Raw genomic sequence first — 54,154 nt, forward strand, 5'->3', positions numbered from 1 at the left:
ATTTTAGAATATATCTAAAGTTGTTTTATGATGTTTGTAATCAATAGTGGTTACCTAATTTATATAAGAAGAGGGTATCTTTTTTATACGATAGGTGCACTATGGATTTTTTATAAAGATGATTAATTATATATCCGTTTAATGATTATGTTTTATTCGAAAGGAGGATATAGGTTTTAAGTTTAGGGTATAAATATTTTATTTTTGAAAGGGCGTACGTTATGTTAAAAAGATTATTTATGCTTGTAACCACGATTATGGCATTTTTAACGATCGCTGGTTGCGGTGGCAATAGTTATCAGGCGAGAGCTGATCGTGCAGCCAAGGGAGAAATTGTTATTTCCATGGGGAAATATATGATTAATGGTGGTTATGACCCTACTAGTGGATGGGGTATGTGGGCTGCGGATCCATTCCACTCTGCGTTATATACAAGAAATGATAAAAAAGAACTGGAAATGGATTTAGCGAAAGATGTAACCATATCTCCAGATGGCTTGCATTATACATTTAAAATTCGTGATGATGTTAAGTTCTCTGATGGTCAACCACTAACAGCTAAAGATATTGTATTTACTTATGAAACAGCACAAAAGGCAGGTGGCTATGTAGATCTTACTTTCATGGAATCAGTCGTGGCAAAAGATGACTATACGGTAGAATTTACATTGAAAAAACCTTGGTCTCCATTTCTTGAAATAACTTCTACATTGGGGATTGTACCAGCCCATGCGTATAATAAAGAAACTTACGGTTCACAACCAATTGGTTCTGGTCCATGGAAAGTAGTGGCATTCCAAAAAGAGCAACAGTTAATTATGGAACCGAATGAATATTATTATGGTGAAAAACCAAAATTAAAAAAAGTGACAGTTTTAAATATTGCTGAAGATGCTGCAGTAGCAGCGGCTAAATCTGGTCAAGTGGATGTTTTATTCTTGAACTCTGACTATGCGAATGCAAAAGTAGATAATATGAAAGTATTTACGATGCAAACTATAGCTTCTTTTACATTGAATCTTCCAACACAACCAGAACGTGAAGAAAATGGTATGAAAGTAGGTAATAATATTACGTCTGATCCAGCCATTCGTAAAGCTTTAAATATTGGTATTAATCGTGCAGAAATTATCAAAAATGCATTGAATGGATTTGGTGAACCAACATACATGTATTCCAAAGAGCTAGCATGGGTTAATCCAGAATTAAATATCACAGATAATCGTGTAGAAGAAGCGAAAAAAATTCTTGAAGATGCTGGATGGAAAGACACAGATGGTGATGGAATTCGTGAAAAAAATGGCGTAAAAGCTGAATTTAAAATTTCCGGTCGTTCCAACGATTTACAACGTTATAATACAGCAGTAGCGCTAGCAGCGGATGCAAAAAAATTGGGCATCAATATGATTGCGGAATCTATGGCATGGTCTGATGCTCGTAAAATTGCTCGTAATGTACCTACAATTTGGAATTCTAGTGACTTTAATCCATTGTCTCTTTACATGTATTTCCATAGTTCCCAAATTGGTAAAAACGTAATTAATAACCCAGCTATGTATAGCAATCCAACAGTAGATGCTCATATTGATGCGGCATTGGCAGCTAACAGCTGGGATGAAGCGATTAAAGAATTTAAGTTGGCTCAATGGGATGGAAAAACAGGTATAAAAGAAGATGTACCATATTTATGGATTGCCAATGTATCCGTTCCATATTTAGTTCGTGATGGTCTAGACCTAGGTAATGTAGGCGTTAATCAACGTGGACAAGGCATGGGTATTATAGCAAATCTTTCTCAATGGCAATGGAAATAGTATAGTAAGGATTACATATGAATCAGCAAATTTGGTCTTTTATTAGACAACAACTTATTCGTGTGGTACTTTTGATATTTGCTGTCAGCGTAGTTAGCTTTTTGCTCTTAGTTATTTCTCCGATTGATCCAATTGATGCGTATTTTTCGGGATTATCTGTGACGGAGGAGCAAAAAGCGGCTATGGCTGCTTTCTGGCAATTTGATAAGCCACCAGTAGAACGATACTGTATTTGGGCAGCAGACTTGTTACAAGGTAATTGGGGAGTTTCCTTCCTTTACAATGAACCTGTTATTAATGTCATTGCTGAGAAGTTCCAAGAAACTCTTTTGTTAATGATGCTTTCATGGGTACTAGCTGGATTGGTAGGGTTTTTCTTTGGTATCGTCAGTGGCGTATACGAGGGAACATGGATTGATAAAATCATCAATGGGTTTTCCTTGTTGTGCGTATCTATACCAACCTTTTGGTTAGGCATTGTGGTGCTATTTATTTTTGCAGTGGAATTACAATGGTTTCCCTTTGCCTTATCCACTCCCATTGGTAAAATCGGGGCAGATGTCACATGGGCAGAGCGATTATACCATGTGGTCTTACCCGCATTAACTTTAGCGGTTACGGGTGTCTCTGCTATCACTCTACATACGAGACAAAAGATGATCGATTGCTTAGGCAGTAATTATATGTTATTTGCAGAAGCTAGAGGGGAAACGCTGTGGCAACGTGTGTTACGACATGGGTTGAGGAATGTGATGATTCCAGCGATTATATTACATTTTGCATCTTTTGCTGAACTATTCGGAGGTGCCATTTTAACAGAAGTCGTATTCTCCTATCCTGGTTTAGGTAGTGCGGTGACATTGGCAGGTTTGCGAGGAGATGTTCCATTATTATTAGGTATTTCATTTTTTAGTGCCATCTTTGTATTTGTTGGCAATTTAATTGCTAATATATTGTATGCAGTGGTGAATCCAGAAATTAGGAAAGGGGGACATGAGATATGAATGACGATGTAATAGAAGTATCGACTGTTCATTCTTGGACAAGACGTAAAAAAATGTTGCTGTTAGCATCTTTTGTATCTGTTGTCCTTGTATTGATTACCATTGCAGGGGCACTTATGCCAGAAGAAAGTTATGCAATCAATTATGGTAATAAATACGCAGAGCCGTCCTTGCAATATATATTTGGTACTGACCATATGGGAAGAGATATGCTATATCGTTGTATCAAAGGTCTATCGATTAGTATTCAAGTAGGATTATTGGCTGCTTTTGTCAGTTCTTGTATAGCATTGGTGCTAGGAACTTTATCTGCTACCTTTGGTGGAAAAGTAGATGCCTTTATCTTGTGGCTTGTTGATTTATGTATGGGGGTTCCGCATATTTTGCTAATCCTCATGATTTCTGTGTCCTTAGGGGGAGGAATGAAAGGTATTGTCATCGGTGTGGTGGCGACACATTGGACTCGCTTAACACGATTGATACGGGCAGAGGTCATGCAACTTCGTAAAGAACCATATGTGTTGGCAGCGCGTAATTATGGTCATTCCTATTTCCGTATTGCCAAAGAGCATTTTGTGCCACATGTTTTACCACAATATATCATTGGTCTTGTGTTATTGTTTCCTCATGCTATCTTGCATGAAGCTGGCATTACCTTTTTAGGCTATGGGTTACCATTAGACTTACCAGCTATTGGTATCATATTGTCTGAATCGATTCGTCATATCTCTTTAGGATTATGGTGGTTGGCCTTTTTCCCTGGCATGACATTAATGGTTGTGGTATTTTTCTTTGATCGATTGGGAGAAGCTTTAAAAGAGTTATTCGACCCTGCACATTCGCAGCGATAGGAGGTTCTCATGAAAGAAGAATTATTGCGGGTAGAGAACCTTGCAGTCACGTTTGAAATGTACCAAGGGAAACTTTCAAAACGCCATGTACAGGGGATTAAGGATATTTCACTGAGTGTCTACACAGGAGAAATATTAGCCGTAGTCGGTGCCAGCGGGTCAGGAAAATCCTTGTTAGCGCACGCTATTATGGGATTATTGCCTTATAACTCTACTGTGGATGGGAAGATTTTCTATAAAGGAGAAGAGTTAACTCCGAAACAACAAGAACTCTATCGTGGTTCAGAGATGGCTCTAGTACCACAGTCGATCACCTATTTGGATCCGACTATGAAAGTGGGAAAACAAGTTGTTGGACTAACAGGGAATATGGCGGAACAAGAAGCCGTATTTGCGAAATTAGCATTGCGTGAAGGTGTGAGTCGTATGTATCCCTTTGAACTATCTGGTGGTATGGCACGGCGCGTGCTAGTATCGACAGCATTGATTAGTCATGCTCAGTTTATTGTAGCGGACGAACCAACTCCTGGTATGGAAATGAAAGATGCTGTGCAAGCCTTACAGATGTTCCGTGATATGGCGAATGAAGGAAAAAGCTGTATGCTCATTACCCATGACTTAGATTTGGCTATTCATGTGGCAGATCGTGTAGCTGTATTTTATGATGGTCGCTTAATTGATGTGACAGAGGCAAGAAACTTTCAAAGTCCAGAGCTGTTAACACATCCGTATACACGTGCTTTATTTAATGCATTGCCACAGAATGAGTTTAGGGACTATTCTAAAGCAGAAGTTGAACAATTTTTGATGACAAAGGAGGGATATGATGTTAGACATTAAAAATCTCACCTTTGGGTATCATGGGGGTGAATTTGTACTGAATGATGTGTCTTTACAAATTGAACAAGGTAAGCGTATTGCATTACTGGGTCCTAGTGGATATGGTAAAAGCACATTAGCTAAAATTTTAGCAGGGTATATGTTGCAAAGAAGTGGCATCGTCACCTTAGATGGGCAAGATATTCGGGAGATACAAGGATACAATCCGATTCAATTGATTTATCAACATCCTGAAAAAGCCTTAAACCCTAGATGGAAACTCAAAAAGAGTTTAGATGAAGCTTGGGATATTCCAGAGTCCTTATTGGATCGTATGGGCATCGAAAGAGAATGGTTGTCTCGTTGGCCTAATGAATTATCTGGTGGTCAATTACAACGGATCTCTATTTTACGTGCTCTTTCACCACAGACGAAAGTATTGATAGCAGACGAGATTACCGCTAGTTTAGATGCGATTACACAAGCGCAATTATGGTCTGTCATTTTAGAAGAAGTAGATAAGCACAATATGACATTGGTGCTGATTACGCATAATCGTCATTTAGCAAACCGAGTTTGTGAAGAATTAGTGGAAATGAATGTAATTAATAACTAACTTTCATGTAAAATATATCCTATAGAAGCGGTTTATCACTGTTTTTATTACGTCACTTGCCGTATAATGTATACGACAAGTGATTTTTTTATTAGAAAGGATTTAGTAATTTCATGATTATTTTATTCGGATTTATTCTATTGTTAGCTTGCTTAATTGTTGGTGTAAGACATGGTGGCTTAGGCTTAGCCGCTGTATCTGGTATCGGTCTTGCTATTTACGTATTTGTAATTGGTCTTGTACCCGGTAAACCGCCAATTGACGTAATGCTAACGATTATGGCAGTTGTAACTTGTTCTGGTTTCTTACAAGCTTCCAAAGGTTTGGATGTCATGCTTGTATACGCAGAAAAATTTCTTCGTAGTAATCCCAAACAAATTACTATTTTAGCGCCGATCACAACATGGTTCTTAACTGTGTTATGCGGAACAGGACACGTAGTGTATACGATGTTCCCAATCATCTATGACATTTCTATCAAAGAGGGGATTCGTCCAGAACGACCAATGGCTGTGGCATCCATAGCTTCTCAAATGGGGATTTGTGCATCTCCAGCATCCGTTGCGGTTGTATCTGTAGTAGCTATGTTAGGGGCAGTCAACTTCCCAGCTAGCGTGGTAACGATTTTATCCATTACAATTCCAGCTACATTTATTGGCGTTATTGTAGCTGGTGTATGGAGTATGCGTCGTGGTAAGGAATTGGCCAATGACCCTGACTTCCAAGCTCGTATTCAAGATCCTGAACAACGTGCCTATATCTATGAAGAGAATAAAGAAGCTAGTGTTGTAAAAGAACTTCCTCGCACAGCATATTGGGCAACCATCATTTTCTTACTAGGTATTTTGGTCATTGCTTTATTCGGTAGTTTCCCTAACCAATTATTGCCATTAGTTCCTAATGCAAAAGGTCTATGGAAACCATTATCCATGACTCCAACAATTCAAATTGCGATGCTTGTGATGGCAGCTTTAATTCTGTTGGTTTGTAAAGTAAAAGTTAGCGATGTAACAAGTGGTTCTGTATTCAAATCTGGTATGATTGCTGTTGTGTCGGTATACGGTGTAGCTTGGATGGCAGAAACCTATTTTGGTGCCTATATTCCACAATTCAAAACAACTCTATCGAGTGTGGTAGTAGAGCATCCATGGACCTATGCACTTGTATTGTTTATCATTTCTAAATTGGTTAACTCTCAAGCAGCAGCACTCGCTATCGTGGTGCCAATGGGTTTAAGTGTAGGCGTAGATCCATTGATTGTGTTATCCTTCATACCTGCATGTTATGCATACTTTGTATTGCCAACGTATCCATCTGACTTAGCATGTATTGGTTTTGACCGTTCTGGTACAACACGAATTGGTAAATTTGTTATTAATCATAGCTTTATTATTCCAGGTATTATCGGAGTATTTACAAGCTGTGTTGTTGGGTATTTTATTGCTCACGCATTATTCTAATATGATGTGATGATATGTATATACTGTCTGTATATACATTCTAGTAGTACAACTATGAGCTTTGAAAGGCAACAGTACAAGGAGAAAGTAGTATGTTAAACAACAAGTTAGGCCTCATGAGTATCATACTCTTAGGGGTGAATGCAATTATTGGTACAGGAATTTTCCTGCTTCCAGGTAAAGCGGCTGCGTTGGTAGGCGTCAACAGTTTATGGGTTATCGTATTCGATGCTCTACTAGTGATGTCCATTGCCTTATGTTTTGCCGAAATGGGCGGTATGTTCAATAAGAACGGCGGTCCATATGTCTATGCAAAGGAAGCATTTGGTAACTTCGTAGGTTTTGAAGTTGGTTTTATGAAATGGGCAATTGCAACAATTGCTTGGTCTGCCATGGCAGTAGGTTTTGCTACTGCTCTTGGTGCGGTATGGGAACCAGCAAGTACAGAAATGGGTAAAAATGTGATTGCCACATTGATTATCGTGGTACTTGGTATCATGAATATCATGGGTGTTAAGATTTCAAAAATTATCAATAATATCGTAACTATAGGTAAATTGTTGCCATTAATTTTCTTCATCCTAGTAGGTATTTTCTATGTGAAAGGTGTTAACTTCCAACCAATGCAATCTGTGCCAGATATGACGCAAGCAAGCTTTGGAGCGGCAGCTTTAATTATTTTCTACGCTTTCACAGGTTTTGAATCTATTGCGGTAGCAGCGGAAGATATGGAAAACCCTGAACGCAATGTGCCAAAAGCAATTATTCTTGTATTAACACTGGTATCTATTGTATATATCTTAATTCAAGCGATTTGTATTGGTATCATGGGTGATTCCCTTGTTACATCTAAAACTCCTGTAGCCGATGCAGCCTTTGTGTTCATGGGACCTTTGGCGAAAGCAATTGTTACAGCAGGTACACTGATTTCTATCGGTGGTATTAACGTAGCATCTTCCTTCTTGGCACCACGTTCTGGGGTAGCTATGGCGGATGATGGACTGATTCCTAAAGTAGTATCCAAACGTAATAAAAAAGATGCTCCTTATGTAGCTATTATTGTCACTGTAGTATTTGCAGTTGTATTATCTTGGACTGGTAGTTTTGAAAAATTAGCAGCTATTTCCGTAGTATCTCGTTTTGCTCAATACTTACCTACATGCTTAGCAGTACTTGTATTCAGAAGCAAACGCCCAGATATGGATAGAACGTTCCGTGTTCCAATGGGACCAGTGATTCCAGTATTAGCTATTGTAGTTAGTGTTTGGTTGATAACACAATCTTCTTTGGAAAAAGTATTCTGGGGACTTGGTGGCTTAGTAGTAGGTGCTGTATTGTACTACATTATGAATCGTAATGGAAAACAAACAGCTTAGTCGCCTAAAATAATAAGTTCATAAGATATTTGTGGGTTCTTATCATTAGAGGATTATAAGTAGGTTATGAATGATTGAGCGGAAAGCTCTACATAACATGTATATATAAAAGTAAGAAACATAGGTAGGCATGTAATATAGTCAGTTTTGATGGATACATAAAGCCTACTTATGTTTCTTTTTTATTTTCTTTTTATATACTGTATGAAATGCTCAATGTAGTGAATCTTTTCTAGAAATACACAAGCAGATGCTAGTTCTGGATTTTAGATAAAATTGTAAAAAGAATAACTTTCATTACTTTTTCATGTATATAGCTCACAAGTATGGTATAATAAGGATACTGTCTAAAGAAAACTATCCAGTGCAATACAGATTGGAGTGAGATATTTGCGTAAGTTATTTGCCCTATTGGGTATGTTAGTATTGGTGTTACCAGTTCTGTTTGGTGTCACGAAGGCTGCGAATGTGACAGATCTTCATTGGGTGACAAGAAATGATGCACCAATTCCTTTTGTGAGAATGGTCTTTAGTTTATCAAGTCCTGTTCATGCTACGGCTTCTATTAGTGCTAGTGGTACATCGACTACATTAGTGCTAAAAAATGCTACTCTAGCAGGAGCACCTACATCAATTATGATGGATGATGGTATTGCTAAAAGTGCTACACTTTCACAACAAGGACAAGATACGCTAGTAAAAATTGAAACACCAAAAGCTATTGATGTAGAAGATTTAAAAGTATTTACATTAAAAAAAGACACTGTAAATAATAAGCCATACCGTATGGTGGTGGATATTCAGAAAAAAGGGGTGGCTCCACGAGAAAACTACTATGGGAAAAAGCCTGTAGTGGAGGCTAAATCTGCTGTAGCTGCTAAACCAGTGGTAGCTACTACATCTGCAGAGGTAAAACCTGTTGTACCTAAGGAAATACCAAAACCAGTGGCTAAGGTGGAGAAACCTAAGGTAAACTCACCGGCAAAAACAGAATCCAAGGAAGGACCTAAAAAACCAATTGTCTTACCAACAATCCCAGAAAAACCAGTGCCACAATCAGTAAGTTATCGCACATCTGGTGGCATCAAGGGTAAGATTATTGTGTTGGACCCTGGACATGGTGGTAGTGATCCAGGTGCTATTGGACCAACCGGATTACAAGAGAAGCAAGTGACCTTGCCTATATCAGAATATTTAAAATCTATACTGGAAGCGAAAGGTGCTAAAGTTATCTTGACTCGTACTACAGATGTAGATGTGTATGGTCCACATGCGAGTGGTGTTGATGAATTACAAGCTCGTGTGAATGTGGCAAATGCTAATCAAGCTGATGCATTTATCAGTATTCATATTAATTCTTTTTCCAATCCTAATGTAGGTGGGATTGCTACCTACTATTTTGACGGATCTGAGCAGTCGAAAAAACTAGCTTCTTCCGTACAAGGTCAGATTGCTGATCATAGTGGATTTAATGGTGATCGTGGTATTCAACCAGGAAATCTGTATGTATTACGACATTCCTTTATGCCATCTATATTGGTAGAGTTAGGATTTATTTCAAATCCTAAGGAGGAAGGTCATTTAAAAGAATCATCTACACGACAACAATTTGCTAATGAATTAGCAAAAGGGTTGGAAATCTATTTTGGAGGTTAATTCATGAAACAATCATTACGCTATGGCTTAGTGGCTATGATGAGCGTTTGTGTCATTGCTTTGGCGGGGTGTAATTCTCAAGATTTGAAACTAGATCTAGGAAAACAAACAACCGTTCAATCGACTACATCAGAAGATAAAAAAGCGATGGATAAGATGACAAAAATTGTGGTCTATGTACCGCGACAAGATGGGAAAGGCGTAATGCCACAACCGCTTACGATTGATAAAGAGCGTAAAACGGTAAAAGATGCCATAAATTTGATGATTGAGCAAGATGGTCGTGCAGAATATCCAGTCTTTGCAAAAGGCACAAAAGTAGTCGAAACATCAAAACATGATGATACTGTGACCGTGGTTTTGAATGATGACTTTTTACAGGATGCTACAGGTTTAACAGCCACACTTCGCATTGCATCTATCGTCAATACAGCAGTGGAATTTGATGGTGTACATAAGGTGTATGTAAAGGTAAAAGGAGTGACCTTGCCGACTTATGGTAATATTGATTTAACGCGTCCATTGAAACAAATGAAAGATAAAATCGTAAAAGATTAAGTACTATGTTAGGGGACTCTTCATAAAGAGTCTCCAACATTTTTATACCTTAAATTCATGGTAATTTAGTATGAAAAAAGATCTACAAACATATTGTAAAAAGGGAGGATTTGATGATACAAAATTTATTAGAAGAGTTAGGTAAGAACTGGCCATTTTATATGCATTTATTGCTAGAGCATATAGGAATTACTTTTACAGCAGTCATCATTGCCACGATTTTGGGTTTGGCTATAGGAGTGTTCATCACACGGAAGCAAAAATTGGCTAATTCTGTTATATCTGTAGTGAATATTGCTTACACCATACCCTCAATTGCTTTGTTGGGCTTTTTGATTTCTTTTACTGGTGTGGGAAATACGACGGCTATTATTGCTCTTACCATCTATGCGTTGTTACCTATCGTGCGTAGTACCTATGTAGGGATTACCACTATTGATCCAAAGATTATTGAGGCTAGCCGTGCTATGGGTAGTACAGATAGGCAAATTTTATGGAAAATACAGTTACCGCTAGCATTTCCTGTTATCTTCGGAGCTATTATGAATATGGTGACCATGACCATCGCCTTAGCAGGGATTGCTTCCTTTGTAGGGGCAGGGGGTCTAGGAGTTGCTATTTACCGTGGTATAACTACTAACAATGAAATATTGATTTGGATTGGCGGTATTTTAATTGCTCTCTTAGCTTTGGTCATAGACGGCATACTAGGCTTCATTGGTAAACTAGTAGAACAGCACAAAATGCATACGGTAGTGAATAAAAAAATAGGCTATGCATTGGGAGCTATCTTAGTGATTATTTTTGGTGTCCTGGGAATGCAACAGTATAGTAAAAACGATACCATTCACATTGCATCAAAACCTGTATCGGAAGGATACATTTTGGCGGAAATCGTGGGTACTCTCATTGAGGCAGATACTGACTTGAAGGTTAAGTACACCCATGGTGTAGGTGGCGGCACATCTAATATTCATCCTGGCATGGTGCGAGGCGATTTTGATATGTATCCGGAGTATACAGGGACATCTTGGCAAATCGTGTTGAAACATAAGGAAGACTACAAGAATGACAAGTTTCCTATGTTGAGTGTAGAGTACAAGGACAAGTATCATTTTTTGTGGAAGGGCATGTTTGGTTTTAACGATACCTATAGTATTGGCATTCGAGCAGATCTAGCGAAGGAATATGGTATTAAAACGTTTACTGATTTGGCGAAGTATGCAGGACAGCTAACATTTGGTGCAGAATATGATTTTTTTGAACGTGAAGATGGTTATAAAGCGTTAGCTAAAGCCTATAACTATCACTTCAAAAAAGAAGTAGATATGGACAATGGATTAAAATATCAAGCCTTGTTTGATAAGAAAATTGATGCGATGACTGTGTTTACTACAGATGGTCAACTGTCTGATCCACGGGTTGTAGTATTAGAGGACGATCGAAACTTTTACCCAAGCTATATGGCGGGCATGGTTGTTCGTGAGGAAACGTTACAAAAACATCCTGAGCTAGAAAAGGTATTACATCGTTTGGACGGTATCTTAGATGAAAGTACTATGGCACAGCTGAATAAAAGGGTAGAAATTGATAAGGAAGATCCGAAACAAGTGGCAAAGGAATTTTTGCAATCTAAAGGATTGGTGGTGAATTAGATGAATCAGATTATAGAATATAAAGATATTGGAAAATCCTATCAAGGCAAATGGGTGGTGAGAGATTGCAATCTAACAATCAATGAAGGTGACTTTCTTTGTATTGTAGGCACATCTGGGTCAGGGAAAACGACACTCTTAAAAATGATTAATGGATTGATAGTACCCGACGAAGGAGATATTACTATTTTTGGAACTCGTGTTATCGATCAGGATATTATTTCTTTGCGGAGAAAGATTGGCTATGCTATTCAAGGGGATGGACTGTTCCCCCATATGACAGTAGCAGAGAATATTGGGTATGTGCCTAGACTAGAGGGTGCACCGAAAGAAGAGGTAGATGCTATTGTAGAACGCATGCTTTCATTAGTGGGCTTACCACTAGATAGTAAGGAAAAGTATCCTAAGGAATTATCTGGAGGTCAACAACAACGGGTTGGCATCGCCAGAGCCTATGCGAACTCGCCGAAGATATTGCTCATGGATGAACCATTTGGAGCAGTGGACTCTATTACAAGGTATCAACTACAAGAAGACTTGAAACATATTCATAAGCAAACGGACTGTACTATTGTGTTTATCACCCATGACATGCACGAAGCTTTCAAGCTAGGCACACATATCCTTGTCATGCACGAAGGTAAGATACAACAATATGGAACAACGGAGGAAGTAAAGAATCATCCGAGTAATGACTATGTGAAACAGCTAGTGGAGATGACGCGGTAGGGATATACAAATCTACGGAAACATAGTAAAAGGGAATCCTTATAGGGGTTCCTTTTATTTTTATTATCCTTTGGTCCCTAGTATGGTACAATAAGAACAACGTGTATAGAAAAGTGATATACAGATCTTATAGTTCAATTGCAATAGTATATCGTTATTATCCGTAACGGCATAGATACGTTAGTTTGTTATTACACAATGAAACGAGGTGGTACCATGCATAAGGATCCTTTTGAGGAATATATCCGTCAAGGTGAAGCTAGTCAATATGAAAAAGCTCAAGCCTGGAAGACAGCTATTGGTTTACAAGCTGTCGATGGGTTGACGCCGTCTGCCTATTTAGTAGACTTAGCAAAGAAGAATATTGAAGGGCAGATGTCCCTACAGGTTCTTCATACATTGTTGGAAAATTATTATGAATCCTATCCGAATCAAGAAGATAGAACAGCAGAAGCGGATATAGTATCACTTCGTATGTCGGAGTTGCTCTTAGAGAAAGCTTTCAGTTTTACGCCGAATGAGTACCTATCGATTCATAGACAATTGTTTACAGATATCTATGCTCATGCGGGCAGTATACGAGATTACAATATCACAAAAAAGGAATGGATTCTCGATGGTGATACGGTGACCTATGGTAGCGTGTCTGAACTAGGGGCAACCTTACGCTATGACATAGAGCAAGAAAAAAATTTTTCCTATGCCAATTTGGATATGTCAGAGACGATTCGTCATTTGGCTACTTTTGTTGCCAGATTGTGGCAGATTCATGTATTTGGTGAAGGAAATACGAGAACGACCGCTGTATTTTTTATTAAATATCTCCGCACCCTAGGCTTTACAGTGACGAATGATATGTTCGCTGACCATGCGTGGTACTTTAGAAATTCCTTAGTACGAGCCAATTATCAAAATTTGAAACTAGGAGTGTATAGAACAACGGAATATTTAGAACATTTCTTGCAGAATTTGTTGTTAGACGAAAGTCATTTGTTATCGAATCGTTGTATGCATATTTATAGTACTAACGGGAACATACAGGAAGAAAGCATACAATATAATGACGATGGTTATACTATAAAAATGGACACTATATCAGAGGATGCTATAGTAGGTTATGATACTACTTCGGGTAATAGAACTTCTTTAGGAAATGAAACTGTAAAGGAAATGCGCTGTCATATGGAAAATAGTACTACTGTACCTGAGGGTAGGGTATCGTCGCTTGACGAATTTGCTCTCATCGACAAATTAACCCAACACAGTATCTATAATCCTACATACGTAAAGGTCGGTGTTGGTGATGACTGCGCTGTCTATGATACGCCTTGCGATGTGGATCAACTGGTCAGCACGGACATGATGGTAGAAGGCATCCACTTTAGTGAAAGTACCACCGCCCCTTTTGATGTAGGGTATCGATTGGGGGCAGCAAACATTAGCGACATAGCAGCGATGGGTGGTACCCCACGGCATATGGTGGTGTCTATTGCAGTGCCTAAGGGGCGACATACGTCCTATGTAGAAGAAGTGTATCAAGGTTTGCATGACATATGTGCGGAGTATAGAGTCAATATCATCGGTGGAGACACAGTATCAACGGAAGGACCTTTTGTGATTTCTGCCACAGTGTTTGGAGATGTTCCAACAAATCGATCTGTCCTTCGCAGTGGTGCTCAAGATGGTGATGCAGTGTTCATCACGAATTGTCTAGGTTTATCTTATGTGGGTCTCCACAGTTTGTTAGAGGGCAGCGAGGACTATCCGGTGAGTAGGTCTGTCCATCAACGGCCCATTCCTCATATAGAATGTGGTATAATAGCAAGAGACTTAGGTGCCACGTCTATGAACGACATCAGCGACGGCTTGTCCAGCGAGCTCAACGAGATTGCCAAAGCATCGCAGGTGATTATTTATATTGATGAAAGTGCGTTGCCAATCCATCCAGAGGTGCAGGCCTATTGTGAAAGTCATCATATGAGCCTGTACTTTCCGATGTGGACAGGGGGCGAAGATTTTCAGCTAGTGGGAACCATACCAGCTGAGAAAGCAGATAGCTTACCTAAGGAGACTTTCACTATTATTGGACATGTTAAAACAGGCAATGCACAGGTATTAGTAGACCGTGATGGACAATGGATGAGAGTGGAACCTAAAGGATATAATCATTTGGATAAAGGAATACTATGAATACCATACAATATACAACACACTCCGTAGAGGAAACGTTGGCTCTAGGTTATAGGCTAGGGAATTTTATGAAAGACTATGAAAGTCCTATATGTATTGCCCTGGATGGCACGCTAGGAGCAGGGAAAACGCATTTTTCCCAAGGGATTGCAAAGGGCTTTGGAGTTACAGAAGAAGTGACAAGTCCTACATTCGCCTTGATGAACACCTATGAAGTAGATGGTTCTAACTTATACCATTTCGATTTGTATCGAATGGACTTGGTAGAAGAACTGGAAACCATCGGATTTTACGAATATACAGAGGAAACGAAGTCCGTTGTGGAATGGGCTAGTAAGTTTGTCGATGAATTACCAGATACGACAGTGTGGATTGAGATTTCTGTCGGTAATGATGGATCTCGTCAGTTTACAGTTCGTACGGACTTACTTTCAGCGGAAACATTACAATGCATAGGAGAGAACCTATGATTTTAGGAATTGAAACGAGTAGCGCCGTTGCTAGCGTAGCGGTAGGAAATGACAAAGAAATACGAAGCGAACTCATTGTACAGGCAGGGCTTACTCATTCTGAGCAATTGGTGCCACATATTGAAACGGTGCTGACAACGGGGAAAGTAAAGAAATCTGACATTACCGGCATTGCCGTAACCATTGGGCCTGGTTCCTTTACAGGCTTGCGCATTGGCTTAGGCACGGCAAAGGCTTTGGCTTATGCTTGGAATGTACCCGTAGTAGGCGTGCTCACCACCGATGTGTTAGCCCAAAGTTTTATGTATTCTAACTATCGGGTATGCACTGTCATTGATGCACAAAAGAAACAGGTCTATGGCCGTCAGTATGAGTGGAATGGCGCGGATATGATTGCTTTAGATACAATAGAAGTACATCAAGTAACTGAATTGCTAGAGAAATTAGTACAACTATCTGGAGATACTCCAGTGGTCATCGTAGGGGATGGTCTGAAGCGATTGGAAAAAGAATATGCTCTAGGTGTAGAAGAAGGCCGTATTGACCCTATTAGACTTGTTATCGGTCATGAATCGAAACAACGCCCACGGGCATCTCATGTCATTCAAGTGGCATTACCACAATTCGTGAGTGGTACGATTCCTGATGCGCAGTCCATTGAGCCATTCTATATTCGTAAATCGGAAGCGGAAGTGGTGTGGGATGAGAAAAATAAAGACATCTTAGCTACTGGTAACTATGTGGAACCTACGGTAGTAGTCCGTGAAGCAGCAGGTGAACGATAATGGTCACATTACGAGAAGCCTTACGAAGTGATATTGAAGGTATCTACCAAATAGAGAGGGCCTGTTTTTCAACACCTTGGTCAAAGGAAGCTCTATTAGATGATTTAGAAGTAGAAGATAAGCTATACCTTGTGGCAGAAGCAGAAGATGGCAAGATTATTGGTTATGCAGGATCTTGGTTAGTTTTGGATGAAGGGCAGATTACGAATATTGCCATACATCCTGAACATCGTCGTGCAGGTTATGGATCTAAAATGACTCGTAAGTTAACGCAAATGCTCCGTAAACAAGGAATGAAGCATATTTTTTTAGAAGTGCGTGTCTCCAATATTGCAGCTCAAGCCATGTATCGTAGACTTGGCTTTACAGCGGTAGGAGTACGCAAACAATTTTATTCAGATCCAGTAGAAGATGGGCTGATTATGAGGAAAGAAATGGAGGAACTGGCATGAGTATCTACACACTAGCTATTGAAACTAGTTGTGATGAAACATCGGCAGCAGTGTTGCAAAATGGCAGAACGGTCGTTTCTAATGTAATTTCCAGTCAAGTACCCATACATAGAAAGTTTGGTGGTGTTGTTCCGGAAGTGGCGTCTCGACATCATATAGAACAGATTATGCCAGTTATTGACCAAGCTTTGGTAGATGCGAATATGACATTAGATGATATGGATCATATCGGTGTCACTTATGGGCCTGGTTTAGTAGGAGCTTTGTTGGTAGGGGTGTCAGCGGCGAAGGCTCTGTCCTTTGCAAAAGATATTCCTTTGATAGGCGTTCATCATATGGAAGGTCACATCTTTGCAAATTTCTTGTTACACCCTGATTTAGAACCGCCTTTCTTGTGCTTAGTGGTATCTGGTGGGCACACCATGATTGTTCATGTGACAGATTATGAAAGCTTTCAGGTATTAGGACAAACACGTGATGATGCGGCAGGTGAAGCCTTCGATAAAATCGCTCGCGTATTAGGCTATCCTTACCCAGGAGGGCCACATATTGATGCGTTGGCGAAAGTGGGAAATCCGGATGCCATAGAGTTTCCAAGACCCTTATTAGAAAAAGGAAATTTCGATTTTAGTTTCAGTGGCTTGAAGTCGGCTGTTCTTAATTATATCAATGGAAAACAACAAAAAGGTGAATCCATCTGTCATGAAGATGTAGCAGCCTCCTTTCAAAAGGCCATTACGGACGTATTGGTAGAAAAAATGAAAGAAGCGGCTCATACATTAGGAGAAACGAAAATCGCTCTAGCTGGTGGCGTGTCGGCTAACAGTGGATTGCAACGAGATTTACAAGCCATGTGTGAAGCAGAAGATTTGACTTACCTCACAGCGGGATCTATGTTGGCTACAGATAATGCAGCTATGATTGGTTGCCGAGCCTATTATATGGCACAAGCTGGTAAATTCAGTAACTACACTTTGAATGCAAAGCCGTCCATTCCCTTGGGCAGTGATTTGTGGAAAGGAAACCAACATGATTAGTTGGAAAGACAGCCTAGACAAAGAAACAGATTTATATCCTACACAACAGGCTTTACTATTGCAGTTCTCTGAACGATTAAGCTTTGGTAAAGCTATCAGTGAGCAAGGGGTGTCCCTCTTAGTGCAAGCTAAGGACGGACACCTTTTACTTAGTGGAGCGTTGGATAGTCGTCATACGGGGACAGTACAGAAATTAGACATACCCCTAGAGCATCCGATTCAACAGATATTAGATACAGGAAAACCTTTTGCAGGCCTATTGGAGTGGGAAGAAGAAACAGATAGTGGGGTTACAGTAGAAACCTATCACGCTTATATCTATCCTATTGTAGATAATGGAGGCAAATGTATTGGTGCTTGTGCCTTTACTAATCCTGTGTCTGAAGTGTATTCTAATCGTTATGATGAATTTATGTCCATGGTATCACAGACTACGTTTCAAGGAATGTTAGTACCACAATTACAACAACCTGAGTTATATGATGGGATTTCCGTATTAGATGGAATTATTTTCTTTGAACAGGATGGAACTATTTTATATGCGAACCGTGCTGCGAAAAAATTAGGGGATATATTTGGTATCGACAGACGCATACAGGGTACATCAATCTATAGCAGCACATTGAAAGTAGGTCGTATTAAAAAGGCTTTAGAAGATAGACTAGGTACGATTGACGAAGAATTATATGGTGATATTGCCTTGCGACAAGTGATGATTCCCGTTGTTCTTGGAGTTAGATGGAAACGTGGTATTTTGGTGTTACAAGATAAGACGGAGCTTCGAAAACGGGATCAACAGTTACTAGTAAAAAATTCTGTCATTAAAGAAGTCCATCATCGAGTGAAAAATAATTTGCAATCTGTAGCGGGTTTATTGCGCATGCAAAGTAGAAGAAGTACTTCCGAAGATGTAAAACAAGCCTTACAAAACAGTATTCATCGGATTGAAAGTATGGCTCTTGTCCATGAAATCGTGTCTAATTTTGATGAAGACTATGTGGCGTTGCGCAGTATTATAGAAGAACTGTGGCGCTTGTTGCGACAAGGGTTAGGGTCTTCTGAGCAACGCATAGACATGGAATATATTGGAGAAGACATTATTATGTCATCTCACAAAGCCAGCTATGTGTCCTTGGTAATGAATGAACTCTTTTCCAATCTTTTTAAACATGCTTTCAAAGATAGAATAGAAGGTCAAGTACAGGTAGAGGTACGAGACGTAAGGGACGTTGGACATCATGACATGCTACACATTAGTATCCGTGACTCAGGCTGTGGTTTGCCAGACGATTTTGAAAGTACTAGAAAGAGCCATTTAGGATTACAGATTATAGAGAATTTAGTGCGGAATGAATTGGATGGAAAAATTTCTTGGACATCCCAAGGGACAGGGACTATGGTAGATATTTGGATTTATAAAGGAGAAGAGTATGCGCGTCTTAGTAGTAGACGATGAGTCGCTCATTCGAATGGACTTGCGAGATATATTAGAAAGCCAAGGTCATACCGTTGTAGGGGAAGGTTGTAATGGTGTAGAGGCTATTCAACTATGTCAAGCAGTACAACCAGATATAGTATTGATGGATGTGAAGATGCCTGAATTAGATGGCATAGAAGCGGCTCGACAAATTCGCCATCAACGATTGGCTCCGGTGGTACTATTAACAGCGTACAGCCAAGATGATTTAATCCAAAAGGCATCTCAATCTGGAGTGTATGGTTATTTAATAAAACCTCTACGAGAATCGGACTTAGGTCCAGCTCTGCAGATGGCTATGGGTCGTTTTCAAGAAGAAGAAAACTTGCTAGAACAGGTCAAAGGATTGGAAAGTTCCCTAGAAGAACGAAAATATGTGGCGAAAGCGACGGGCATATTGATGGAACTACACGGATTCTCTGAGGAAAAAGCCTATGAAAAAATACGTGCTTTCAGTATGGATAAACGGATTAGTGTCGTAGATACTTGTAAGAAAATTATTGCAGCCCATGAGGCTAAATCATAAAAAAATTATGGCTGCTATGAAGCAAAGTTTTAACTATGAAAAAGTATTTAGTCAAAAAGTCAAAAAAGACTTGCAAAAATTTAAAAATGATTTATAATAATACTTGTGATTAGCACTCACCACTCTTGAGTGCTAACATCGATATTATAGTGTATAAGAGAAGAGGTATAACAATGAAACCATTAGGCGATCGTGTCATTATTCGTGTATTAGAAGTAGAAACAAAAACGGAAAGTGGTATCTTTTTAGCATCTTCCACAAAAGAACGTCCATCTGAAGGTACGGTTATTGCTGTGGGTCCTGGTAAATTATGTGACAATGGCGAACGTGTAGCACCAGAAGTTAAAGTGGGCGATACAGTTATGTTCTCCAAATATGCTGGTACTGAGTTCAAAATTGATGGCATTGACCATTTAATCATCAGCGAAAAAGATATTTTAGCAGTATTATAATCTGACCAAAGAAGGGGACAACCCCATATAGGAGGCTATACAATGGCAAAAGAAATTTTATTTAACGAAGAAGCACGCCGTGCATTAGGCCGTGGCGTTGACCAATTAGCAAATGCAGTAAAAGTAACATTAGGACCTAAAGGTCGCAATGTAGTATTAGAGAAAAAATTTGGTGCCCCAACAATTACTAACGATGGTGTTACCATCGCTCGCGATATTGAACTTCCAGATCCATTTGAAAACATGGGTGCTCAATTAGTGAAAGAAGTTGCTACTAAAACTAACGATGTAGCTGGTGATGGTACAACTACTGCTACAGTCTTGGCGCAAGCTATGATTCAAGAAGGTATGCGCAATGTAGCAGCTGGTGCTAACCCAATGATCCTTAAAAAAGGCATCGAATTAGCCGTTAAAAAATTAGTGGCTGAAATTCAATCCAAAGCGATTGATGTAAATGGTAAACAAGACATTGCTCAAGTAGCTTCAGTGTCCGCAGCTGATGAAGAAATCGGCGCATTGATTGCAGAAGCAATGGACCGTGTAGGTAATGACGGTGTTATCACTGTAGAAGAATCTAAAACATTACAAACTGAATTGAACGTAGTAGAAGGCATGCAATTCGACCGCGGTTACCTATCTCCTTACATGGTAACTGACCCAGATAAAATGGAAGCAGTTGTGAACGAACCATTGATCTTGATCACTGACCGCAAAATCTCCGTTATCGCTGATTTATTACCAGCTCTTGAAAAAGTTGTAAAACTTGGTAAAGAACTTGTGATCATTGCTGAAGACGTAGACGGCGAAGCATTGGCTACATTAGTAGTGAACCGCCTTCGTGGTACATTAAAAGCAGTAGCTGTGAAAGCTCCTGGATTCGGCGATCGTCGTAAAGCTATGTTAGAAGATATTGCTATCTTAACTGGTGGTATCGTCATCAGCGAAGAAGTGGGCTTGAAACTAGAGAATGTAGATTTAGAACACTTGGGTACAGCTCGTCAAGTTCGCATCACAAAAGACGAAACTATCATCGTTGATGGTAATGGTAATAAAGACGTGATTGCTCGTCGTGTAGCACAAGTTCGCGCACAAGCAGAAGAAGCTACTTCTGAATTCGATAAAGAAAAATTACAAGAGCGTTTGGCTAAATTGTCTGGTGGTGTCGCTGTGATCGAAGTAGGTGCAGCAACAGAAGTGGAATTAAAAGATAAAAAACTTCGCATCGAAGACGCATTGAACGCTACTCGTGCAGCTGTAGAAGAAGGTATCGTTGCAGGTGGTGGTACTACATTAATCGACATCATCCCAGCATTAGACGGTATAGAAGCAACTGGCGATGTATTGACAGGTGTAAATCTTGTTCGCCGTGCTGTGGAAGAACCACTACGCCAAATCGCTTACAATGCAGGTTTAGAAGGTTCCGTTGTAGTAGAACGCGTAAAATCTACTGAAAGCGGCATCGGTTTCAATGCATTAACAGAAGAATATGTAGACATGGTAAAAGCTGGTATCGTGGACCCTGCTAAAGTAACACGCTCTGCTTTACAAAATGCAGCATCCATCGCAGCATTAGTATTAACTACTGAATCCATTGTAGCTGACAAAGTAGATGAAAATGCTCCAATGATGCCTCCAATGCCTCCAATGGGTGGTATGGGCGGTATGATGTAATTTCAGATTGCATCCGTGGATCGCAGTATTGACTAAGTAAATACTATGGGGACTGTGAAAGAATAGAGGACTATTCTTTCATAGTCCCTTTTTGTTATATGGGATATATAGAAATGCCCTTGAATGCCTTGGGTATCCTTCTGGGGTATAGTTTCATATATATATGGATGATATATAATTAATAACTTGATAATGTTATAGTTAATAACATGAAGAATAATAAAAATTAATGGAAAATCATTATTGACAATACATAGAAAAAGTTTTATAATTACATCATAAAGTAACGGATAATTATTATCCGTTGTAAAAGATATAGGTTTTAATTTTATTATAATATGTATAAGTTTACAAAGGAGAAAGTTATGAAAGAAGAAAAATTGACAACAGCCTTTGGTGCTCCAGTGCCGGATAATAACAACAGTGCTACAGCTGGAAAACGTGGTCCTGTATTGATGCAAGATGTGTGGTTGATGGAAAAATTAGGCCACTTTGCTCGTGAAGTGATTCCCGAACGCCGTATGCATGCGAAAGGATCCGGTGCATTCGGTACTTTCACAGTGACAAACGACATCACTAAATATACAAAAGCAAAAGTATTCTCTGAAGTAGGTAAACAAACTGATTTGTTTGTACGTTTCTCCACAGTAGCTGGTGAACGTGGTGCCGCTGATGCGGAACGTGATATCCGTGGTTTCGCTGTGAAAATGTACACAGAAGAAGGTAACTGGGATTTAGTAGGTAACAACACACCAGTATTCTTCATCCGCGATCCATTGCAATTCCCAGACTTAAACCGTGCGGTAAAACGTAATCCTGAAACTAACTTGCGTGATGCTACTGCAAACTGGGACTTCTGGACTAGCTTGCCAGAAGCAATGCACCAAATCACAATCGTAATGAGTGATCGTGGTATTCCTGATGGCTACCGTCATATGCATGGTTTCGGTTCTCATACATATAGCTTAATCAATGAGAACGACGAACGTGTATGGGTGAAATTCCACTGGGTATGCCAACAACCAATTAAAAACTTAACAGAAGATGAAGCAGCTGCTATCATTGCGAATGATCGTGAAAGTGCACAACGTGACTTATTTGATGCGATCGCTAAAGGTGATTTCCCTCGTTGGAAATTATACATTCAAGTGATGACAGAAGAACAAGCAGAAGCTCTTCCATACAATCCATTTGACCTTACAAAAGTATGGTATAAAAAAGACTTCCCATTAATCGAAGTAGGGGTGATGGAATTGAACCGTAACCCAGAAAACTACTTCCAAGATGTAGAACAAGCAGCATTTGCTCCATCCACAATTATCCCTGGTATTGGATTCAGCCCTGACCGTATGTTACAAGGTCGTTTGTTCTCCTATGCAGATGCGCAACGCTACCGCTTAGGCACAAACTATCCATCCATTCCTGTGAATGCGCCTAAATGCCCATTCAATTCTTACCATCGTGATGGACAAGGCCGTGTAGATGGCAACCATGGCGCTACTATTGGATATGCTCCAAATAGCTTTGGCCAATGGGCTAACCAACCACAATACAAAGATCCAGGATATGATGTATCTGGTAAAGCATACCAATACGACTTCCGTGAAGATGATTCCGATTACTATACACAACCTGGTAAATTGTTCCGTCTCATGACTCCAGAACAACAACAAGTATTGTTTAGTAATACAGCTCGCAATATGGCAGGAGTTCCATTGTTCATCCAAGAACGTCATGCTAAACATTGCTATGCATGTGACCCTGCATATGGTGAAGGCGTAGCGAAAGCATTGGGTATTACAGTAGATTTCTCTACACCTGCTGACATCGGGTAACACTTGCAGCGCTATTCAGTCTATGGCGTTCCTTTGAAAATAGCATAATAGTAGGAGTGCGACACATTCCCTCACAAACGGTATTTCATAATGTTTGTTCGGGAACATGTCGCACTCCTTTTGTGTTGTCATTATTTTGGCAAAGGAAACGCCATAGACTTCTACGCACAACTGCGTTCAAGGTGGTAGGGGAACATGGGGTAATCGTATTAAGTAATTCTTGTTAGGATATAAGGCATAGGGGTATGTATAGAATTGTATTTAGGAGAGTGGTAAGGTGTTATGGTATACTTATGTATATTAGTTAATTAATTGTAAGAAAATTTGTTGAGGGAAGGATACACATATGGTTCATTTTTTATTGCGTGGTAAACCTACGTATGTTAACTTTGGAATATTGGTGTTGCGATTAGCTCTTGGTATCTCTATGGTCTATCATGGATATGTGAAGTTCTTAAGTGGCGCAGCAGGTTTATATAAAGTAGGTGCTATGTTAGGATCATTAGGATTGCCGGGGTACTTTGAAGTGTTTGGAGCTTTTGCAGCAATTTGTGAATTTATTGGTGGTATGTTGGTTGTTTTTGGATTATTTACACGCTTTGGAGCGTTGTTATTAGCTGGAGTTTTGTTTACAGCTACCATTCTTCATATAGATGCAGGTTTCTTTGCATGGGATTATCCATCACAAATGGGATTTGCTGCATTGGCTATATTCTTTATGGGTGGTGGACGATATAGTGTAGATGCGTCTTTATTTGGGAAGTAACTTGTTGTGCTATGTAGTCTGTGGCATTCTAAACTGAATAGAAGTAAAGGGAAGAGCACGGTATACTCCTCACAAACGGCACTACGTAATGTTTGTTCGGAGCACACCGTGCTCTTCTTGAGGCTATCTAATGTATGCAGTAAGGAACGCCACAAGTCTACTACGCTCAATTGCGTTTCTTAAGGAGGAGCACGCCATCGGCTTTTGTGCTTGTGTAAACTAAGTAGTAAGAAACGTTACAAGGCTACTATTTGCAACGGCATTCCATAGGTGAGATTATGTTTTTATAAGTCATATATATCATTTAATATATACATTCTATAGAATCTTTACAATTCTATAGAATGTATGTTACAATACGTTACGGTATTCATGGATTACCTTTGGATTGATGGCATAGTATTATGTATTTCTTTCTCACAGGTAATGGTATAACTCTTAAGGTCTAGGCGGAAATGTGTCGCTCCTTATTGAGATAATACATGAAGAGTGCCTATTGTTTAATATATTGCTATGTTACAGAAAGAGGCTGTCACATAGTACATTACAAATAGATTGAGGAGTTAAGATGAACGCAAAGACAACACCATTTACAAAGGAACAATTAGAAACGATTATCGCGCAATATCCAACGCCGTTCCATATTTATGATGCGAAAGGTATTATGGATAATATGCGCGCATTTTTAGATGCTTTCAGTTGGGCACCAGGGTTCAAACAATATTTTGCTGTGAAAGCAACGCCCAATCCATATATTATGAAAATGATGAAAGAAATAGGTATTGGTGCAGACTGTTCCTCTATGGCAGAACTAATTTTGAGCGAAAAGGTGGGGATCACAGGAGATGACATCATGTTCTCCTCCAATGATACGCCGTACGAAGAATACAAAAAAGCGATGGATTTAGGTGCGATTATTAACCTAGATGATATTACGCACATTGCCTATTTGGAACAACATGGTGAGTTACCAGATCGTTTTTGTTTCCGTTACAATCCAGGTTCTTTAAAAGAAGGCGGTAACACAATTATCGGCCTTCCGGAAGAAGCGAAATATGGCATGACGGAAGCACAAATCATGGAAGCTATCAACTACTTAAAAGGAAAAGGTATTACTAACTTCGGTTTACATACGATGGTGGTATCCAATGAACTAGATGTTGATGGCTTAGTAGGCACGGCTGAATTGATGTTTAACCTAGCATTGCGTGTGAAAGAACAAACTGGTGTGGAAGTATCTTTTATTGACCTTGGTGGTGGTATTGGTGTTGCTTATAAACCAGAGCAGACTCCGGTAGATTATAAGGTGTTAAGTGCAGGTGTGAAAGCAGCCTATGACCGTTTGATTACAGGAACTGGTCATAGCCCGATTCAATTGGCATACGAGTGTGGTCGTATGGTGACAGGTCCTTATGGGTATTTGGTGGCTACAGCGATCCACAAAAAAGATATTTATAAACATTACATTGGCTTAGATGCATGTATGTCTAACTTGATGCGTCCAGCTTTATATGGCTCGTATCATCATATTACTGTGATGGGAAAAGAAAATGAGCCAGCTAACATGACCTATGATGTGACTGGATCTTTATGTGAAAATAATGATAAATTTGCCATCGATCGTCAATTACCAAAAATTGACATGGGCGACCGCATTGTGATTCATGATGCTGGTGCTCATGGTCATGCTATGGGCTTCAATTACAATGGTAAATTGCGCTCCGCAGAGCTATTACTACATGAAGATGGCAGTGTCACACAAATTCGTCGAGCAGAAACACTAGATGATTATTTTGCTACATTAGATTTTTCTAATTTATAAGTAGAAATGTAAAGGGCTGTTCTTTACGATAGTTATTTAGGCTAATATAGACATATGCTTTAGTTACTTCTGAGACATTGTTATACATCTCAGGGAAATAGAGTATATGTCTATTTATATATAATTAGCATCTAATCGTGAGGGGCAATCTGTTAGAGTTGGTATACAATCGTGCAGGATAAAATTGCAAGGCTATATTTATAAAAATCGAGTGTAGTTATCTGGAGAGAGTAAAATGCTTTATATCCCTAAAAAATATGGGAATAGCATTTACAATATTGAGAAAATTCGGTATAATAAACATTGTTGAGTCTCTTGGTGGAGAATTTAAATTTCAATATGCTATAAATGAATAGATGATATGTTAATATATCATTAAAATCATAGTAAAATAGTAGAAATTACCTTGCGGTTCGAGTCTATACACAGTATAATATAAATAGTATATTTACTAAATTAGATTTAAGCCAAAGTGGCGTTCTCGTGCTATGAATATAACAGCGGATTACACTTTGGTGGAATCCGTTTTTTTACGGTATTCAACATATGCTAAGACCTAACGAGTCTTCTTTTGTATATAGTAACTTATTTGATAAGGAGTGACATACGTGGCAGAATTACTTCGCGTAGACAATGTGCGTGCCTCTATTGAAGAGAAAGAAATCTTAAAGGGCATCAATTTAACAATTAATAAAGGTGAAATCCATGTAGTAATGGGCACAAACGGTGCTGGTAAATCTACATTGGCCAATGTAATCATGGGCAACCCTGCTTATGAAGTAACAGAAGGCTCCATTGTATTTGATGGTGAGAATATCACTGAAGAAGCTGTAAACGATCGTGCGAAAAAAGGTATTTTCATGTCTTTCCAACATCCAATTTCCGTACCAGGTATTACAGTAGAAAACTTTATCCGTACGGCTAAAAACACAATTACTGGTGAAAACGTACGTGCTTTAGCTTTCAAAAAAGAATTGAAAGCAAAAATGGAAGAATTATCTTTCGATACTTCTTACGCTAACCGTTATGTGAACGAAGGTTTCTCCGGTGGTGAAAGAAAGAAAAATGAAATTCTTCAAATGTCTATTTTGAATCCTAAATTGGCTATCCTTGATGAAACTGATTCCGGTCTTGACGTAGATGCTGTTCGTATCGTATCTGAAGGTGTAAACCGTTTCCATAATGAAGAGAATGCGGTGCTAATCATCACTCACCATAATCAAATTCTTCAAAAATTAAATCCAAACTATGTACACATCTTAATCGATGGCCGTATTGTAAAAACTGGTGGCCCTGAACTCGTTCGTGAAATCGAAGAAAAAGGCTACGACGCATATAAAAATTTAGTATAGGAGGATTTCATGGAAGCGAGAAAGAAAACTCAAATTGAGGAGATGGATCGCGGCGTCTATGACATTCGTAATGAATTTGATTTCTCCTATAAATCAGAAGCTGGTTTAACAGAAGATATCATTCGTGAAATATGGGCTAACAAAAATGAGCCACAATGGATGTTAGATTTCCGTTTAAAATCTCTTGAAATTTACAATCAATTAGAGGTTCCTAATTGGGTGCCAGATATTAGCGCCTTAAATATGGCAGATATTGTGACCTATGTAAAACCTAAAATTGATATGAAAGAAGACTGGAACGAAGTTCCAGAAGATATTAAAGAGACATTTGACCGTCTTGGTATCCAAGAAGCTGAAAAAACTTCTTTGGCTGGTGTAGGCGCTCAATATGACTCTGAGGTTGTATATCATAGTATTCAAGAAGACTTGATTCGTCAAGGCGTTGTGTATACTGATATGCAGACAGCACTACACGAACATGAGGATATTGTAAAACAATATTTCATGACATTAGTGCCACCTACAGATCATAAATTTGCAGCTTTACACGGTGCAGTATGGTCTGGCGGTTCCTTCGTGTATGTACCAAAAGGAGTGACTGTAGATATTCCATTGCAGTCCTACTTCCGTTTGAATGCTCCAGGCGCAGGTCAGTTTGAACATACTTTGATTATTGTAGAAGAAGGCGCGAAAGCACACTTTATTGAAGGTTGTTCTGCACCAAAATACAATGTAGCCAACTTACATGCTGGTTGTGTTGAGTTATTCGTAAAAGATAATGCTACATTACGTTATTCTACTATCGAAAACTGGTCTAAAAACATGTACAACTTGAATACAAAACGTAGTCGAGTTGGTAAAAATGGTACAATCGAGTGGGTATCTGGATCCTTCGGATCTGCTGTATCTTGCTTATATCCAATGAGTATCTTGGCTGGTGAAGGCGCGCATTGTGAATTCACAGGCGTTACATTTGCTGGGGAAGGACAATATTTGGATACAGGGGCAAAAGTTATTCATGCCGCACCACATACAACAAGTAATGTTAACTCTAAATCTATTTCTAAGAGTGGTGGTACAGCGATTTACCGTGGTGTCTTGAATATCGGCAAAAATGCAGACCATTCTAAAGCGACAGTATCTTGTGAGTCCTTAATGTTAGACCAAGAGTCTCAATCCGATACCATTCCATCTATTACGATTGAAAATGATAATGTCGATTTAGGGCACGAAGCAAAAATTGGCCGTATTTCCGATGAAGCGATTTTCTACTTAATGACTCGTGGTATTAGCGAAGAAGAAGCAAGAGCAATGCTTGTACGTGGCTTCGTAGAACCAATTTCTAAAGAATTACCATTAGAATATGCTGTAGAAATGAATAATTTGATTACCTTAGAACTTGAAGGTTCTATCGGATAGGAGGTTAGGATGAGCAACACATTACATTTTAATGAATTGCCTAGACCGACTTTCCGTTGGTTAAAGGTAAATCATACAGAAGGCAATGTATGGGCTGGTACAGAACGTGCTACAGTGACAGTTGAAGGGTCCAAGCACATTGTAACAGACATTACAAATAAAGAACTATTAGAACCTTCTTATGAAGGCGTCCATGCTGGTGCGTTGCGCGATGCATCTCATCACTTTACACATGGCTATCACATTCAAGTACCAGCTGGTGCAAAGGAAGCATTGACCATAGTTCTTGATGTACAAGGTACTGTCAGTGAAAGAACACGCTTACAAATCGAAGCGGAAAAAGACTCTACCTTAGAGTTAACACTTTGTTTGAAAGGTGAAGCTACTGATGGTCATGTAGGATTACTTTCAGAAATCGTATCCCACACAGGGGCGTCCGTAGTGTTCAAAAAAGTGCAATTGCTAACTGGTAAAGTACAACAATTTGAACATCGTTATACACGAGTAGAAGAGTCTGGTCATGTAGAGTTCATCAATATTGAGTTGGGTGGCTCTGAAAATTTCTTAAACTATCAAGAAGATTTAGTAGGAGACTACGCAGAAGTAGAACATGATTTAGGCTATTGCGGTACTGGTACGCAAGTATTTGATATTGCCATGTTAATGAAACATATCGGTAGAAAAACAATCAGTAATATTAATAACTTAGGTGCATTGAATGGTTCTTCTAAAAAATCATTCCGTGGTACCTTAGATTTCTTGCGTGGTAGCTTGGCATCTGAAGGTGCAGAAGAAGATACATGTTTACTATTAACGCCACAAGTAAAGTCCATTTCTTTACCATTGTTATTGTGTAAAGAAGATAATGTATCTGGTAATCACGCATCCAGTGCTGGTCAATTAGACCCAGCTAAATTATTCTATTTAATGAGCCGTGGTTTCAACGAAGAAGAAGCAAAACATATCATCGTAGAATCCATGTTACGACCATTGATTGATCGTATTGGCAATGAAGAAATGGAAGAAACTGCCTTAGCAGTACTACGACAAAAAATATAATTGAGAGGGATAGTATGAAACCAATAGCAGAGGCATATAAAGATTTTCCAATTTTAACAAGAACTCATCGTGGTAAACGTATTGCTTACTTGGATAGCGGTGCTACTACACAAATTCCAGTGCCAGTGATGAAAGCATTAGAAACGCATATGGCGAATCATAATGGAAATCCCCATCGTGGAGCCCATGTGCTTGCTATGGAAGCATCCGAGGCCTATGAAGGTGCTCGTGATGTGGTGCAACGATTCATTAATGCTCGTAAACGCGAAGAAATTATCTTCACTCGAAACACTACAGAAAGCTTGAACTTAATTGCTCATTCCTATGGCTTGAAGCATGTAAAAGAGGGAGATAAAATCGTCATCACTATAGCAGAGCATCATGCAAATCTTGTGACTTGGCAATATGTATGCCGAGTGACAGGGGCCACTTTGGAATATATGTACCTAGATGAAAATGGTCACATCAAAGATGGTGAAATGGATAAAATTGATGAATCTACAAAAATTGTATCCTTTGCCCATGTAAGTAATGTGTTAGGTATGGAATTTCCAGTAAAAGAGCTGGTGGAACGCGCTCATGCTGTTGGTGCTATTGCTATCGTAGACGGAGCGCAATCGGCTCCTCATCAAGCTATTGATGTGCAAGCGTTAGATTGTGATTTCTTCGTATTCTCAGGCCATAAAATGTGTGCTTCTCAAGGTATTGGTGTGGTGTATGGTAAATATCACTTATTAGAAGACATGGATCCATTCTTATTTGGTGGGGACATGATTGAATATGTGAAAGAACAAACTACAACATTCAATGAAGTACCTTATAAATTTGAGGCTGGCACACCCAATGCACATGGTGCTGTCACATTAAAAGCTGCCATTGAGTATTTGGAACAGTTTGGTATGGATGCTATTCATGAATATGAACAAGAATTAGTACGCTATGTATTACCTAAACTAGCGGCTATGCCACATATTCATGTATTAGGTAGTGCCAATCCAGAAGAAAAGCATGGAGTCATTGCTTTCACTGTGGATGATGTACATCCTCACGATGTAGCAACTATCATGGATAGCCATGGGGTATGCTTACGTTCTGGTCATCATTGTGCGCAACCACTAGGTGCTTACTATGGAGTACCGGCATCTAACCGTATTAGTATGTACATTTATACTAAAAAAGAAGATTTAGATCAATTTTTGGAAGCCCTGAAAACAGTTCGACCAACCATGGGCTTGTCAGAGTAAGGAGAACAATACCATGGAAATGGATCAAGTGTATACGGAACTGATTTTGGAGCATAACCAAGACAAGCGTAATAAGCGTTTGTTAGAGGTGTTTACTGCTAGTGAACATGGTCATAATCCAAGTTGCGGTGATGATTTAACATTGCAAGTGAATGTGGTAGACGGTATTGTAAAAGACGCTGCTTATACAGGTTCCGGCTGTGCTATCAGCCAAGCATCGGCATCTATGATGATTGATGTCATTACTGGTAAATCCTTAGAAGAAGCTTTCCAACTAGTGGACCTTTTCTTAGGAATGATCAAAAAAGAAGTGACTGATGAAGACGAATTAGAAGCCTTAGAAGATGCGATTGCTTTGCAAAATATTTCTAACATGCCTGCCCGTGTTAAATGTGCAGTGCTTGCTTGGCATACATTGCGTGAAGCATTAAAGAAATAAAAAGAAGGCTGCTACAGAATGATATACATTCTTGAGCAGCCTTTTTTATGTATATAAAAAAGATAGGTGATATGTATCACCTATCTTATGATTCTTATGTTGGTCGAGCTTACCATTGTCCTTCTTGGTGCTCTTTTAAAAGTTTCACCACTCGTGGGCCACAGCCTTTGCCACCGCATGCACCGGTACCAGCACTAGTGCGCTCTCTAATTTTAGGAAATGTATCGCAACCATCTAAGATTGCTTCTTTAATTGCTTTTCTTGTAATACTACGGCAAGTACAAACTTTTGTTAATTTATCTAAAATGGCCGTAGGAATTTGATTATCTTCCATACTGTCCTCCTACTATATAGAAACTTTTCTATATACAGTATACTCTTTACTGTATGACTTGTAAAGGTATTTTTCACAGCTAAGAAATGTATCCTGTACCTAAGAAGATATAGATCTAGTATACTTTTGAAAGTAGAACTGACACATGGAAATAACTAACGATTACTTATTATATGTATTAACCTATATATTACCCCGCATTTATTTTGATAGGAGTCATTATGATTTGTGTTATTTTTGATTTAGATGGAACATTAACAGATTCTCATGAAGGAATTTTAAAATCTATACGTCATGCCTTAACGAGTATGAATCATCCTATTCCTGATGAGGACACATTACAATTATTCATTGGTCCACCGTTGGAGGATTCTTTTAAAGAACATTGCCATATGACAGATGAAGAGGTGGAGCAGGCCTACAACTTTTTCAAAGAACGGTATGATTCCGTTGGAAAATATGAAAATGCAGTGTATCCCCAAATTGAAGAAGCCTTAAAAGCGCTTCGTAAAACAGGTGCCTATGTTGGGATTGCTACGGCAAAACCAGAAGAACAAGCGAAGGATATTATTAAGCATTTTAAATTAGATCCATACTTTGAAGTCATCCGTGGGGCCAATCGTGAAATTGGTTTAGTCCATAAGCTAGACATTCTGAAAGAAGCTTTGAAAGATATGGAGACAATTACAGCACAAAAATATAAAATCTCCCGTTGGTACATGGTGGGAGATCGTAAATACGATATGGAAGCTGCCAAAGCATTAAATTGTGTGGCTATGGGTGTATCTTACGGATATGGTTCAGTGGAAGAATTAGAATCTGCTGGTGCTGATTATATCTGTGAAAGCCCATCCGATGTACTAGTAAATATCGCTGTAGATACATTGCTATAAGGCACTATTTACAGTACAATTAGGTTATATATCTAGAAGATCATAGGGTTGTCATAGAATAGACTATTGGTATATGGCAGAAAACAAATTGACATAATAAAAAGAGGCACCTTGCGGTCATGCGAGGTACCTCTTTTTTTGCATTACCATATGTTAGTTCATACCCCTTCCCATAAGATGGGGAGTTCTGATGGATTTATGGGAAATATGCATAGTAGTATGTTTAGATAGAGCGCCCTTATACTTGCAAGCGTCCTTCAATCATAATAGGAACTTCTTTGCCGTCTTTAGTAGTGCCTATGATGTTCATTTTTTCGTGGCCAATCATAAAGTCTGTATGAGCTAAGGATGTATTCAGTCCACGAGCATGGAGTTCTTCTTGAGATAATCCATCGCTATGGGTTAAGCAAGTTGGATATGCAGCACCTAATGCTAAGTGGCAAGATGCATTTTCATCGTACAAGGTTTCAAAGAAAATCATATTGGATTGGCTAATAGGGGAGTAATGGTCTACAAGGGCTACTTCTCCAAGGTAGCAAGAGTTTTCATCCGTCTCAATGAGGTTTGTTAAATACTCACGACCTTGTTTGGCATCGTAGTCAACGACCTTACCATCTTTGAATGTCATATGGAAGTCTTCGATACGGTTTCCATCATAGATTAATGGTTTCGTAGAATACACGATACCGTTGGCGCCTTCATAGTGCGGTGCAGAAAATACTTCTTCTGTTGGAATATTGGCATCAAAGATAATTCCTTTTTTAGACGATTCTTTACCACCTAACCATAAGTGCCCTTCTGGCATTTGTAAAGTTAAGTCTGTACCGTTTGGACAGGTATAATGTAAGGATACCAATTGTAAATCATTCAGAGTTTTAGTGCGCTTAGCAAGGCGATCTAAATGGTTGCTGAAGGATTCTTCTTCTGGTACGTGTTTCATACGACATAAGGTAAAGATAGTATTCCATAAGCGGTTGATTTTTTCTTCTTCTGTGCCCTCATAACCAAGCAAATCAGCCCATGTGAGAGTGGCTACTGAGGCTACACACCAAGTAAGGGTGGAATCCATAATGGCCTCGTGGTAAAATTTAGTTAACTTGCCCATGCTACGAGAGGCGAGGGCGATTTTTTCAGAAGGCACGCCTTCATAGGCAAATGGATTTGCACTGATCAAGGATAAAATACATGCGTTGGAATCAAGGATATGGTGATACATATCTTTAATCCAAGGCGCGGGATTAGATAAGACCTCATCTTTTACATTGGATAAACGAGACTTAGCTGTGATAGTGCTACGCCAATTAATGTGCACATCTTTAGCACCGAGTGCATAGGCCTCTTCCACAACGATGTATACAAAATCTTTATTTTCTACATCTCCATTGATGACCAACAGTTGGTCTTGTTGTAAATTGACACCTTCTTGTAGTAAAAGACGGGCATATTGTTGTAAATCTTCTTTCATAATACCTCCCAATATATACTGGTAGTGAATTTTAAAGGATACTACTCATCTATGACGAACCTTTTGTTTGAAAGGATGTGATAGAATGAAAGTAACAAATCGAAAACGAATTGGCATCATCGTATGCCTATTCCTACTGTGTGTATGTGGATACTATCTTATTATAGCAGATACACCAATGAAAGGCGATGGATCACCATCTGATACCCCAAAGATTGTGAAGCAGTTAGACAAAGGGAATCGTGGTGGTCCAGTGGAGAAGGAAACGAAAGCAGATACAATTTTGGTGTATGTCACAGGAGCTGTAGAAGAACCAGGCTTGTATGAGCTACAAAGCCCTGCGACAGTGAAGTCAGCTATTGAGGCTAGCAAAGGACTATTACCCTATGCAGATGTGAATCATCTACATTTAGAAGATACCTTAGAGGAAAGCACACATATTCATGTAGAGTTCAACTTTCACGGAAGTCCTGAGGAGTTACTGCGAAAACAAAATATCTCTATTAATGATGGAACCGAAGCAGATTTACAAAAAATATCGGGCATAGGCCCTAAGATGGCGAAAAAGATTGTGGACTATCGTCAAGAACATGGTCCTTTCAAAAGTTTAGAAGAATTACGACAGGTGAAGGGGATAGGACCTGCATTGTATAAAAAAATTGTGGAGAAAGTACGATTATGAAATGGTTACCAAAGCCAATAGATCTAGGTATCACCAGTGTGCTAGGAATGCTATTGGGAATTTGTATGAGTCTATACGAAAACGAATTACACACCTATCTTATGTATTGGTTAAGTATCATCACTATATTTGGCATCCTTGGGATAATAGGATTACGTGGATACGAACAACGTAATGAACATATGTATAAAATGATGCGATATGTGATGGGCTTAGTGGGTATTATTTCTATATTTACTGCTATAGGATATGTACATACAGATCGAGTCATCACACACTATTTTGAAGATAGACCGTTTTATTATGGTGTCGATGGTGCCTATTATGTGCAGTTCACTAGTAACCCACAGCCTACGGTGACGCTAGATGGTATTATGACCATGGTAGATGCTGATGTAGAAGGTATGGATATAGATAAGAATGGCGCTACTGAGCATGTGCCAGCTAAGGGAAGTATTCGTATCTATGTGCCAGGAGAGCCACCTATTCATATGGGAGATCGCTACGTCATTCGTGGTACTGTGAAAGGCTTTACCTATTACGAGCAAAGTGGTTCTCTATCTATGAAAACGAGACATATCAATGATGGACTACAAGGAAATTTGTATCAAGGTACCATAGAAGGCCCCTACACAGTAGAGAAGACCCTAGGCATATGGATAGCTGATACGGGGTATGCGCTGGGTGCTTATCTAGATAGAGTCCATCATTGGGTGGCACAACAATTTGAAGAGAATCTAGAACCATCCATTGCTAGCTTAGGCGCCTCCTTGGTACTAGGCGGTCAATATGCTATGCTACCAGAAACAATGGTAAAGTTATTCAGTGAAACAGGTCTTATCCACATTTTGTCGGTGTCGGGGTCTCATATTGCCTTGTTATTTCTCATTATTTCTATCGTATTGCAGCGGTTGCATTTACGTAAAGGTGTAGAATTTTCCATCACTTGTGCTTTGATTTTACTGTACTGTACAATTGTGGGGTGGAGTCCGCCAGTATTACGATCTGCCATGATGGGACTATTAAGCGGATACGTGGTGATGCATGGCGGTACGTATCGGGCGTTACATGCGCTCCTATTGTCTGCCTTATGTTTGCTTTTGTGGAAACCATTGTTCGCGGTAGATATTAGTTTTGTATTATCCTTTGGGTCTACCTTGGGCATCATCGGATTGTATCCCTATGTGTATCGGCTATTTCCGCCGAATCCTATCTCTAAAGGTGTGGCTTTATGTATCTCTGCACAAGTTCTTATATTTCCTGTAGAATTGTATTATTTTCACATTCTCAGCTTTCTTAGTATCTTGTCCAACCTGATTGTAGGTCCTTTGTTAGATATAGCGATTATAGCAGGTCTTTTTTTGGCTATCCTAAATTTAGTATTTACTTTTACATTAGGTTGGTCTCTCTTAGGTTTCATTCTGAAAGCCAGCATATCTCTTTTATTTGCTATTCGTAATCTAGGTCTATTGTGGTCACCGCCGATGCCTTTATGGTTAGTGGTAGTGTGGTATCTAGGCGTGTCGTATATATATTGGTTGTTAGCACTGAAAGAGCCTATTCGTGTGGCATGGAATAGGATGGCAAGTATTGCACTCTTGGTAGTAGGGATGTTGCCCTTAGGACTATCTTATGTAAAACCAACGGTGCAAGTCGTGCCTATTGCTATCTCCTCAGGACCAGCTTTCATGGTCTGTAAGACAGGCTTTTATAGGGAGGCATACCTATATATAGATGCTAAGAATGGCGATATTTCACCACGAGCGATGAAACAATGTATAGATGCCTTGCATCACCGTGGGTTTAGTCGTTGGGATGGTGTGTTTGTAGAAGGATATCAGAAGGGGTACACTCATGTGGATACCTTAGAACATCTTTATAGTAAAGGGCAAGCTGGTAAAGAGCTAACACTAGATTGGTTATCTGTACAACTTCATACCAAAGCAGGCTATGAAATTATCGTAACAGGACATAGAAAGTTTCACTTTCATCCTAGAAAAGAAGGAGAAAAAGTTCAAGAAATAGTGTATAATACTAAGAGAGAAACGAATACAATATATGGCTTGACCGCTAGCAATCAATTATTGCACTATCAAGAACGAGGGGCAACTCATTTTATCGTGTGGAATACCTTGCACAGTCAATTTGATGTGGAGGAAGGCGTGTATATTGTAGGTAGTGATGAAAACAATGTAGTAACATTATAAGAGGTGCCAGATGGTTACATTACTCTATGGAGATGAACCACAATTATTAGAAGAAAAAAAACAGAATCTCTTACATCAATATACAGATCGGACCTTGCTTACCTTGCGTGAAGAGCAAGGTCCCGGTTCTATTTTAGGACAATTACAAGAAGTATCTCTCTTTGGTGAACCACGAGTATTTCTGCTTGTCCATTTGCCTATCTTTGATAAACCGAAGAAAAAGTTGGCTCCAGAGTGGCAAGGATTGCGAGACTATTTACAAAGCTATACTGGAGAAGATCCTATTATTGTAGTGTATCCAGAAACCATTGATGGACGGTTGCAAGGAAATAAAGCATTTTTGGGAGCTGTAGAATCCTTTAAGTTTGAAAAAGTAGAGGGAGAAGCTCTCTTTCAGTGGATACAACAACATTGCAAGGCTCATAAGCAAAAGATAGATCCCGATGGTATGGCATATCTACGTGATTTGGTAGATTTGTGGAAGGATGTGCCTTTAGCATTTTTGCGCACAGAATTTGATCGATTGTTCCTACTACTAAAAAAAGGGGAATCGATGACAGCACCATTTTTAAAAGAGCATATGACAGACTTTGGAGAGAAAAATATTTTCCGCTTTAAAGATGCTTTATTAACGAAAGATGCACGAACATTACTAGATTTATTCCCCTCTATGCTTAAGAATAAAAGTGTAGATATGGCGATGGCGTATGTGCATAATCAAATGCATTTGCAACTCATGGTCAGTGAATGTGCTTTTTATGGGATGACATTACCTGAGATTCAAAGCTTATTTAAGGAAAAAGGGATGAAAGCCAATCCCTATACAATCAAATTAGCCTTTGAAGCGCGTCGAAAAATTCAAATCCCAGCGGTGGCAACATTGATTAGCCAGCTGTATCATTTAATTTTGCAAAGCCGTCAAGGTATAGCAGATATGAGCCAATTTCAAGATATTTGTTTAGCCTATTGCGCAAATTAGGAGAAGTATGAAACGAAAGTATATTGCCACTGTTTCAGCTCTTATAGCTCTCGTTGGGGGAGCTGTAACAGGGCTTGTATGGCCTACTGGAAACACTATTTATGGATTAACTATAGATGGTCATAGTATATCTCATCAAAGTATGGATGAAGTAGACACCTATTTACAAGAGCGGAACACACAGTCACAAAGGATTCGCATAGTAGATCCTAAGGGAAAAGAAACGACCATGAATTTAGCAGATTTAGGGATTACCATAGATAGGGTGGGAACCTTAACCGATGTAATGGATTATGGCTATGAAAGTGATGTCATGACCTATGTCATGCACCGAGTAGATGCGTTACTTCATGGAAAAGCGATGAACATTCGATATAAAGTAGATGGACCAGTGGCTGAGTCATATTTTTTGAATTATGCAAAGGCCATGGGACAAGTAGGAACTAATGCCACTGTTACTTTAAAAGGTAACACAGTGGTACATCAGCCCGCTAAGGTAGGCCGTAAGTTAGATGTGACAGCTACTATGAAGCGATTGCAAGAACAATTGCAAGAAGGTAAGGTAAAGACCCTAGAACTTGTTATCAATGAGTCTGCACAGCCTACGATAACAGATAAAGATTTAGTGTCTATCACTTCCATATTGGGGTCCTTTACGACTTATTTTGATGGCTCTAATACAAGCCGAGCCCATAATATTCATTTAGCATCTCAAAAAATTCATCAAACTTTTATTCCGGCAGGGGGTATTTTCTCCTTTAATCAAGTAGTAGGAGAACGGACTGCTGAAGCGGGTTATGACGATGCACCTGTATTTATGGGAGGACGTTTGGTGCCAGGTATTGGTGGCGGAATATGCCAAGTAAGTTCTACTTTATTTAATACTGCATTGTTATCTGGTATGGATATTGTAGAACGTGATACGCATTTTGCTCCTGTTTCCTATATACCAGTAGGCTTAGATGCTACTGTGGCGTGGGGATATATTGACTTTCAGTTTAAAAACCCTTATTCTCATCCCATCTATGTGATTGCCGAAGAAGGTGCTGGCTATGTGACAATTACTATATTAGGAGCTAAGGAAGATGTACCACAGTCTGTAACGATTACAAAGGGTAAAGAACAAAGAATTCCTAATAAAAAGATAGAAAAAATCGATGAGGCTGTGAAAGAGGAAACTGTAGAGGAAGCAGGTCATGAGGGAGTTTCTGTAGATACGACGAGAACCATAGTATATGGAGATGGGCGATCTTCTACGTATACCTTTAATTCTTATTATGAACCTGTAGATACGGTTATTGTCACAGGTCCTAATGTGGTAAAAAAGCATAAAGAGGATTCTAGTAAAAAGAATGGATAGTTGAATCAATAAGGGAGTAGTACGATGAAATACTATCATTTAGTACGAAGAGGAGAATCTAAAACAGATTTTTACTTTTACTTAAAAGATGGAAAATTGCATATATTTGGCTCTCCCGCTAAGGGGACATTAGATCCCGTGGTGCAACAACGCATAGAAGAGATTTGTGATGCTATTGGTTGTACCTATGAAGTGATAGATACTGGGGATTTCATGAACCAAATCATTCTCACTCGTATGCCTAATGTAAACGTAGAGCAAGTCGTTGGAGATGATTTAGGAAATAGCCCTCTGGAAGATGCAGAGTATCTTTTTTTACAACAGGCTAATGAAGTAGCAGATTACGATATCTATTGGGATATGGATGAAGAGAATCGATTCGATGAAATGGAACTCTATGTGAGTCGTGATGGTACCATAAAAACTTCGTCGGATTATGATGATTTGTATGATGCACCAGTGGTCATAGATCGTCCTAATACTCCGACTTTAACTGTGACTGGTAATTCTTCATATCCTATGCGGAGACGGAAGCTAACCACTGAAGATGGGATGTTATTAGGCCCTATTTTTGATGAGGCAGACACGCATCAGACAGATGATTTCTTTGTAAGAACTGGAGAACAGGTTGTCATATCGGGACACTTTCACAGTTTAGATATACGAGAAATTCGACCTAAGGAAGATAGTAAGGCTGTACAAAAAGCACGTGAAAAAGGTGAGGAGCCTAAAAAACGGTATATTATTACTGGTCATCTAGTGGACAATCACAATAGCTTGGCAATTAAACGATTTACTAGCCCTTCTGAAGACGGACCCAAGCTATTAAAAATTTTAAAATCTGTTGGGAAGGTGCAAATCAAAGGGGAAGTCATCTATGATGAGCAATTTGTACGAGACTATGTGTTAAACATGGATTCTGTGCGCCCTGTGGAGGATACGGACAATGCGAAGCGCACAGATACTCACGAGGAAGCCAGAGTAGAACTTCACTTACATACAAAAATGTCCGAGAAAAATGCGCTAGTAGCAGTGAAAGATATTGTGAATCGTGTGAAAGATTGGGGACACCCAGCGGTAGCCATTACTGATCATGGGGTGGTACAAGCATTCCCAGAGGCACAGGCCTATTCCTTAGAAAAAGGCGTGAAGATTCTCTATGGTGTAGAGGCCTATTTAATTGAAAAAGAGGACCAATCGACACCACATCATATTATTATGTTTGCAAAAAATATGGTAGGTTTACGGAATCTGTACAAGATGATTTCTATTAGCCATTTGAATTATTTTGATGAGTACCCAAGATTGCCAAGAGCTGTCATTGAAGACCATCGTGAAGGGATTCTTATAGGAACGGCTTGTAAATCTGGAGAATTGATTCAAGCTATGGTTCACGGTGCTACCGATGAAGAATTGCAGGAAATTGCTACATTTTATGATTATTTAGAAATTCAACCTCATGATAATTACAAGAGTTTTATAAAAGAAGGCTTGTTAAAAAATGAGGAAGATTTAAAAGAGATTAATTGTCGTATCGTCGGTTTAGGGGATACCTTGCAAATGCCTGTAGTAGCTACAGGTAATGTGCATTATATGGATCCTAAAGACAAAATGTACCGTGAAATCATGCTTACCGCTAGCGGTGTGAAAGATGCAAAAGACAAAGCAGATCAGCATATGCGTACCACTGATGAAATGCTAGAGGAGTTTGCTTACTTAGGAGAAGACAATGCCTATAAAGTGGTAGTGACCAATACGAGAGCCATAGAGCAAAGTATTGATTATATTGTACCTATTCCTAATGGCACCTATTCACCAAAAATCGAAGGGGCTGATAAAGCCTTGGAAGATATGTGCTATGCAAAAGCAAAGTCTATCTATGGAGATCCCTTGCCAAAGACGGTGCAAGATCGATTGGACTATGAACTTAAGAGTATTATCGGCAATGGTTTCGGTGTGTTGTACTACATTGCCCATAAACTAGTAAAAAAATCTTTAGATGATGGATACTTAGTAGGTTCTCGTGGTTCCGTAGGATCCTCCTTTGTAGCCACCATGGCGGATATTACGGAGGTAAATCCATTAGAGCCACATTATGTGTGTCCACAGTGTAAGTGGAGTGAGTTCTATTTGAAAGGGGAATATGCGGGGGGCTTTGACTTGCCACGTCGTAATTGTCCTGAGTGTGGTACGCCACTCATCGCGAATGGTCACGATATTCCTTTCGCTATTTTTATGGGATTCCATGGGGATAAGGTCCCAGATATTGATTTGAACTTCTCTGGAGATTACCAAGGTCGTGCTCATAAATACACGGAAGAATTGTTTGGACGAGACAATGTATTTAGAGCTGGAACTATCGGTACTATTGCGGATAAAACAGCGATTGGCTATGCCTACAAATATGCAGATGTGAATGACTTACAAAAACGACGAGGTTTTATTGAAAAGTTATCTACAGGCTTTACAAAAGTAAAGAATACCACAGGGCAGCATCCAGGGGGCATAATGGTTTGTCCTCGAGATATGGATGTGCATCATTTTACACCAGTTCAATATCCAGCCAATAAAAAAGAAAGTGGTATTATTACCACACACTTTGACTATCATTCTATTGAAGGTCGTATGACCAAACTAGATATACTGGGCCATGATGATCCTACCATCATTCGTATGTTAGAAGATATGACGGGTATACCATCTACGAGTATTCCTTTTGATGACCCCGCCACATTGAGTTTATTCTCCTCAACGAAAGCATTAGGCTTGACGCCGGCTCAATTACAAGGGGATAAAGTGGCTACCTTGGCAGTACCTGAATCAGGTACTGGATTTGTACGGGCTATGCTGGAAGATTCAAAACCACAAACCTTTTCTGACTTAGTGCGGATCTCTGGTTTCTCTCATGGTACCAATGTATGGGTAGATAATGCGCAGACCTTGATTAAAACCGGGACATGTAAATTGAATGAAGCTATTTCTACCCGTGATGATATTATGAACTTTTTGCGCAACCATGGGGTGGCAGATAATGTAGCCTTTTCTGTTATGGAAAATGTGCGTAAAGGGAAAGGTATTGAAAAGCGTAATAAAGAGGGGATTGCCCAAACAGATTATGAAGACCAAATGCGAGCAGCCCAAGTGCCGGAGTGGTTTATTGGGTCTTGTAAAAAGATTTCCTATTTATTCCCACGGGCCCATGCCGTAGCTTATGTTATGATGGCATTCCGCATTGCTTGGTACAAGATTAATTATCCATTAGCATTCTATGCATCGTATTTTTCTATTCGGGCAAAAGCCTTTGACTTGAAAATTATGATGGGTTCCTTAGAAGAGCAACAACAGGAATTTAAACGGTTGAAAGCGTTAGCTGCGAAGTATGAAGCATCACCAAAGGAAAAAGATTTAATGTCTGCCTTAGAGGTATCCTTGGAAATGAAACAGCGAGGGTACTCATTTGCCAATGTAGAGTTATACAAATCTCAAGCAAGACGGTTTATGATTAAAGATGAAACCTCTTTATTACCGCCATTTGTAGCTGTTACTAGTTTAGGCGAAAAGGTAGCGGATGCCATCGTAGAAGAACGAGAGCAAGCAGAGTTCTTATCTATTAAAGACTTGCGGAGACGTACAAAAATGTCTCAAACCATTGCGAATCGCATGGTGGAATTAGATTGTTTAGGCGACTTACCAGAAGATGAGCAAATGAGTTTATTTGGATGATAGGAGGTATATATGTCAGAAGTTAGAGAAGCAGTATGGATAGGCGTTGATGTGGGAACTACAGGCGTGCGTGCTATGGCATATACAGCACAAGGTAAATCTGTAGCTGTACGAGATGCTTTTTATCCATTAGAAACACCACAATATGATCGAGCAGAGCAAAATCCTCAACAAATATATGATGCTGCAGAAGAAGTCATTGCGGGAGTTGTAAAAGATTTACAATATAAACTAGTCACTATATCCGGGATTGCTTTGAGCTCAGTGATGCATAGTTTTATTCCTCAAGATGAACATTTTGATTTATTAGGGAATATGATTACTTGGGCAGATAGTAGAAGCTCTACTATCGTGCATCGTATGGAACAAGACGAACAATGTAAACAATTCTACTTTAGAACAGGCTGTCCGCTGCATGCATCCTATCCATTGGCTAAAATCATATGGGTCAAAGAAAATCAACCTGAAATCTTTGCTCGTATGGCGCATATTGGATCTATTAAAGATTACATGTTCCGGTTGATGACAGGAGAATGGGTAACAGATAAATCAGTGGCATCTAGTTCTGGTTTATTTAATGCCTTTACAGAAACTTGGGATTCTGAGATTTTAGACTATGTAGGGATTCAAGAAGAACAACTACCTAAGGTAGTATCTACTACGTATAGTGGTAAGTTAGCAGCAGGTGTAGCAGAACGTTTAGGTTTACCTGTGAATACACCGGTTGTCATCGGTGCTACTGATGGAGTACTTGTGAATGTTGGTATTGGCGCTGTATCTAAAGGGCAGTTAAGTGCTACGATAGGTACATCTGGTGCTATACGCATGCTTACAGAAAAGCCGCAAATGGATCCTAAAGGTCGCACTTGGTGCTATAATTTAACAGATACCATGTGGGTGGCTGGTGGAGCTATTAACAATGGTGGTATGATTTTGCGTTGGATGCGAGATCGTATCCTGCATTATCATGGCTCCCAAATGGAACAATTATCGGTGGATCCTTATGATTTAATGACCATGAAAGCAAGACATGTACCGGCTGGATCTGGTGGCTTGTTATTAATGCCATACTTTACTGGTGAACGAGCTCCCTATTGGAACTCTGATCTGCGTGGTGCTTTCGTAGGTTTATCCTTAAATCATAGTCGCTCTTACATGATTCGCGCCACAATGGAAGGGATTTGTTATAGCTTACGGTTTGTTCTTGATGCATTACGTGAGTTTGAAGAGGTAAAAGATATCCGCATTAGTGGTTCTTTCACTAAATCTGAATTATGGGTACAAATTATGAGTGATATATTCGGTGAACATATCACCCTACCAAATAATAGTGAAGGTGCCTCCTTTGGCGCCGCTGTGTTAGGGTTTATTTCTGATGGAACTTTATCAGATATTAAGGATACAGTAGAGCTAGTACAGCCTGAATGTATTTATCACCCTAAGGAGCAACATCAAGCCGTATATGAAGAACTTTTCTCTATTTATGAAAGTTTGTATACTCATATGAAAGACGATTTGGCACGTCTTGTTCAGTTCCAAAAGGAACATCCATTTAGTCGTTTGTAATTAGAAAGGAGACTAGAAATGCCATTAGTTATTCTTGCATTAGGAATTATTTTACTATTTTTCCTAATCGTAAAAGTAAAGATGAATAGCTTTTTATCATTGCTATTGGTCTGTGTATTATTAGCCTTTGGAGAAGGATTGCCGCTTGACAAAATTTTCCCAACCATCCAAAAAGGCTTAGGAGCTACCTTAGGTGGTTTAACAATCGTAGTAGGCTTTGGCGCTATTTTAGGTAAATTGATGGCCGATAGCGGTGGAGCGCAACGTATTGCAACTACATTGATCAACATGTTTGGTCGTAATAATGTAAGATGGGCTGTATGTTTAACTGGATTTATTGTAGGTATTGCTTTATTCTATGAAATTGGTTTCGTCTTATTGATTCCTTTGATCTTTACCATTGCTAAATCTGCGGATATTCCATTGTTAGAAGTAGGTATGCCAATGGTAGCAGCCTTATCTGTGACACATGGTTTCTTGCCTCCACATCCAGGTCCAACAGCGATTTCTGTATTATTTAATGCAGACATTGGATTAACGTTGGTGTATGGCATTTTAATCGGTATTCCTACAGTTATTTTGGCAGGTCCATTATTGTATAATACTGTGAAAGATATTAAAACAGATATCCCTGAAGGTCTTCATAATGATAAGGTATTTACAGAAGAGGAAATGCCATCCTTTGGAGTATCTATCTTTACAGCATTAGTACCAGTTATCTTGATGGCCGCTACAGCTATTGGTAAAATGATGAATCTACCAAAAACATCTACCATTATGGTCATTCTTAACTTCATTGGTGATCCTTCTGTAGCGTTGACAATTTCTATTATTATTGCTTTCTATACATTTGGCTTCGCTCGTGGCAAATCTATGAAAGATATTATGGCTACTTCTGAAAAAGCGATTTTAACAGTAGCTATGATTCTATTTGTTGTAGGGGCTGGTGGAGCACTAAAACAAGTATTGATCGATAGCGGTGTGGGTACCTATATCGGTGAACTAGTGATGCAAGTGAATGTATCTCCATTAGTATTAGCTTGGTTAATTGCTGTGGTGATTCGTATTGCTGTTGGCTCTGCTACAGTGGCAGCTATGACAGCTGGCGGCATTGTGGCGCCGTTAATTCCATTAACAGGTGTAAGCCCTGAATTGATGGTAATTGCAGTAGGTGCTGGTTCTGTATTCTTTAGCCCACCAAATGACCCAGGATTCTGGTTATTTAAAGAGTTTTTCGGATTATCTGTCAAACAAACATTACGCTCTTGGTGTATGGTAGAAACAGTGATTGCCGTATGTGGATTAATTGGTGTAGAAATCATTAATTTATTCTTATAATTACAATCATGAGATGACAAGTAAATAGATAACAAAAATAGAGGAACATCGATAGTCATATATCAATGCCCTCTATTTTTATATATGTATTAGTAGTGTGTTCGTATACGTAGATAGCAAAAATACCCCAACCTGATGCAGTAGGGTGGGGTATATTTAATAAACAATTTTAAGTCTAATCAGTGAACACTTAGATTACCAGTAGAACTGCATGATCCAATGCAAGATAGGGATACCCAATACATTGATTAATACAGTAGCTGTAATTGGAACAACTAGGAAAGCTTTTACAGATTTTCTGTAGCGACCACCGAGGGTAGCGATGGTTGCTACCGTGTTTGGTGTGATACCTAAGCCGTGGCCAAGGAGGGCGGCGCCGATGACAACGCCGTCGTAATCTTTACATAGCACAGGGAATACGATGAATCGTGTAAACAGAATAATCGCAATGACTTGTACCACAAGAATCACAAGCATGGGTCCTGTAAGCGCACGTAATGCGATGACAGGTACGCTCATGAACACAGTAGTTAAGAAGATAGTAATACTAATTTGACTAAATAAGGTAATAGCTTTAGAATTGATGAACGTTTGGCCCATGGCAACGCCACCATTACGAATAGCAATGGCCAATAACATGGATACAATGAACGTAGGAATGTGCAAACCGAAGGTATCTAATAAGTAGTGGGAACCGCCGATGCCGATGCTGACACAGATTAGAACCAACAATAAGTTGACGATAATCCCAACCGGTGTCGGTGCTGGTGAATCTGGTGGAGGAGGTGCTGTTTCATAGCGATTGAACTTTTCGATTAAATATTGTCCCATAGGACCGCCGATGAACACACCAATAATGGTAGTGAATGCAATGATACCATGTGCCACAGTTTCACCATTTAAGGCATTCCCTAAGTCATGACCTAAGGCGGACACAAAGTTGTAGCTGCTTTCAAGAGATAAAGAGCCTAATAAAATAGCATAGTGTTTGTCTAATCCAAATAGACTAGCTAGTCCTAAGCCAATGCTGATTTGCATAATCACAAGCAAAGTACTCATGCCCCAGTAGCGAGGGATTGCTTTTAACGAAGATGTACAAATTTGCACGGGCGCTACTAGCCCCATAGTGGCGAAGAATGCCACCATAGCAGGAACGAGAACAGCCTTGTCCAGAGTAATGAGTATAAGACCAGAAATTTGTAGTAGAAATACAATTATTGCTACAGTTAAACCACCAATAGCAGGCACTGGGATAGCCCAACGATGCAAGATGTTAATGTGCTTGTGCATAAAGGTTCCCAGTAAAAAGGAAAACAGTGAGAGTATGACCGTTTCTACGGCGCCAAGATGTAATTGTAGCATGTACGACGATGCCATGAAATGCCTCCTAACTTTAGGTAGAAAAGACTATGATGGTGCAGTAGTGCGCATAGGATTCACTTGCACCAAAATCATAGTGAGATAGTCTGAAATAATACCCTCCTATTATACAACTAAACATCTAATATGTAAAAGCTATCCATTAGAAATACATATCAATATTTCAACAGAATAGGCTAGTGTACTAGATATATACACATATACAGATACACATACAAACACAGATACACATATGTATTCATATACACATATAGACAAACCTATGTATACAGATATACATAGGTATACAGATATGCCGATAGAAACATAGAGAAAAGCGCACTGTCCACGAAGGATAGTGCGCTTTTATGAAAGATCAGGAAAGTATTATTATGAGTTTAACTTTCTGGTGTTTTAAGAGGACACCATAAACCTCGGCGGTAGTCGCGTATTCCAGAAAGGACAACGCGGAGTGCACGCTGTGCGTCAGCTTTTGAGAGGGGCGGTATTCCATCTAAGCGATAGGAAATGCCAAGACTTTCATATTTATTAACCCCCATGACGTGGTAAGGTAAGCAATCTACGGCTTTCAAATGTTTGAAGGCACCTAGAAAGAAACCAAGCCGATACCAGCGATCGCGATTATCTGTGATGGTTGGGACTACCACGTGGCGTACCCAAAAATCGGTACCCTGCTCGTCTATAAACTTAGCGAACTCTAGGACCGCATCATTAGGTTTGCCGGTTAGTGTTTCGTGTATAGAGGAATCGATCTCTTTCACATCAAGAATGACTAAATCCGTTACGTCAAGAAGCAGTTTGTACTCTCTAGCCTGTTCTTGTGTGTAGCAAATCCCGCTTGTATCTAAACAAGTATGAATTCCCTTTCCATGAAAGAAAGTAAAGAGTTCGATAATAAAAGGGAGTTGCAACAATGCTTCGCCACCAGTGACAGTAATGCCTCCGGTGATATAAAAGTCACGATTCCTTTCAAATTGTGTCCACACATCTGCCACAGTCATCTCTTGGGCATACGTAGAGGGATCCCAAGTATCTGGATTATGGCAATAGGCACATCGCAATGGGCAACCTTGGAGGAACAAGACAAATCGCATGCCTGGGCCATCAACAGTACCCATGGTCTCAATGGAATGAATACGACCTACCATAGTGCATTACATGGATTGATGGAATGTACGGGAGATCACTTCGTCTTGTTGAGCTTTTGTCAACTTGTTGAAATGAACAGCGTAACCAGAAACACGGATAGTCAATTGTGGATACAATTCAGGATGTTTTTGAGCATCTAATAATGTTTCACGATTGAATACGTTTACATTTAAATGGTGGCCGCCTTTTTTGCTGTACCCATCTAACAATTGTACTAAATTATCAACTTGTTGTTCGTTAGTCATATTTACTCCTTTTCTTCAGGGAAAGTAACATTTGGTTCACGGCAAGCTAGATTTTCACAACCATCAGCTAAGGCATGTTCAATATTGCCTAGGTCTAAGTCTAAATCTAAGTCGCCTAATGTAACCATAGACTCTCCGGATTTACCAAGAGAATCTGGAATAATAGAGAATGTATTAGAAATACCATCGCAACAATCACGCCATGGCATTTTAGCAACAGATGCTAGGGAAGAGATAGCCCCGTGTTCGTCACGACCATGCATAGGGTTGGCTCCTGGAGCAAATGGAATACCTGCCTTACGTCCGTCAGGAGTAGCACCAGTAGCATTACCATATACCACATTGGATGTAATGGTTAATAGTGACATAGTTGGTACGGATTGACGATAGGTTGGATGTTTACGAATTTTATTCATAAACCCAGATACTACCGTAGCCGCTAAATCATCTACACGATCATCATCATTACCATATTTAGGGAATTCGCCTTCAATTTCAAAATCAATAGCAATACCATTTTCATCACGTATAGGTTTTACTTTCGCATATTTAATAGCGGATAAAGAATCGGCTACTACGGAAAGTCCAGCAATACCTGTGGCAAACCAACGTGTTACCTTACGGTCATGCAATGCCATTTCCAATTTTTCATAGGCGTATTTGTCATGCATGTAATGAATGATATTTAAAGCATTCACATATACACCTGCTAACCATTCCGTCATATCTTCAAAGCGTTCCATGACTTCGTCGAAGTCAAGGTATTCTGAAGTAATAGAGCGGAATTTTGGACCTACTTGTTTTTTCAGCTTTTCATCTACGCCACCATTGATTGCGTATAGTAAGGCTTTCGCTAAGTTACAGCGAGCGCCAAAGAATTGCATTTCTTTACCAATACGCATAGGGGATACGCAGCAAGCGATGGCGTAATCATCGCCAGAATTTGGGCGCATGATTTCGTCGTTCTCATATTGAATGGAAGATGTTGCAATAGAGAGCTTCGCACAGAACTTTTTGAAACCTTCAGGAAGGGAAGGAGACCAGAGTACTGTTAAGTTTGGTTCAGGAGCAGGACCAAGGTTTTGCAATGTATGTAGGACACGGAATGCCGTTTTAGACACTAATGTACGTCCGTCAGTGCCCATACCACCGATAGACTCAGTTGTCCATACAGGATCACCAGTAAATAAATTGTTGTATTCATGGATACGTGCAAAACGAACCATGCGCAATTTCATAATGAAGTGATCCACCATTTCTTGGATTTGTTCTTCTGTATATTTACCAGATTTCAAATCACGTTCTGCATAGATGTCTAAGAAAGTGGAGTTACGTCCGATGGACATAGCTGCACCGTTTTGTTCTTTGATAGCACCCAAATAGCCAAAGTATAGCCATTGGATAGCTTCTTTCACATCGGTAGCAGGTTTGGAGATATCAAATCCGTAGGACGCAGCCATTTCTTTTAACTCTTTTAAAGAACGGATTTGATCTCGAATTTCTTCGCGGTCACGAATGACATCTGGCATCATATCGCCCATGGTGATGTTGAATTGATCTTCTTTATTTTTGATCAAATAATCTACACCATATAAGGCTACACGGCGATAATCACCGATAATTCGGCCACGACTATACGCGTCAGGTAGGCCCGTAATAATGTGAGCGGAGCGAGCAGCTCGCATCTCAGGTGTATATACATCAAATACACCGTCATTGTGTGTCTTACGATGAGTTTTAAAGAATGCTTCAAGAGTTGGATCCATTTTGTAACCATACTCTTCGATAGCACTTTTAGCAGTTCGTAAACCACCATAAGGGAACATGGCACGTTTTAAAGGATAATCAGTTTGAAGACCAACGATTTGTTCATCTTCTTTAATAATATATCCAGGGGCATGCGCCGTAATATGAGTTGCTACATCAGTATCTGCATCAATAACAGAACCTTTTTGTCGTTCTTCCTCATATAAATCTAATACCCGTTGCCAAAGTCTAGTAGTTCGCTCTGTTGGACCTACTAGAAAAGAATCATCGCCTACATAAGGCACATAGTTTCGTTGGATAAAATCGCGTACGTCCACGGATTTATCCCATACACCTGTATTGAAGTCTTTCCATGCTTGTTGCATAATATACCTCCAAATACACATTAAAACGCAACCCATAGGGTTAACTTTATTGTAATCTATAACGATTATCATTACAATATAATTTTTGGCATAGGTTATATCGTTTTTGAAAGTACTGTATGAGTAAATGGTCAAACATTAAATAACGCTATATACAGGATGTAAGATATCTAATAAGGTATATTACAAAGTTGTATATAGCGTTACTTATAGTATAGATTTATATTTTTAAAATTAAGAAATATACTCACTTTTTAGTGTGGTGATATAGAACTCTCTCTTTAATGATATGGTAAGTACGTGAGAAATACGGTTTTAATTGGCTTTCACTTAGGTCAGTACCAAAGGCACGTTCACTGATGAGGAATAGTGGCGGAGATTGGATGCGTTTTGCCACCGCTAAGCCGTTGAAAGATTTCCACCAGCGTTCGAGGTCGTTGATAAACTGCTCTGTGGATGTGAAATAGTGAGAAACCAGTTGTGGTAATCCTAATAGGTGCTCCAATGTGCCTTTCTCATAGGCACACAAGATATCCTCAGGGGTCAAGCGCTGATGAGGTAGTGTATGAGGCGTGCCTTCCACAAAGGCACGGAATAGGCAGTCGTGGTATTCATATTGCAATGGATCACCAAGACCTTGTGTCACATCCTGTGCGTCAGATAATTCAGCACTCGGTATCACATCGATGGACCCTTGAGGAATGACCTCCCGTTGAAAGATTGTTTCATTCATATAGCGAGCGAGAGCATACACATCCGTTTTCCATGCATCTCCCGTTGCGGCAAGGAAACCTGCCAAATCACCGTACATAGTAGCATAACCGACAGTGAACTCCGTTTTATTGCCATTGCACGTGAAAGCCCCGTTCACAGCGGACGCTACACCGGCTAAGATGCGAGACGAACGATCACGGGCTTGGATGTTTTCCTTGGCGAGGGTGGATAACTGTAAGAATGTGGTAGTTTCTAAGTCGGTATCTACATGAGTTTGCTCGGTACAGTATATAGTAGTTTGCTGCGATTCACATATAGTATCTGTAGTAGAATTGGAGATAGTAGAATCATCTACTGGTGTATGCTTATGTACATGACCAGAGGTCTTTAGAGGAAATTTTGTAAAAGTCTGACCTTCTAGTTGTGCAACCGTGGTATTCACACCTTCTTCAATAGGGAATATCCCATAATGACAGCCGATGTTCTGTGCTAATTGGTAGGCCAAATCTTTCGTCATATCTGAGTTGTAACGGCTTGGCATATTGACTAAGTATAAATTCTCTGGCGGTAATACCGTGCTGTACAAAGCAGCATTAAGGGCAGAGTCGATACCACCAGATGCACCAATGACAATCTTTTTAATCCCGGTTTGTGCTAAAAATTGACGAATACCGTATTGAAGGGCTTTGAATAGGGTAGGGATGTAGGTAGGAGTTGCATCCTGTATATGAGAATACTTTGTATGATATGTATCATTCTTATCATATGTATTATGTTCTGAGGAAAGTTGAAGTGCTGTGCTATCTTTGGAAATATCCCAGAGTTCAGAGTTAGTATGTGAAAGTGGTTGCCACAAGGTATCTTTTAATAATGTAGGGCGTACTGTATTTTCAAAAGCTGGTACTTCTTCCACAACAGAACCGTTCACATCATACAAAGTAGAACATCCATCATAAATGCAGATATTTTTGCCATTGTTTTGAATGCCTACATGATTTGCATAGGCAATCGGTGTGTTGTATCGTTTGGCTTGGGTTTTAAAAAGCACGTGGCGGTGTTCTTGCTTGTGAATAGTGTAAGGGGAGGAAGAACAATTCACGATTAAATTGATATGCTGGCCTTTCGCTTTTGCCGATTCCATCATAATATTTGTGGGGCAATCTGGGTAATGCGTATCCCAGCTATCTTCACAGATAACAGGAGCAATTGTGAAAGTCCGCTGACGAGTAGAAAGGGTGAGAGGCTGATTGATATCCGACAATGATAAATTGCGCTCTTTCGCCACTACATTGGCGCTAGTAAAATACCGTGGCTCGTTAAAGTATCGATAACATGGCAATAATGTTTTTATGGTAAACGGATACGGTTGTGACGGATTAGATACTAATTTACCTTTGGATGCTACATAAAGAGCATTATACTTGCGAAGACTACCGTCAAGATTGCGGAGGCTTTCATCAATACCTATATTGCCAAAGATAATCGTAAGGTTGGTGTTTGCTGTGGCTTTCACCAGTTCCTCACCGTAATAGAGACAATCCTTCACAAAGGGCACTTGGTCCCACAAGTCGCCAACCATGTAACCGCTGAGGCACAATTCTGGAAAGATAAGGATATCCGTGCTTACCGCCTTGGCATAGTCGATGGCATGCATCATAGATTGAAAGTTTGTAGCAGGCTCACCAGGGTGCACCTGAATTTGACCAAAAGCAATACGAATCATGGGGAACTCCTTTATAGTATAGATTAAAAGTGTTGATACTTGTTGAGTATATTATAGCATTTTATAGGGGATTTGTAGTGGGGAGATAGTGAACATGGATATGTATTTTATTTTATTCGAAGATTCACCATAACATTAAATAATTTATATTTATAAGTGAAAATAAGAAATGAAACTTGACGGAGTATTAGGTTGGATTTATCATGTAACCAAGCTACCCCTCACATCCGTAAGGTTTGATATATTTTGGTGGTAGGATCCTTTGTTTTTGAAATTTGCAAGTTATCTATGATATATGGTATTCTTGTGCTATAAATAAATCTCCGCCGATGTGATAAGAAATGGCTTAAATGACAATTTTGTGTGTCATGTTAGAAGTTCAGGTTGTGTATATGAGGACTTCGCCGATATTAGTGGCTTAAAAGCCGTAGTTATCATAATAATAGAGGGTAGGGATAAAAAATAATCCCCAGTACGGGGACGGAAACTCATGCACAAAATCTATTCCCATGTGTATCATTGCGTCTTTTGATAAAAAATAATCCCCAGTACGGGGACGGAAACAAATATAAACCTCCAATATAATGTCCAATGTTAACTTTTTGTGATAAAAAATAATCCCCAGTACGGGGACGGAAACTACTTGATGGGGTTGTTTTGTTAATCTCATTAAAAAATATCCATAAAAAAAATAAACCACAGTACTGGTACGGAAACACATAAGAATTTT

Annotated in this window: 44 protein-coding genes; 36 read left to right on the forward strand and 8 right to left on the reverse strand. The window is 39.4% G+C overall.

All coding sequences use genetic code 11. The features are described 5' to 3' along the window. The first annotated feature begins 221 nt into the window (after nt 1–221). The 28 genes from EO119_RS05075 to sufU all read left to right on the forward strand — a co-directional run bounded on the left by EO119_RS05075 (nt 222) and on the right by sufU (nt 31,534). Nucleotides 222–1,814 (forward strand): ABC transporter substrate-binding protein, encoded by a 1,593-nt coding sequence (locus tag EO119_RS05075; RefSeq protein ID WP_240632829.1) that lies wholly within the window; start codon nt 222–224, stop codon nt 1,812–1,814. A 17-nt stretch (nt 1,815–1,831) separates the two neighbouring features. Further along, nucleotides 1,832–2,818, forward strand: a complete 987-nt coding sequence (locus EO119_RS05080; protein ID WP_126940896.1) for an ABC transporter permease — start codon at nt 1,832–1,834, stop codon at nt 2,816–2,818. Further along, nucleotides 2,815–3,669: an ABC transporter permease gene (locus EO119_RS05085; RefSeq protein ID WP_126940897.1), complete on the forward strand. Its 855-nt coding sequence runs from the start codon at nt 2,815–2,817 to the stop codon at nt 3,667–3,669. The genes EO119_RS05080 and EO119_RS05085 overlap by 4 nt, the downstream gene beginning before the upstream one ends. A gap of 9 nt (nt 3,670–3,678) precedes the next feature. Continuing rightward, nucleotides 3,679–4,509, forward strand: a complete 831-nt coding sequence (locus EO119_RS05090; protein ID WP_126940898.1) for an ABC transporter ATP-binding protein — start codon at nt 3,679–3,681, stop codon at nt 4,507–4,509. Continuing rightward, entirely contained in the window at nt 4,496–5,104 is a 609-nt protein-coding gene (locus EO119_RS05095) for an ABC transporter ATP-binding protein (RefSeq protein ID WP_126940899.1), read from the forward strand. Before EO119_RS05090 ends, EO119_RS05095 begins: the two co-directional genes overlap by 14 nt. A 113-nt stretch (nt 5,105–5,217) precedes the next feature. Continuing rightward, nucleotides 5,218–6,564 carry an anaerobic C4-dicarboxylate transporter gene (locus tag EO119_RS05100; RefSeq protein WP_126940900.1) on the forward strand — a complete coding sequence of 449 codons (1,347 nt, stop codon included), beginning with the start codon at nt 5,218–5,220 and terminating at the stop codon, nt 6,562–6,564. Nucleotides 6,565–6,656: 92 nt separating this feature from the next. Then, nucleotides 6,657–7,940, forward strand: coding sequence for an APC family permease (locus EO119_RS05105; RefSeq protein WP_062403123.1), 1,284 nt, complete (start codon nt 6,657–6,659; stop codon nt 7,938–7,940). Between the two features lie 390 nt (nt 7,941–8,330). Beyond that, nucleotides 8,331–9,596 (forward strand): N-acetylmuramoyl-L-alanine amidase, encoded by a 1,266-nt coding sequence (locus tag EO119_RS05110; RefSeq protein ID WP_126940901.1) that lies wholly within the window; start codon nt 8,331–8,333, stop codon nt 9,594–9,596. A gap of 3 nt (nt 9,597–9,599) precedes the next feature. Next, nucleotides 9,600–10,154 carry a GerMN domain-containing protein gene (locus EO119_RS05115; protein ID WP_009353602.1) on the forward strand — a complete coding sequence of 185 codons (555 nt, stop codon included), beginning with the start codon at nt 9,600–9,602 and terminating at the stop codon, nt 10,152–10,154. Nucleotides 10,155–10,267: 113 nt separating this feature from the next. Continuing rightward, the gene (locus tag EO119_RS05120) at nt 10,268–11,809 is read left to right on the forward strand and encodes a glycine betaine ABC transporter substrate-binding protein (protein WP_126940902.1); all 1,542 of its coding nucleotides are present in this window, start codon (nt 10,268–10,270) and stop codon (nt 11,807–11,809) included. Continuing rightward, nucleotides 11,810–12,538, forward strand: a complete 729-nt coding sequence (locus EO119_RS05125; protein ID WP_126940903.1) for an ABC transporter ATP-binding protein — start codon at nt 11,810–11,812, stop codon at nt 12,536–12,538. Nucleotides 12,539–12,754: 216 nt separating this feature from the next. After that, nucleotides 12,755–14,728, forward strand: coding sequence for a thiamine-phosphate kinase (gene thiL, locus EO119_RS08155; RefSeq protein ID WP_206168793.1), 1,974 nt, complete (start codon nt 12,755–12,757; stop codon nt 14,726–14,728). Next, nucleotides 14,725–15,198, forward strand: coding sequence for a tRNA (adenosine(37)-N6)-threonylcarbamoyltransferase complex ATPase subunit type 1 TsaE (gene tsaE, locus EO119_RS05140; protein ID WP_126940904.1), 474 nt, complete (start codon nt 14,725–14,727; stop codon nt 15,196–15,198). The genes thiL and tsaE overlap by 4 nt, the downstream gene beginning before the upstream one ends. Continuing rightward, nucleotides 15,195–15,983: a tRNA (adenosine(37)-N6)-threonylcarbamoyltransferase complex dimerization subunit type 1 TsaB gene (tsaB, locus tag EO119_RS05145; RefSeq protein WP_164725681.1), complete on the forward strand. Its 789-nt coding sequence runs from the start codon at nt 15,195–15,197 to the stop codon at nt 15,981–15,983. The genes tsaE and tsaB overlap by 4 nt, the downstream gene beginning before the upstream one ends. Beyond that, complete coding sequence (gene rimI, locus EO119_RS05150) at nt 15,983–16,435, forward strand: ribosomal protein S18-alanine N-acetyltransferase (RefSeq protein WP_009353597.1); 453 nt, start codon at nt 15,983–15,985, stop codon at nt 16,433–16,435. The genes tsaB and rimI overlap by 1 nt, the downstream gene beginning before the upstream one ends. Next, on the forward strand, nt 16,432–17,472 hold the full coding sequence (gene tsaD, locus EO119_RS05155; RefSeq protein WP_126940906.1) for a tRNA (adenosine(37)-N6)-threonylcarbamoyltransferase complex transferase subunit TsaD: 1,041 nt from the start codon (nt 16,432–16,434) through the stop codon (nt 17,470–17,472). Before rimI ends, tsaD begins: the two co-directional genes overlap by 4 nt. Next, a complete protein-coding gene (locus EO119_RS05160) occupies nt 17,465–18,928 on the forward strand; it encodes a sensor histidine kinase (protein ID WP_164725682.1) in 1,464 nt (487 codons plus the stop codon). The genes tsaD and EO119_RS05160 overlap by 8 nt, the downstream gene beginning before the upstream one ends. After that, on the forward strand, nt 18,903–19,475 hold the full coding sequence (locus tag EO119_RS05165; RefSeq protein ID WP_009353598.1) for an ANTAR domain-containing response regulator: 573 nt from the start codon (nt 18,903–18,905) through the stop codon (nt 19,473–19,475). The genes EO119_RS05160 and EO119_RS05165 overlap by 26 nt, the downstream gene beginning before the upstream one ends. 173 nt (nt 19,476–19,648) lie before the next feature. Next, the gene (gene groES, locus EO119_RS05170; RefSeq protein WP_038144714.1) at nt 19,649–19,927 is read left to right on the forward strand and encodes a co-chaperone GroES; all 279 of its coding nucleotides are present in this window, start codon (nt 19,649–19,651) and stop codon (nt 19,925–19,927) included. A gap of 42 nt (nt 19,928–19,969) precedes the next feature. Beyond that, nucleotides 19,970–21,598 carry a chaperonin GroEL gene (gene groL, locus EO119_RS05175; protein WP_062403098.1) on the forward strand — a complete coding sequence of 543 codons (1,629 nt, stop codon included), beginning with the start codon at nt 19,970–19,972 and terminating at the stop codon, nt 21,596–21,598. A 365-nt stretch (nt 21,599–21,963) separates the two neighbouring features. Then, entirely contained in the window at nt 21,964–23,433 is a 1,470-nt protein-coding gene (locus EO119_RS05180) for a catalase (RefSeq protein ID WP_009353608.1), read from the forward strand. A 346-nt stretch (nt 23,434–23,779) separates the two neighbouring features. Further along, nucleotides 23,780–24,199 (forward strand): DoxX family protein, encoded by a 420-nt coding sequence (locus EO119_RS05185; RefSeq protein WP_126940909.1) that lies wholly within the window; start codon nt 23,780–23,782, stop codon nt 24,197–24,199. Nucleotides 24,200–24,767: 568 nt separating this feature from the next. Beyond that, nucleotides 24,768–26,021, forward strand: a complete 1,254-nt coding sequence (locus EO119_RS05190) for a diaminopimelate decarboxylase (RefSeq protein WP_009353613.1) — start codon at nt 24,768–24,770, stop codon at nt 26,019–26,021. A 608-nt stretch (nt 26,022–26,629) separates the two neighbouring features. Next, complete coding sequence (gene sufC, locus EO119_RS05195) at nt 26,630–27,373, forward strand: Fe-S cluster assembly ATPase SufC (RefSeq protein ID WP_009353596.1); 744 nt, start codon at nt 26,630–26,632, stop codon at nt 27,371–27,373. 9 nt (nt 27,374–27,382) lie between these two features. Beyond that, nucleotides 27,383–28,792, forward strand: coding sequence for a Fe-S cluster assembly protein SufB (gene sufB / locus EO119_RS05200; RefSeq protein ID WP_009353634.1), 1,410 nt, complete (start codon nt 27,383–27,385; stop codon nt 28,790–28,792). A gap of 9 nt (nt 28,793–28,801) precedes the next feature. Next, the gene (locus EO119_RS05205; RefSeq protein ID WP_126940910.1) at nt 28,802–29,851 is read left to right on the forward strand and encodes a SufD family Fe-S cluster assembly protein; all 1,050 of its coding nucleotides are present in this window, start codon (nt 28,802–28,804) and stop codon (nt 29,849–29,851) included. Nucleotides 29,852–29,865: 14 nt separating this feature from the next. Beyond that, the gene (locus tag EO119_RS05210; RefSeq protein ID WP_126940911.1) at nt 29,866–31,095 is read left to right on the forward strand and encodes an aminotransferase class V-fold PLP-dependent enzyme; all 1,230 of its coding nucleotides are present in this window, start codon (nt 29,866–29,868) and stop codon (nt 31,093–31,095) included. Between the two features lie 13 nt (nt 31,096–31,108). Continuing rightward, nucleotides 31,109–31,534, forward strand: coding sequence for a Fe-S cluster assembly sulfur transfer protein SufU (gene sufU / locus EO119_RS05215; RefSeq protein WP_009353628.1), 426 nt, complete (start codon nt 31,109–31,111; stop codon nt 31,532–31,534). A 109-nt stretch (nt 31,535–31,643) separates the two neighbouring features. On the opposite strand, the gene EO119_RS05220 is transcribed toward sufU, so the two are convergent. Further along, complete coding sequence (locus EO119_RS05220; protein WP_009353629.1) at nt 31,644–31,868, reverse strand: (2Fe-2S)-binding protein; 225 nt, start codon at nt 31,866–31,868, stop codon at nt 31,644–31,646. Nucleotides 31,869–32,089: 221 nt separating this feature from the next. Here EO119_RS05220 and EO119_RS05225 point away from each other — a divergent pair, with 221 nt between their 5' ends. Beyond that, complete coding sequence (locus EO119_RS05225; RefSeq protein ID WP_126940912.1) at nt 32,090–32,761, forward strand: HAD hydrolase-like protein; 672 nt, start codon at nt 32,090–32,092, stop codon at nt 32,759–32,761. Nucleotides 32,762–32,999: 238 nt separating this feature from the next. Here EO119_RS05225 and EO119_RS05230 read toward each other — a convergent pair whose 3' ends face one another. After that, a complete protein-coding gene (locus EO119_RS05230; RefSeq protein WP_126940913.1) occupies nt 33,000–34,226 on the reverse strand; it encodes an aminopeptidase in 1,227 nt (408 codons plus the stop codon). A gap of 85 nt (nt 34,227–34,311) precedes the next feature. Between EO119_RS05230 and EO119_RS05235 the strand changes: the two genes are divergently transcribed. The 7 genes from EO119_RS05235 to EO119_RS05265 are packed head-to-tail and all read left to right on the forward strand — an operon-like array spanning nt 34,312 to nt 46,081. Next, the gene (locus EO119_RS05235) at nt 34,312–34,908 is read left to right on the forward strand and encodes a helix-hairpin-helix domain-containing protein (RefSeq protein ID WP_126940914.1); all 597 of its coding nucleotides are present in this window, start codon (nt 34,312–34,314) and stop codon (nt 34,906–34,908) included. Next, a complete protein-coding gene (locus EO119_RS05240) occupies nt 34,905–37,115 on the forward strand; it encodes a ComEC/Rec2 family competence protein (protein WP_126940915.1) in 2,211 nt (736 codons plus the stop codon). Before EO119_RS05235 ends, EO119_RS05240 begins: the two co-directional genes overlap by 4 nt. Before the next feature lie 10 nt (nt 37,116–37,125). Continuing rightward, nucleotides 37,126–38,094 (forward strand): DNA polymerase III subunit delta, encoded by a 969-nt coding sequence (gene holA / locus EO119_RS05245; protein ID WP_126940916.1) that lies wholly within the window; start codon nt 37,126–37,128, stop codon nt 38,092–38,094. Nucleotides 38,095–38,101: 7 nt separating this feature from the next. Further along, nucleotides 38,102–39,454 carry a VanW family protein gene (locus EO119_RS05250; RefSeq protein WP_126940917.1) on the forward strand — a complete coding sequence of 451 codons (1,353 nt, stop codon included), beginning with the start codon at nt 38,102–38,104 and terminating at the stop codon, nt 39,452–39,454. Nucleotides 39,455–39,478: 24 nt separating this feature from the next. Next, a complete protein-coding gene (locus EO119_RS05255) occupies nt 39,479–43,177 on the forward strand; it encodes a PolC-type DNA polymerase III (protein WP_126940918.1) in 3,699 nt (1,232 codons plus the stop codon). A 12-nt stretch (nt 43,178–43,189) separates the two neighbouring features. Continuing rightward, entirely contained in the window at nt 43,190–44,743 is a 1,554-nt protein-coding gene (locus EO119_RS05260) for a gluconokinase (RefSeq protein ID WP_126940919.1), read from the forward strand. 18 nt (nt 44,744–44,761) lie between these two features. Then, entirely contained in the window at nt 44,762–46,081 is a 1,320-nt protein-coding gene (locus EO119_RS05265; RefSeq protein ID WP_009353623.1) for a gluconate:H+ symporter, read from the forward strand. Between the two features lie 195 nt (nt 46,082–46,276). Here the strand turns inward: EO119_RS05265 and EO119_RS05270 are convergent, their stop codons facing one another. The 6 genes from EO119_RS05270 to EO119_RS08160 form a co-directional block, all read right to left on the reverse strand. Then, complete coding sequence (locus EO119_RS05270; protein ID WP_126940920.1) at nt 46,277–47,458, reverse strand: sodium/glutamate symporter; 1,182 nt, start codon at nt 47,456–47,458, stop codon at nt 46,277–46,279. Nucleotides 47,459–47,838: 380 nt separating this feature from the next. Next, nucleotides 47,839–48,609 (reverse strand): pyruvate formate-lyase-activating protein, encoded by a 771-nt coding sequence (gene pflA, locus EO119_RS05275; protein WP_126940921.1) that lies wholly within the window; start codon nt 48,607–48,609, stop codon nt 47,839–47,841. Nucleotides 48,610–48,615: 6 nt separating this feature from the next. Further along, a complete protein-coding gene (gene grcA3, locus EO119_RS05280; RefSeq protein WP_126938357.1) occupies nt 48,616–48,855 on the reverse strand; it encodes an autonomous glycyl radical cofactor GrcA3 in 240 nt (79 codons plus the stop codon). 2 nt (nt 48,856–48,857) lie between these two features. Beyond that, complete coding sequence (gene pflB / locus EO119_RS05285) at nt 48,858–50,987, reverse strand: formate C-acetyltransferase (protein WP_164725683.1); 2,130 nt, start codon at nt 50,985–50,987, stop codon at nt 48,858–48,860. 247 nt (nt 50,988–51,234) lie between these two features. Continuing rightward, the gene (locus EO119_RS05290; RefSeq protein WP_126940922.1) at nt 51,235–53,424 is read right to left on the reverse strand and encodes a nitrilase-related carbon-nitrogen hydrolase; all 2,190 of its coding nucleotides are present in this window, start codon (nt 53,422–53,424) and stop codon (nt 51,235–51,237) included. A 418-nt stretch (nt 53,425–53,842) separates the two neighbouring features. After that, nucleotides 53,843–54,154, reverse strand: a 312-nt coding sequence (locus EO119_RS08160; protein ID WP_206168794.1) for a hypothetical protein, incomplete at its 5' end; no start/stop codon positions are given.

This window comes from Veillonella sp. CNR 79/14 (genome assembly GCF_003992185.1).
Lineage (GTDB): Bacteria > Bacillota > Negativicutes > Veillonellales > Veillonellaceae > F0422.

Bases quoted from the DNA above. Each gene is read 5' to 3' on its own strand.
- EO119_RS05120 (WP_126940902.1), top strand. From the start codon at position 10,268: ATGATACAAAATTTATTAGAAGAGTTAGGTAAGAACTGGCCATTTTAT.
- EO119_RS05190 (WP_009353613.1), top strand. From the start codon at position 24,768: ATGAACGCAAAGACAACACCATTTACAAAGGAACAATTAGAAACGATT.
- EO119_RS05085 (WP_126940897.1), top strand. From the start codon at position 2,815: ATGAATGACGATGTAATAGAAGTATCGACTGTTCATTCTTGGACAAGA.
- EO119_RS05165 (WP_009353598.1), top strand. From the start codon at position 18,903: ATGCGCGTCTTAGTAGTAGACGATGAGTCGCTCATTCGAATGGACTTG.
- groL (WP_062403098.1), top strand. From the start codon at position 19,970: ATGGCAAAAGAAATTTTATTTAACGAAGAAGCACGCCGTGCATTAGGC.
- EO119_RS05205 (WP_126940910.1), top strand. From the start codon at position 28,802: ATGAGCAACACATTACATTTTAATGAATTGCCTAGACCGACTTTCCGT.
- pflA (WP_126940921.1), bottom strand. From the start codon at position 48,609: ATGGTAGGTCGTATTCATTCCATTGAGACCATGGGTACTGTTGATGGC.
- EO119_RS05185 (WP_126940909.1), top strand. From the start codon at position 23,780: ATGGTTCATTTTTTATTGCGTGGTAAACCTACGTATGTTAACTTTGGA.
- EO119_RS05290 (WP_126940922.1), bottom strand. From the start codon at position 53,424: ATGATTCGTATTGCTTTTGGTCAAATTCAGGTGCACCCTGGTGAGCCT.
- EO119_RS05270 (WP_126940920.1), bottom strand. From the start codon at position 47,458: ATGGCATCGTCGTACATGCTACAATTACATCTTGGCGCCGTAGAAACG.
- grcA3 (WP_126938357.1), bottom strand. From the start codon at position 48,855: ATGACTAACGAACAACAAGTTGATAATTTAGTACAATTGTTAGATGGG.
- EO119_RS05095 (WP_126940899.1), top strand. From the start codon at position 4,496: ATGTTAGACATTAAAAATCTCACCTTTGGGTATCATGGGGGTGAATTT.
- EO119_RS05235 (WP_126940914.1), top strand. From the start codon at position 34,312: ATGAAAGTAACAAATCGAAAACGAATTGGCATCATCGTATGCCTATTC.
- pflB (WP_164725683.1), bottom strand. From the start codon at position 50,987: ATGCAACAAGCATGGAAAGACTTCAATACAGGTGTATGGGATAAATCC.
- tsaD (WP_126940906.1), top strand. From the start codon at position 16,432: ATGAGTATCTACACACTAGCTATTGAAACTAGTTGTGATGAAACATCG.
- EO119_RS05100 (WP_126940900.1), top strand. From the start codon at position 5,218: ATGATTATTTTATTCGGATTTATTCTATTGTTAGCTTGCTTAATTGTT.
- holA (WP_126940916.1), top strand. From the start codon at position 37,126: ATGGTTACATTACTCTATGGAGATGAACCACAATTATTAGAAGAAAAA.
- tsaE (WP_126940904.1), top strand. From the start codon at position 14,725: ATGAATACCATACAATATACAACACACTCCGTAGAGGAAACGTTGGCT.
- EO119_RS05220 (WP_009353629.1), bottom strand. From the start codon at position 31,868: ATGGAAGATAATCAAATTCCTACGGCCATTTTAGATAAATTAACAAAA.
- EO119_RS05260 (WP_126940919.1), top strand. From the start codon at position 43,190: ATGTCAGAAGTTAGAGAAGCAGTATGGATAGGCGTTGATGTGGGAACT.
- EO119_RS05250 (WP_126940917.1), top strand. From the start codon at position 38,102: ATGAAACGAAAGTATATTGCCACTGTTTCAGCTCTTATAGCTCTCGTT.
- EO119_RS05210 (WP_126940911.1), top strand. From the start codon at position 29,866: ATGAAACCAATAGCAGAGGCATATAAAGATTTTCCAATTTTAACAAGA.
- groES (WP_038144714.1), top strand. From the start codon at position 19,649: ATGAAACCATTAGGCGATCGTGTCATTATTCGTGTATTAGAAGTAGAA.
- EO119_RS05230 (WP_126940913.1), bottom strand. From the start codon at position 34,226: ATGAAAGAAGATTTACAACAATATGCCCGTCTTTTACTACAAGAAGGT.
- EO119_RS05090 (WP_126940898.1), top strand. From the start codon at position 3,679: ATGAAAGAAGAATTATTGCGGGTAGAGAACCTTGCAGTCACGTTTGAA.
- EO119_RS05105 (WP_062403123.1), top strand. From the start codon at position 6,657: ATGTTAAACAACAAGTTAGGCCTCATGAGTATCATACTCTTAGGGGTG.
- EO119_RS05180 (WP_009353608.1), top strand. From the start codon at position 21,964: ATGAAAGAAGAAAAATTGACAACAGCCTTTGGTGCTCCAGTGCCGGAT.
- EO119_RS05240 (WP_126940915.1), top strand. From the start codon at position 34,905: ATGAAATGGTTACCAAAGCCAATAGATCTAGGTATCACCAGTGTGCTA.
- sufU (WP_009353628.1), top strand. From the start codon at position 31,109: ATGGAAATGGATCAAGTGTATACGGAACTGATTTTGGAGCATAACCAA.
- EO119_RS05125 (WP_126940903.1), top strand. From the start codon at position 11,810: ATGAATCAGATTATAGAATATAAAGATATTGGAAAATCCTATCAAGGC.
- EO119_RS05075 (WP_240632829.1), top strand. From the start codon at position 222: ATGTTAAAAAGATTATTTATGCTTGTAACCACGATTATGGCATTTTTA.
- EO119_RS05080 (WP_126940896.1), top strand. From the start codon at position 1,832: ATGAATCAGCAAATTTGGTCTTTTATTAGACAACAACTTATTCGTGTG.
- EO119_RS05115 (WP_009353602.1), top strand. From the start codon at position 9,600: ATGAAACAATCATTACGCTATGGCTTAGTGGCTATGATGAGCGTTTGT.
- thiL (WP_206168793.1), top strand. From the start codon at position 12,755: ATGCATAAGGATCCTTTTGAGGAATATATCCGTCAAGGTGAAGCTAGT.
- EO119_RS05255 (WP_126940918.1), top strand. From the start codon at position 39,479: ATGAAATACTATCATTTAGTACGAAGAGGAGAATCTAAAACAGATTTT.
- EO119_RS05160 (WP_164725682.1), top strand. From the start codon at position 17,465: ATGATTAGTTGGAAAGACAGCCTAGACAAAGAAACAGATTTATATCCT.
- sufB (WP_009353634.1), top strand. From the start codon at position 27,383: ATGGAAGCGAGAAAGAAAACTCAAATTGAGGAGATGGATCGCGGCGTC.
- tsaB (WP_164725681.1), top strand. From the start codon at position 15,195: ATGATTTTAGGAATTGAAACGAGTAGCGCCGTTGCTAGCGTAGCGGTA.
- EO119_RS05225 (WP_126940912.1), top strand. From the start codon at position 32,090: ATGATTTGTGTTATTTTTGATTTAGATGGAACATTAACAGATTCTCAT.
- EO119_RS05265 (WP_009353623.1), top strand. From the start codon at position 44,762: ATGCCATTAGTTATTCTTGCATTAGGAATTATTTTACTATTTTTCCTA.
- rimI (WP_009353597.1), top strand. From the start codon at position 15,983: ATGGTCACATTACGAGAAGCCTTACGAAGTGATATTGAAGGTATCTAC.